Genomic DNA, 56,041 nt, shown 5'->3' on the forward strand with positions numbered 1-56,041 from the left:
TCGGTATCGAACTCCACGGGGACATCGGGGTTCACCGGCTCTCGGCCTGCCGCTCGGAAGGATCGATGTCGAATACCGGAGTCATGCGCAAGATGATAGCCAACGTCCGTAGGGGAGTTCGAGGGGTCGTGCTAGGCTCGGGTACTCCGGAGGGCGGATGGCACTGGCAGTCGAGCTCTACTTCGACGCGCGGACCGAGAGGACGGTCGACTCGCTCCGGGAAGAGATCCACGCGGCCGGGATCGAGCCCTCGCCGCTCCTCACCGGAGCTCGGCCCCACGTCAGCCTCGCGCTGGTCGAGACCGACGACGTACCTCGGCTCAGCGAGGTCGTGGACCTCTTCGCGGCAGATACCGAGAGGTGCCCGGTCACGCTCGTCTCGCTGGCGTCGTTCTCGAGCAGCAAGGGAGTTCTCTTCCTGGCGCCGGTGCCCACGAGGCGGCTCCTCGAACTCCACGCCCGTTTCTACGCACGGCTGGCGGCCGAGCGGCTCGAGTTCGACGAGCTATACGCACCCGGGTCGTGGGTGCCGCACTGTACCCTCGAGATGGGGTTGAGCGGCTCCCAGCTGGCTACCGCTTTCGACTCGTGCTGGCGGTCCTTCAGCCCCGTCTCAGGCGAGTTGGTCGCTGCGGGCGTGGTTTCCTACCCGCCTCCCAGTACCCATTCGGTTTCACTCCTGGACGAGCCTGCATCGGCTTCAGAGACATAGTTCGGCAGCACTTGATTACACGATATCCGTCCCCTAGAATCTAGTCGTTCCGGAAAAGACGCAAGGCTTTTTCGAAACCCGGGTCCAGCCCGGAATCTGTTACACCCGCCTGGATCGGGTGGATTGGAAAGAGGATGGCAACAGGGAAAGTCAAGTGGTTCAACGGGGAGAAGGGGTACGGCTTCATCGAGCAGGACGACGGGGAAGCCGATCTCTTCGTCCACTTCAGCGCCATCGAAGGTGAGGGTTATCGCAATCTGAACGAGGGGGACGTCGTCGAGTTCGAGGTAGGTCAGGGGCAGAAGGGCCCGCAGGCCCGGAACGTCGTCGTGACCCAGAGCTCGGGCCAGGGCGACTCGGGAGGCCGTTCGTTCGGGTCCCGCCGGCAGCGGTACTGACTCCCGCGGAACGGTGGCTGGGGTTTTGCCTGATGCCAGCGGGCTTCCGTCGCTACAGGTCTTGCATTCCGTAAACGTTTGTTCTATTGTCAATTGTTTCGAAAAAAGCCCAATAGGCTGTTTTTCGTGACCGGGAGAAGCCCCGGATGTGCTTCGTGTCCCGTTGCGACAGTCTCCGAAGCGGAGACGGTGACGGGCGGTAAGGATTGAAGGATGCCTACAGGGAAAGTCAAGTGGTTCAACGGCGAAAAGGGATACGGCTTCATCGAGCAGGATGATGGCGGATCCGATCTCTTCGTTCACTTCAGCGCCATTCAGGGTGACGGCTACCGCAACCTGAACGAAGGCGACGTCGTGGAGTTCGAAGTCGGTCAGGGTCAGAAGGGCCCGCAGGCCCGCAACGTTTCTGTAGTTCGTGCTGCTGAGCCTTCGGGTGGCCGGCGCGAGCGCTACTAGCGTTCAACAGGCTAACCAATCCGAGCCGGGCTTAGAGCCCGGCTCTTTTCATCGGCACCCGGCTACCGCTGCCAGTGGCCTGTGGCCCACGGCAACTTCACGGCGCCCGCCGACGCGTTAGCTTGGTGACCACCACCGGCGCCGCCGACGGCGGGAGCGAAGGGAGCGCCATGAACGATCACGTCTACAAGAAGATCGAGCTGACCGGCTCCTCGGAGAAGGGGATCGAGGACGCCATCGCGACGGCGATCGCCCGCGCTTCCGAGTCGGTGCGGAACATGCGCTGGTTCGAGGTGACCGAGACGCGCGGTCATATCGAGAACGGCAAGATCGCGCACTACCAGGTGACCCTGAAGGTCGGTTTCACCCTGGACAGCGAGGGGGACGCCGGGTCGCCACCGGGAGCGAATTTCGTCTGAGCCGAACGGTCAGACCGGAACCCGGGTCGAATTGGGCCGCCAGTAACGGAGCGCGAGACTGAGCAGCCGAGCGAGGCTCAGGCCGACGATCGCCCACCAGACGCCGGCAAGACCCCAACCCAGCGGGATCACCAGGATCAGCAGCAGCGACCCCACCGCGGCCGAGGCGATCATCGCCCACGCCAGGTAGCGGAAGTCTTCCATGCCCATGAAGATCCCGTCCCAAACGAAGACCAGGGCGTTGAGCGGCTGCATGAGGGCGACGAAGGGGAAGATGGCGAGCACACCCGCAACCACCTGCGGGTCTTCGCTGAAGGTACGTGCCAACAGGTGACGCGCTGCCCAGAGGATCACTCCCAGCACGGCCCCGAGGAACAGGCCTAGCAGCAGCAACCGGTTCGACAAGGCCCTGGCGTCGGCCCCTACTCCCTCGCCCAGATAACGGGCGACTAGGGCCTGAGCCGCTATGGCCAGGGCATCGATGACGAGTGAGAGGAAGAGCCAGATCTGCACCGCCACCTGGTGGGTGGCGACTTCGACCACACCGAGCCGGGCGGCCACGGCGGTCGCCAGAGCGAGCGTGAGGACCAGAACGAAGGTCCTCACCACCAGCTCCCAGCCGATGCGCAGGAACGGCCGGAGCTCGGCCAGTCGAGGGACGGCGATGACGGGGCCCAGCTTCGATCGATCCCGTCCCGCCAGCAGCCAGAGGAAGCTCAGAGCGCCGAGCCACTGACCGATCACGGTGGCCCAGGCCGCGCCCGCAATGCCCCAATCCAATACGAAGATGAAGATCGGATCGAGGGCGAGGTTCACGAGGTTCAGGACGAGCGTCACCAGGAACGGCGTGCGGGTGTCCTGGAAACCGCGGTACGCCCCGTTCGCGGCCAGGATCAGCAGAACCGCCGGGATCGCCAGCGCCCGGACCCGCAGGTAGGCGAGCGCCGGCTCCAGCAACAGCCGATCGGCTCCCATCGCCACCAGGGCGGGTTTGGCGAGGAGTTGGACGAGGAGAAGCGTCGCCAGGCCCAGCAGCGCTGCCAGGAAGAGAGCCTGCACGATCCGCCGGCCCGCGGCCGCCGCGTCTCCCCGTGCGTTGGCCCTCGCCACCATCGGCGTCGTGCCGTAGGCGAGGAAGTTGAAGACGAAGAATGCGAGGGCGAAGAGGGCGCTGTTCACGCCCAGCGCGCCCAGTTCCACGGTGCCCAACCGTCCCACGAAGGCGGTGTCGACCAACGAGACGAGAGGGTCCGCCGCCAGCGTGCCCAGCGCCGGGAGCGCCAGAGCGAATATCTCCCGGTCGAAGCGACGCGACAGCACGAGGCCAAGTGTATCGCGCGTCCTCCGGTCGGTCCTTCCGGCGCCTCCCCGGGTTGTTAGACTGCCGCAGCAGGAGAAGGAGTCGACATGGCAGAGGAGAGCGGCGCCGCCGGCACCAAGGTGGCAACCCTCGAACCCCGCGACGATCTGAGGCTCACCCGCCACCACTCGAGGATCGGCGGTGCGCACGTGCCCTACACGGCCACGGCGGGCACCATGGTGCTTCGCGAGGAGAGCTTCGGACAGGGTGATCAGGCAGACCGGGCCGAGGGCCTCAAGCCGCGGGCTCAGGTCTTCGTGGTGAGCTACGTGCGCGACGACGTCGCCGACTCGGCTTCGCGGCCAGTCACCTTCTGCTTCAACGGGGGTCCCGGTTCCTCTTCCGTCTGGCTGCACCTGGGGATGCTGGGCCCTCGTCGGGTAGACATGGGACCGGAAGGGCTCGGCGAGACCCTGACGCCCCAGCTGGTCGACAACGAGCACTCGCTCCTCGACCTCACCGACCTGGTGTTCATCGATCCCGTCTCCACCGGTTACAGTCGCGCCCTCAAGGGGGAGAAGCCGAAGGAGTTCCACGGCTTCAAGAAGGACATCGAGTCGGTCGGTGAGGTGATCAGGCTCTGGTGCACGAAGAACGGTCGCTGGACCTCACCCAAGTACCTGGCCGGGGAGAGCTACGGTACCACCAGGGCAGCGGGACTGGCAGGACACCTGCAGGAGCGCCACGGCCTCTACCTCTCGGGACTCCTGCTCATCTCCTCAGTCCTCGATTTCTCGACCCTGCTGTTCGGTCCGGGCAACGACCTGCCCCCAGCCGTCTATCTGCCCACCTACGCCGCCACGGCTCACTACCACGGCAAGCTGGACGACGAACTGCAAGGGCTGCCGCTGAGGGAGCTGCTCGACCGGGTGGAGACGTTCGTCCGGGAGCGTTACTGGCCGGCGCTGTTCCAGGGGGCGTCGCTGCCCGAGGGCGAGCGGAGGGCCCTGGCCGACCAGGTCGCGCGGTTCAGCGGGTTGAGCAGCGAGTTCGTCGAGGCGAACGATCTGCGGGTCGAGATCTTCCGCTTCACGAAGGAGTTGCTGCGCGGCGAGCGGCGCACCGTGGGCCGGCTCGACAGCCGCTATACGGGGATAGACCGCGACGCGGGCGGCGAGCACTTCGAGTACGACCCTGCCTACGCTGCCTTCCAGGGTACCTACACCGCAGCCCTCAATCACTACCTGCGCAGCGACCTGGACTACTCCAGCGATCTGCCGTACGAGATCATCGCCGACCTGTGGCAGACGTGGAGCTACAAGGAGTTCGAGAACCGCTACGTGAACGTGGGAGAGACGCTCCGCAAAGCGATGAGCATCAACCCGCAGTTGCGCGTGCACGTTGCCAGCGGCTACTTCGATCTGGCCACGCCCCACTTCGCAACCGACTACACCTTCGCTCACCTGGGCCTCGATCCGACGTTGCGGGAGAACCTGGAGTTCTCCTACTACGAGGCCGGACACATGATGTACGTGCATCGGCAGTCGCTCGCCGAGCTGAAGGAGAGGCTAGCCCGCTTCCTGCTCGCGGCCGCCGACTGAGGGCCCGAGCAACGGGCCGACGTCTCACTTGGAGGGAAGCGGCCGAGCGCCTGACGGTGCCGGAGCGGACGCCAGGTGGTCGGCCGGAACGAGTTCGAAGCCCGACGACAGGCCCGAGTGCGGAGCCGTCTACGGTTCTTCGCTCCGCTTCGGGGGAGGATTCAGCGTGAAGGGAGGCCAGCCATGGAACTCGATGAACACCGTCTGCTGGACCTGCTCAAGAGTGATCCGCGGGCTCACAAGCTCATCCACGACAACGTCGACGACCGCTGGTTCGTCTACGCGTTCGATCAGAACCCGCCGGAGGTGACCAGCGTGCCGAAGGACCTGGCGATCAGGGCGCTGCAGCAACGCTGGGTCGAGGAGCATGAAGACGACAGGAGGGGCGAGTTGCCCAGCGAGCACTACGAGGTCTTCCTGCTCACCGATGCCGGGGTCGAAAGGGCAGAGGAGGGCGGCTGAGCTGAGCTAGCGAGCCTTCGCCCGGTCGAGCTCCCGTTCGACTACCTCCTTCACCAGCTTCGGGTTGGCGCTCCCGCCCGTCTCCCGCATCACCTGGCCCACGAAGAACCCCGCCAGGCCGGTCTTCCCGTCGCGATAGGCCGTGACCTTCTCGGGGTTCCGCTCCAGGACCCGCTCCACTACCGGGAGCAGAGCGCTCTCGTCGCTCACCTGCCGGAGGCCCAGTTCGTCTACCAGTTCCGACGGCGCTCCGCCGCCCTCGAGCATCCGGGCGAAGACCTCCTTGGCAGCGCGCGCCGACACCGTCCCCTCGGCGATCAGGGCTACCAGTCCGGCGAGGTGTTCAGGGGCGAGCGGGAGGTCGTCGAGGTCCCTGCCCTTGAGCTCACGCAACAGTTCGTTGACGGTCCAGTTGGCGATCGCCCTGGGATCGTCGAAGTGGCCCACCGCCTCCTCGAAGAAGCGCGAGAGCCGGGTGTCGCCGGCGATGAGCAGCGCGTCGCGCTCGTCGATCCCCATCACGTCGCGGTAGCGGCTGTAGGCCGTTCTCTGTTCGACCGTCAGCTCGGCGACCGGATCCTTGGGGGGCGAAGGTCGACCCGGTTCCTTCGCTGCCGGTTCGGTACCGCTCGCCCTGCGCCGCTCCGTCTCCTGCTGCTCAGGCACCTCTGCCTTGGTCCAGGAGTCCTTGAGGGTGACGATCCGGTTGAATACCAGGTCGTCGCTGGAGGAGTCGACCGGATCGCGCCAGAAGTAACCGAGCCGTTCGAACTGGTAGCGGGTATCGGAGGGGTCGTTCGCGACGCTCGGCTCCACGAAACCGTGGCTCACCTGTAGAGAGTCCGGGTTCAGGGTGTCGACGAACGGCACCTGGGCCCGGTCCGGTTCGGGCACCGAGAAGAGCCGCTCGAAGAGGCGGAATCGAGCCGGCAACGCCGCGTGGGCGGCGAGCCAGTGGATAGTGCCCCTGACCTTGCGCCCAACCGGGTTCCGGCCGAGTGTCTCCGGGTCGTAACTGCAAAGAAGCTCCGTTACCTCGCCGCGTTCGTTCCTGACGACCTCGTCGCAACGGATGACGTAGCCGTGTCGTAGCCGCACCTCTGCCCCTGGGGAGAGCCTGCGCCACCCAGCGGGAGGATCCTCGGCGAAGTCCCCGCGCTCGATGAACAGTTCACGGCCCATCGGCAGCTCTCGGCTACCCTCTCTGGGAACGTCGGGGGGCCAGTAGGGCGCCTCGATCGACTCGGACTCCCCCTCCGGGTAGTTGGTGATTCTGATCCGCAGCGGCTCGAGCACCGCCAGTACACGGGGCGCCTTATCGTTCAGATCGTCACGGATGCTGTGCTCAAGCAGGGCGATGTCGGTGCGGCTCTCCGTGCGCGTCACACCCACGCGGTTGACGAAGTCGCGCAGGGCGGTGGGCGTGACGCCGCGGCGGCGCATACCGCTGATGGTGGGCATCCTGGGGTCGTCCCAGCCGTTCACCCGCTTCTCGCTTACCAGCTGGATGAGTCGCCGCTTGCTGAGCACCGTGTACTCGAGCCGCAACCGAGCGAACTCGTACTGGTGCGGTCGCGGCTCGGACGTGAGGTTCTCGACCAGCCAGTCGTACACTTCCCGGTTGTTGTCGTACTCCAACGTGCAGAGGCTGTGGGTCACCCCTTCGATGGCGTCGGAGAGCGGGTGAGCGAAGTCGTACATCGGGTAGATGGGCCAGCTGTCGCCGGTCCTGTAGTGGTGAGCGTGGCGGATCCGGTAGAGGAGGGGATCCCGCATCAGCATGTTGCGCGAGCTCATGTCTATCTTCGCCCTCAGCACGTGCGCCCCGTCGGGGAACTCACCCTTGCGCATCCGTTCGAAGAGTTCGAGGTTCGCCTCGATCGATCTTCCGCGGTAAGGGCTCTCCCGGCCCGGCTCGGTGACGCTACCGCGGTACTCGCGGATCTCTGCCTCGGAGAGACTGTCGACGTATGCCTTGCCGTCGCGGATCAGTTGCAGGGCGTACCGGTAGAGCCGCTCGAAGTAGTCCGAGGCGTGCACCAGGAGGTCCCACTCGAAGCCCAGCCAGCGGATATCCTCCTTCATCGCCTCGACGTACTCGACCTCTTCCGTGACTGGATTGGTGTCGTCGAAGCGAAGGTTGGTACGGCCGCCGTAGTCGTCAGCCACCCCGAAATCGAGGAAGATCGCTTTCAGGTGGCCGATGTGGAGGTAGCCGTTCGGTTCGGGCGGGAAGCGCGTGACGACCTCCTGCACCGCCCCGGACCCGAGGTCCCGCTCGACGATCTCGGTGATGAAGTTGGGTGTCAGGATCCGTTCGTCGTCGAACGGGATCCTGCTCCTGGTTGTCGGTTTCTCGCTCATGATCGTTCCTGCGGCCTCTCGGCGTCGGCTGATTTCGCTGCTCGTGCCCGTTGCCTCCCAGACGAGGCTATCACCGGCCCCGACCGGGCATGGCGGGCCCGTACGACACGCCATGGTGACACGCTCTGCCGACCGTGTGACGCTCACTGGAGCCGTTCGGCGGGGACTCCGTTAGGGCATAAAAGGGAGACCGCCTCACCCTACTCGGGCGTACCCGGCATTAACAGGGGTCGGCGAGACGGCCGAAACCTTCGCAAAGCGGCACTTCGATTGACGATGAATTCACGTCGCCCGCTGCCGCTCCAGATTATCGTCTACTGGAAGGTTGGCGGATCGGGGGCGAGCTTCGCAGGTGGTGATGAGATGCTGAGCGAAGGTCATGAAAGTCCGCCGGCCTCAGGCGGATCGAAACTACCCGCTTCATTGCGGGTCCTAGTCGGCAAAGGGTTGCTTGACCGGCTCATCGTCTCGGTTGCGGCGGCGGGCGCAGCTTCCTTTTTGGCGATACTCTTCGCTTTCGGGCAGCCCGAGTGGCCGCTGCTTCCCTGGCTCGGCTTCACGGCCGCCTGCGCCGTGATGGTGAGCTTCCCCTACCGGGTGGACCGGCCGGGAGAGTCGTACTTCATGGACTTCGACGAGATCCTGCTGCTGGTCTCGTTCCTCTTCCTCGAACCAGCGCCCATCGTCGCGTTCCTCTCGCTCGGTTTCTTCGTCGGCGCTGTCGTACGGGGCATCTCTGCCCGGCGTGTGCTGTTCAACACCGGGGCTCGGGCGCTGGCGGCGAGCCTGGCAGTGGTCTCGGTGGAAATCCTGCCGGTGAACGGCTCGCAACCCGAGAGCTACATCATCGGTGGCCTGCTGGCGGCCCTCATCTACAGCTTCACCAACCAGTCTCTGGTATCGATGGCCCTGGCGATCCTCAACCGGACCTCCTTCACGCATGAGTTCCGCTCCTCCGTCACCGACGTACTCGCTCGCACCTGGCCGATCGTCGTCAGCTACGGACTGGTCGTCGGGGTCGCTGGACGCCACGAACCGGTGGCCCTCGTGCTCGGGGCGATCCCGCTGCTGATGGTGATCGGCTTCAGCCGGATCACTCAGAAGCAGCGCGACGAGTATCTGCGCATGACCGGCCTCTACCGGGCCGCACAGGAGATGCACGAGGCGCGAACCGACGAGGACATCCTGCGGATCCTCCGTTACACCGTGAGGAAGACGCTTGGTGTAGACGGAGCGAAGCTGCGTTCGACGCCGCCCTTCGGCGAGGAGTTGGGGGCGTGGCTACCAAACCGGAACTGCTGGATAATCGTGCCCACGCCCGCCTCGGCCGATACCAGGAGACAGGACGACGCCTTCCTGCAGGCCGCCGCTTCGCTCGTGGAGTCGAGCATGGAGCGGGCGACGTTGGTGGGCGAACTGGAACGCCAGTCGCTGCGCGACCCGCTCACCAACGCCTACAACCGGCGTTACTTCCATCAGGTCCTCTCGGGCGCCCTGGAACAGAAGGGGGCGAAAGGCTGCCTCGCGCTGCTGGATATCGATCACTTCAAGGTCATCAACGACACTTACGGGCACGAGGTGGGGGACGAAGCGCTCAGGACGCTCGTCGAGATCGCCGAGGAGACGTTTGGAACGCTGGGTGTGCTCTGCCGCCTGGGCGGTGACGAGTTCGCCCTGATACTGCCGAACGTCAGCGTCTCCGCCGCGATCGAGGGCCTCGAAGGACTGAGGGAGCGACTGGCGCGGAGCGCTCCGGGCGACCCCGGCCGGCGTCCCGAGGGCTTCCACGCCAGCGGCGGACTCGCCCCCTATCCCGAGTGCGGGCGCGATCCGATGTCGTTGCTGCGGTCCGCCGACCGTGCTCTCTACCGCGCCAAGCGGGAGGGCCGTGACAGGGTAGTGGTCGTGGAGGAAACGGTCGAGGAGTGACCGCGAGCGGCGTTGCCTGAGAAGCGGGCTTTCAGGCGAGGATGAACAACGTTATGAAGTAGTAGGTGGCCGGGATCGCGAAGAGGTGGCTGTCGATCCTGTCGAGGACGCCGCCCTGACCGGGCAGGAACACTCCGGCATCCTTCACCCCCACCCAGCGCTTCATCAGGCTCTCGAAGAGGTCCCCCAGCTGTGCCGCCGAGGCGACGAGGATGCTGAACAGCAGAGCGTCGTAGAGATCCACCCGCAGGTTGAACCAGTTCTCCAGCAGGAACAGGCTACCGGTGACGACGACGATGGCGAGAAGTACGCCCCCTACCGCCCCCTCCAGGGTCTTCTTGGGGCTTATCAGCGGTGCCAGCTCGTGACGGCCGAAGAGCGAGCCCACCACGTAACCGCCTACGTCGGCGGCGACCACGGCCAGGATCGGCAGCATCAGGTACCAGATGCCGAGCGCTCCATCGGGGGTATAGCGGAGGGTGATGATGTAGCTGAAGAGCCAGGGGATGTAGAGGTAGCCGAAGAGGGTGAACACCGCCGTGTAGAGCGAGTTGCGATTCGGCTTCACCACCTCGAGGGTGATCAGGTAGAGGGCGAAGACGCCCAGCAGCGCTTCGCGCCAGGAGATGCTGGGATGGAGCACGACCATGCCGGGGTATCCGGGGGGCAGGGCCGCAGGCAGGGTGAGGAGCGTAGCTACCCAGAGGGAGCGGCGACGGATGGGGATCCCCCGCAGGTTCATCATCACGCTGAACTCCTGCACCGCGACCAGGCAGAGGCCAAGGTAGATAGGCGCCAGGAGCGGCAGGCCCACCCAGGAGACCAGGATGGCGGCCAGGAACGCCAGGAACGATGAGAGGATGCGTGCGACGGGCATCTGGACCAGGCGTCCGCGCCCTCCCGATCTGGGCCTGCTCGGCCGCTCGTTGCGGCGCGCCTCCCCGCCGCCTCGGAGAGGGAGCGTGATCGGGAGGGCGGTCAGACCGCCAGGATGTCCTCTTCTTTCGACTTCACCCGGACGTCGATCTTCGCGATGAAATCGTCGGTTATCTGCTGGACGCCGTTCTCGCCGGTGCGGAGCTCGTCGTCGGTCAGCAGGTTCTCCTTGCGCATCTCCTTGAGTTCGTCGTTCGCGTCGCGCCTGATGTTGCGGATCGCCACCCGGGCCTCCTCGGCCATGGTCTTGATCGTCTTCACCAGGTCGCGGCGTCGCTCATCGTTCAGAGGCGGAACGGAGATGAATATCTGGTCCCCCTTGTTGCCGGGGTTGAACCCGAGGTCGCTCTCGCGGATCGCCTTCTCGATGTCACCCACCACGTTCTTGTCGAACGGGACGATGAGGAGGGTGCGGGGATCGGGGCTGGAGATCGTCGCCAGCTGGTTGAGGGGGGTACTGGAACCGTAGTAATCGACGGTCACGCGGTTGAGGACGGCCGGATTGGCGCGCCCGGTGCGGACGGCTGCGATGTTGTGCTCGAACGCATCGAGCGACTTCTGCATCCGCTCCCGCGTCTCCTTCAGGACGGTGTTCATGCTTACCTCCGCGCGTGCCTGGCCCTACAGGTGGACCACCGCTTCGATCATCCCAGTCTAACGCCCGAAAAGTGACCTGGAGCGGAGGCGTCGTGCTGCTGCCGCCGGCCCCTCGAGCGCGGCCGTCCTGCTGCTCCCGGTCGGTAAACGGACCAGGGCCTCCTGCTGCTCTCGATCGGTTGAACAGGGCGTCCCGCTGCTGCCGGTCGGTTCCGCTCTCGACTCAGCCGGAGCCGTCGGCCACCGTGGCGGGGGAGCCGGACGAGATGAGAGTCCCTACGTGTTCTCCTGCCAGGAGTCGCTCGAGGTTCCCCTCGGAGAAGATGTCGAACACCCTTATCGGCATGTCACGTCCCATGCAGAGGCTAATGGCAGTGGCGTCCATCACCTTGAGCCCCTGGTTCAGCACCTCCAGGTAGCTCAGCCGCTCGAACTTGCGGGCCTCGGGGTTCTGGTTGGGATCGTCGTCGTACACCCCGTCGACGTTGTTCTTGGCCATCAGCACCATGTCGGCGTCGATCTCGAGCGCGCGCAGAGCGGCCGCCGTGTCGGTGGTGAAGAACGGGTTGCCGGTGCCGCCGCCGAAGATGACGACCCGGCCCTTCTCCAGGTGCCTGAGCGCGCGCCGGCGGATGTACGGTTCGGCGACCTCCTGCATGGCGATCGCCGACTGCACGCGGGTCTCGATCCCCTTCTGCTCGAGCGCGTCCTGCAGGGCCATCGCGTTCATGACCGTGGCCAGCATGCCCACGTAGTCGGCTGTGGCCGGGTCCATGTTGGAACCGTGCTGCGCTCCACGCCAGAAGTTACCGGCCCCGACGACTACCGCTAGTTGAACGCCGCGACCTTGGGCCGCGGCGATCTCCTGCGCCAGTGAACGGGTTGCTTCGGCCGAGACACCGAATCCCCCCGGTCCGGCGAGGAACTCGCCGGACAGCTTGAGCAGGACTCGTTGCATGCTTACTCGCCGATCGCGATCCGGGCGAAGCTGCCTATCTGGATGTTCTCGCCGATAGTAGCGATGGCCTCGTGGAGCAACTGTTCGACCGTCCGCTTGTCATCCTTGATGTACGGCTGCTCGAGCAGGCAGATCTCGGCGTAGAACTTGTTGAGACGCCCCTCCACCATCTTCTCGATGACGTTCTCGGGCTTGCCCGAAGCACGCGCTTCGCTGGCGAGCGCCTCCCGCTCGGCCGCTACGACCTCTTCGGGCACCTGATCGCGGGAGACGTAGGTGGGGTTGTTCATGGCGACGTGGATCGCCAGGTTCTTCGCCAGGTCCTGGAACTGTTCGTTGCGCGCGACGAAGTCGGTCTCGCAGTTCAGTTCCACGAGAGTGGCGATCTTGCCGTTGTGGTGGACGTAGGAGCCTACGAAGCCTTCCGAAGCGGCGCGGTCTGCCTTCTTGGCGGCCTTCGCGATACCGCGCTCCCGCAGCAGCTGGGCGGCCTTCTCCAGGTCGCCGTCGGTTTCCACGAGAGCGCCCTTGACGTCCATCATGCCGGCGCCGGTCATCGACCGGAGCTGCTTGATGCTCTCCATGCTTACAGCCATCTGCTCTTTCCCTTTCCTTCTGCCCAGATAAAGTTGCTCAGAACTCAGGCGGTCTTCCCGGCTGCTTCCTCGGCAGCAACTTCCTTCGACTCCCCGCTGTCCTCGGCCTCGGTCGAAGTCTCCTCGGCCTTGGGGGTATTGGCGGTCGGGTCGTATTCGGCGTTGGGCTCAGTAGCGCCGGCGGTCTGGCGAGCCGCTTCCGGCTGGCCGACCTTGCCGCTCTCCTCGCCCTCGCTGCCACCCTCTTCCTCGGCTCTTTCGGCGGCTGTCCTGATAGCCCGCTCCGGTGCCGACTCGGGGGTCGGCAGGGTCTCGCGCTGCTCATCCCCGGCGACCGTCGGCTGCTGCTCGGTCTCTACCGCCACATCGGCCCCGCCTCGCACCTCGACGATGACGTCGGAGAGTCGGGCGGTGACGAGCTGGATCGAACGGATGGCGTCGTCGTTCCCGGGGATGATGAAGTCGAGCGTGTCCGGATCGCTGTCGGTGTCTGCCAGGGCAACGGTGGGGATGCCGAGCTTGTTCGCTTCCTTCACGGCGATCGCTTCCTTCGTCGGGTCGATCACGAAGAGGGCGTCGGGCAACCGGCCCAGGTCGCGGATCCCACCCAGATAGCGCTGCAGCCTCTGCAGCTCCTTGCCCAGGTCGATCTGCTCCTTCTTGCTGTAGCGCAGGATCGACTCGTCCTCGAACATCGCCTCGAGCTCCTTGAGACGCTCGACCCGGGCTCGCATGGTGCGGAAGTTCGTGAGCAGACCGCCCAGCCAGCGCTCGTTGATGTAGGGCATGCCGCAGCGCTTCGCCTCGGCCGCCAGGATCTCCTTGGCTTGCTTCTTGGTGCCTACGAAGAGGATGGTGCCACCGCGGCTGGCGACGTCGCGGAGGAAGTCGAACGACTTCTCGCTCTCGACCAGCGTCTTCTGTAGGTCGATGATGAAGATGCCGTTGCGCTCCGCGAAGATGTAGCGCTTCATCTTCGGGTTCCAGTGCTTCGTCTCGTGGCCGAAGTGGACTCCGGCTTCCAGAAGCTGCTTCATTCCCAGGTAAGACATCTCTTCCTCCATGGCGGGACGTTGAGTGATGGATGTGCGAAGTTCCGCCTTCGCTGCGTCCTGCCGGCCGACCAGACATCCCGCTGCTGGCGCGGCCCAAACCTCCCGATGATAGCAGATGAGGCGAAGTGTGAGGCGACCGGCCGCTACTCGAGTCGGCCGGCGCGGGTGCTTGCGATACGCCGCCCCGCGAAGCGATCGTCGAGCAGCCGCGTGCGTCCGAACGAGAGGCGGCCATCCTCCGATGACCGCCTCACTCGACTCATGGCCGTTCGCGGGCCTCTGCTAATTCAGCCCGGCCAGCGCCTCCTGTGCTCCCTGGTGCTGCGGGTCCAGTTCGAGAGCGTGCTGGTACGCCTCCTGGGCCGCTTGAGCGTCGCCCTGCTCGCCGCGGGCCTGATAGATCTCTCCCAGGTAGAAGTAGGCGTCGGCGGTCACCGGTTCCAGCAGCGCGCCCTGCTGGGCTCGCCTCACGGCCTCGTCGAAGCGGCCTTGCTGAGCGTAAGCGCGGGCCAGATAGGTGTACAACGGCGGGTTGAAGATCGCGCCAGGCAGTTCGACCGCCTGCTCGAAGTAGGGGATGGAGCGCTCCACGTTGCCGCACTCGAAGAGCGCGATCGCCAGCTGAGAAACCGCCGAGAGCGAATCAGGCTCGAGGGCGGCGGCTTGGGCCAGCTCGTACTCGGCGTCCTCGCAGCTGCCCATCCGGTAGTGGATGTTGCCCAGGTTGTTGTGGGCAGAGGAGCTGGTGGGGTCGAGCACCACCGCGCGCCGGAAGGCGTTGAGGGCCTGCTCGAGGTTGCCAAGGTCACGGTAGGTCTTGCCCAGGTTGACCAGCACCACCGAGCGTTCCTCGTCGGTCATCGCCGAGCCTTCGGCGCGCGAGAACTCGACCGCCGCTTCGAGCGCGGTCTGGGCCGCCTGGAGGCTACCCATCTGGAAGAGAACGACGCCCTTGGCGTTCTGCACGCGTGCATTACGGGGGTCCTGCTCCTCGGCTATCTCGAGGGTGCGCAACGCCTCGTTGAGCCGGTTCGGGAAGCGTTCCGGATCGCTGAGGTACTGGTCCTGGTAGGCGAGCGCCAACTGCACGTACGCCTCGGAGTTGTCCGCATCGACCTCTATCGCCTTCTGGAACGATTCGATGGCGAGCGGATAGTTGTTTCGGCAAGCGAGGGCGCGACCGTTGCCGATGAGCGCCTCGGCGTTCTCCGGTTCGATCTCGAGCGCCTGCTTGAAGTAGTACTGAGCCAACTCGCAGTCGCCGCTCAACAGGAAGAGCGTTCCGTCCCTGACGAACTCCTCGACACTGGTACCCTCCTCCTGGGCCAGTGCGGAGGTCGACAGGCCGGCGGAGAAGATAACGCCTAGCACGACGATGAGTAGGAGTGGGAGAGTCCTTCTGGTCAACAAGATGTCCTCCGGTCCTCGACGGGGTGCACCCGAATCGGTGTTGGGAACGCCGACAGTCCTCGAGTGCGCGGGATGCATTGCTCCGTTCGTCATCATTACTAGGGAGCGTGAGAGGCCAATGTGGCGCAACGCCTCAACCGTCGCCCTTGCCGCCCGTCCCGCCCGGCGGCAGTCACCTCCCTGTTGCCCCATCGTGTTTTCGCCGGGCAGTATAGCAACCCCCCTCCAGGCAGCCAGGAGTCCCTGCCCCGGTCGCATGGCGCCGGGCAGGCGTAGGGTAGGGGGTGGTAGCATACCGGCGCCGGCGATGCCGGTCACCTGACTGAGCACCGGAACACCATAGCGATGAGAGTGAAGAGCCTTTCCACATTCCGACTCGCGGCGATCACCCTCGCTGCCAACGTCGTCGTCATCCTCCAGGGGGCCGTGGTGCGAGCGTTGGGCGCAGGTGCGGGCTGCGGCAGCCACTGGCCCACCTGCAACGGTCAGGTCGTGCCGTTGGGGCACGGTACCGAGGCTTTCATCGAGTACAGCCACAGGCTGCTGTCGCTGTTGGTTCTGGTCCTCGGCGCCTGGCTGCTCACCAGGGCCTTCCGGGCCCGCCGCGAGCGACCCGGCCTGTTCACCTTCGCCTCGGCCGCCTTCGTGTTCCTCATCTTCGAGGCGCTGCTGGGGGCCGCGACGGTGCTTCTCGAGTACACCGGCGACAACGTCAGCCTGGCCCGAGGTCTGCTGGTTGCCGTCCACCTCGTCAACTCACTGCTGCTCATCGGCACTGTGACCGGTGCTCTCGTCTACGCCCGCAAGGAGGCCCCGGCGTGGCCCCTCCGCGTCGACAGGCAAGGGCTGCTGACCACGGTGCTGGCGGTTGGACTCGTGGGGATGCTGGTGCTCATGTTCAGCGGCGGCATAGCCGCCATGGGCAACACGATGTTCCCTTCCGACTCACTCGCCGAGGGGCTGGCAGCCGACTTCGATGCCGACTCGCACCTGCTCATCAGGTTGCGGGTCCTGCACCCGGTGATCGCGGTCACCGTCGGAATCTACCTCTTCCTCAGCCTGGGACTCAGCTGGCTCATAAAGCCGGTACCGCGCGCTCGGGCCGTCGCTCGAACACTCTTCGGCGTCTACCTGGTGCAGCTGGCGGTGGGCACCCTGAACTTCGCGATGCTCGCCCCGGTGGTACTGCAAGTGTTGCACCTCGCGCTGGCGGTGATAGCGTTCGCTCTGCTTTCGGCCCTTGCGATCTCTGCACTCGGCTACCCCGCCAGGTCCCCACTCCCCGACGCGAACGTCGCCACCCCCCTGGAGAACTACTAGATGACTACAGTTCCGCGTGCCACCTGGCGCGACTATCTGACCCTCACCAAACCGCGCGTCATCAGCCTGCTGCTGCTCACCACGGTCGGGGCGATGTTCATCGCCGCCCGTGGCTTCCCCGGCTGGCTGCCCCTGTTCGGACTGCTCGTGGGCGGCTACATGTCGGCCGGGGCGGCTGGGGTCTACAACATGATCTACGATCGCGACATCGACAAGCGGATGCGCCGCACCTCCAGGCGCCCGATGGTGACGCATGTGGTCTCCACACGGAACGCGATCCTTTTCGCCGTCGCGCTCACCCTCCTCTCGTTCGTCATCATCGCTGCTGTATCGAACGTCCTGGCCGCTCTGCTCTCCTGGGCAGGCATCGCCTTCTACGTCATCGTCTACACCATCTGGCTCAAGCGTTCGACCTGGCAGAACATCGTCATCGGCGGCGCCGCCGGCGCTATCCCGCCGCTGGTGGGCTGGGCCGCGGTCACCGGCAACCTCAGCATCCTCGCCTGGTGCCTCTTCACCCTGGTCTTCCTATGGACCCCGGTGCACTTCTGGGCGCTGGCGTTGATGATCAAGGAGGATTACAGGGCGGTAGGCGTGCCGATGGCGCCGCTCGTGATCGGCGACCGGGCGACGGTACTGCAGATGGTGATGTACGCCCTGCTGACGATGGTCCTCACCATCCTCCCCTTCCTCATGCACGAGTTCAGCATCCTCTACTTCGGCGCTGCGCTGGCCCTCAACCTGGTTCTGGTGATGCGAGTCTGGCGACTCTTCCAGGCCGTCGAGCGCGGGGAGAAGATCGACAAGGTCACGGCCCTGCCCGTCTACAAGTACTCGATGACCTATCTGGCGCTGCTCTTCCTCACGATGGCGCTCGATAGGATGTTCTTCCTCTGATCGAGAGCACCGGTTCGTGAACGACGACTCTCTGCCCGCACAAGGAGAGCGCTCCGGCGCGCGCGTTCTGCTCACGCCGAAGTGGATCGCAGGTCACCTGCTCGCCCTGGCACTGGTCCTCCTCTTCATCAACTTCGGCTTCTGGCAGTTGCGCCGGCTGGAGCAGAGGACCAAGGAGAACGACCTCGTAGAGGCGCGCATGGAGGCCGAGCCGGTGAGGCTGAGCTCGCTTCTGGAGGCTGTTGGCCCCGATACGAACGGAGTCAGGAGTGCCGACGGCGGGCTGGAGGAGCTCGCCTACCGACGTGCCTTCGTCGCAGGCACCTTCGCACCCGAGCAGGAGATACTGCTCCGCTCCCGAAGCCGCGACGGCCAGCCTGGCTGGCATCTGCTGACCCCGCTGGTCCGGTCCGACGGAAGCGCCGTGCTGGTGGACCGGGGCTGGGTGCCCAGAGCGCTGGACGAACCGCCGGTGGAGGAGGCCGCGCCACCGGCCGGGCAGGTGCGGGCCGAGGGGATCGTGCGCCTGGAGGAGGATCCGCCGGAGGGCTGGGCAGCCAGCATCTCGCCTCGCGACCCGCCGGAAGGCGAACTCGAGAGGGCCTACTACGTCGACGTCGACCGATTGGCGCCGCAGTACCCGTTCGATGTGGCGCCCGTCTACCTGCAGCTCACGGCGCTCGAGCCCCCGCATCCGGAGCGGTTGCCGCTCCTCCCGCAGCAGCCGGAGTTCAGCCGCGGCCCCCACCTCTCTTACGCGGTGCAGTGGTTCTCGTTCGCGCTCATCGGTTTAGTCGGTTACGCCATCCTGCTGAGACGGACCCTCCGCGAACCGACGCCTGGGGGTGAGTAGGGTCCGTCGACTAGGCCGGCGGCTCCAGGTGGGGTGCCAGCTTCTGCCAGAGGGCCTGCTTGGGTAGCGCTCCAACGATAGTCTCGACCGGTTCGCCGCCCCTGAAGAGGATCAGGGTCGGGATGCTCATCACCCGGTACTCTCCGGAGACCCCCGGGTTCTCGTCCACGTTCACCTTGAGAACCTTGAGCTTGCCGCTCTGTTCGCTCGCCAACTCCTCGAGGGCCGGCGCCACCATCCGGCATGGGCCGCACCATGGTGCCCAGAAATCGACCAGTACCGGCACCGGCGATGCGATCTCCTCCCGGAAAGTGGCGTCGCCACCATGCACGAGCCAGGGGAGGTTCGAGCCGCACTTGCCGCAGACCGGCACCTGACCATCGGGTGGGCGCCCCAGCCTGTTCTTCGAACCGCATCGGGTGCAGAGGACGACCGTATTCATCACATCTGAATCATCGCCTGCGCCGGCACGGGAAGGCGTGACGTGGCTAGCACGGCCGCGGCGTCTCGTCTCCTGCCCAGTCGAAATCGGTTGTTGCCTTCTCACGCCTACACCGGATACCGCCGTGTGGGAAACTGTCGTTGACTTGTTCGATAACGCCCCCAGCGAATCGAGTGCCTCTCTCAGGCTGCTCTGCGCGGCAGATATCCACCTCGGTCGGCAGCCTTCCCGTGTGCGGCCCGAGCTGCTTGGTCTCGCCTCGACACGGACTCTGTCGCCGGCCACCGCCTGGTTCCGCCTGGTCGAGATGGCGATCTCGGAGCGCGTCGAAGCAGTCGTTCTCGCTGGAGACGTAGTCGAACAGAACGACGACTTCTACGAGGCGTACGCAGATCTGAGGACCGGGGTGGAGCGACTCGCCCAAGCGGGCATTGCGGTCGTGGGAGTGGCTGGCAACCACGACCTCGACGTCCTGCCGCGGCTGGCTCGAGCGGTGCCCGGTTTCACCCTCCTGGGTGAGGGAGGCGAGTGGGAGGCACTCACGGTGGAGGGCCCTGGCGGCCTTCGCGTTCACCTCGTGGGCTGGTCTTTTCCGGCCGAAGTAGTCGCAGCTGACCCCCTTCGCGGACTCCCCGAGCGCCGGCCGGAACCGACTGTCGGAATCCTCCACTGCGACCGCGACGGTTCGGACAGCCGCTATGCGCCGGTGTCCAGCGCAGCCCTCGCCGGGGCCGAGGTCGACGCCTGGCTGCTGGGTCACGTCCACAAGCCCGACCCGATGACCGGAGACAGGCCCATCGGATACCTCGGCTCGATCACCGGTATGGATCCCGGCGAGGCGGGAGCGCGCGGCGCCTGGATGCTCACGATTTCGCCTGCAGGCCGCATCGAGATGGAGCACCACGCCTTGGCGCCGCTTCGCTGGGAGACTGTCGAGGTCCCGGTAGACGCGCTCGACCATCCCGACGAGGTTCACGTCCGGATCAGCGCGGCCATCGACGAGCTTCACGAAGAGCTCGCGCGCCTCCCCGTTCCCCCTTCCGCGGTCGGTGTGAGACTGATCCTGATCGGACGAAGCCGCCATGGTGACCGCCTGCGGCGTGCTCTGGAGGAGGTGGATCCCCGTGCCGAACTGCTACACCGCAGCTTCGGCATCAGCTACTTCGTCCACGACGTCCGCTTCAACGTCCTGCCGGCCGTCGACCTGGCGGAGCTGGCTCGCGACCGCGACCCGGTCGGACTCATGGCGGCACGTCTCCTCACGATAAGAGGTGAGAGGGATCCGGGGGAGCGCGAGGAGCTGCTCCGTGCGGCGCGTTCGCGCTTGGAGCAGGTGGGGCGACGCAAGCAGTTCCAGGCGATCGCTTCCAGCGAGCAGCTGAGCGAAGACCGGTTGGCCGAGATCATCGAAGCCGCCGCCCTGCGGGCGCTCGACCAGTTGCTCGCTCAGAAGGAGAGCCTCGGATGAGGCTCGTAGAGCTTCGCTTGATCCGTCTGCCCGGTATCTACCCCGGGTTCGACATCGACCAGTTCGGAACGGGGGTAAACGTCATCACCGGTCCGAACGCCTCCGGAAAGAGCAGCATCGTGAGGGCCGTCCGTGCTCTCCTGTATGAGAGCGAGCTTCGCGGTCAGAACGTGCACCTGGAGGGCGTCTTCGAAGACGGCGGCGAGCGCCTCGAAGCGCTGAGGCTAGGTGACGCCATCCGCTGGTCCAGGAACGGGTCATCGGCCGATGCGCCGCCGCTTCCCGACGCTCGATTCATCTCCTGTTACACGCTGCGTCTCGAAGACCTGAGCGGGGCGGCCGAAACCGACGAAGAGATCGCGAGCCGGCTGGGGCGCGAGCTATCCGGCGGCTACGACCTGCGGGCGCTGCTGGAGAGCGAGCCGTTCAGGGTACGCCCACTTCTCGGCCGTTCGGAGCAGCGGGAGCTCTCCAGGGCCGACGGAGAGTTTCGGGCGGCTCGACAGCAGCTGGCAGAACTGCATCGCCGGGAGCAAGACCTGGATAGGTTGAGGCGGCTCAAGGCATCGGCTTGGGCGGCCCATCGCAAGACGGAGCAGCTGGAGAAGGCTCTCGAACTTCTCAGTGTGAGGCGACGCCTGACCGGCAATCGGCAGTTCCTCGAAGCGCTTCCGCAAGGGCTCGACCTACTCAGGGGCGATGAACTGGAGCGGCTGGGGGCAGCCCGTGAGGCGATGATCGAACTGGAGCTCGAGAAAGAGAGTGCGATCGCCGCTCGCAAGTCCGCGGAAGCGAAACTCGAAGCGTCCGGCCTTCGGGGGTCGGAACTCGACGAGGGTGACATCCGCGAGTATCGTGCGCGGCTGCGCCGGTTGCGGGAGCTCGAGTCCGAGGCGGCACAGGCCGCCAAGGAACGAGCCAAGGCAGCGGAGGCAGTGTATCGGGCAGTGGACGAGTTACGCCCTCAGGAGCGAACCCACGGGGAGGAGCCGCCAGAGGTACGCCTCGATCCCGACACGCTCACGCGCGTCGAGCAGGGACTCACGGTCAAACGAGAGCTGGACGCGAAGCTACTCCGGCTCCGCAGCGAGCTGGCTGGACTGCCTCCCGAAGCGAGCGGCCCCGGCGTGGAGGCGTTGCGCTCGGCCCGGAACTCCCTATCGACCTGGCTTTCCGCAGACGGGCGGGCACGTTGGACCGGCAGGCGCCTACTCGGTCTCTTCCTGGCCATGCTGGCCTTCGCCGCTGCACTGGGAGCGACCATCTCGGCTGGACCGGCAGCTCTCGACCGGCTTCCAAACGACCTCGCTCACGCTGCCCCTGTGGTCGGTTATCCACTGCTGGCGTTCCTGTTCCTCCTCGGGTTCTACCTGATGTACCTGTCGACAAGCGGTGAGAAGGGGGCGAGTCGCAAGTCGTTCTCGCGCAGCGGGATCGAAGGGCCCGCGGCCTGGAACGAAGCAGCGGTTCGCGAAGCACTCGACCTGGTAACTCGGGAGCTAGCTGCCGCCGAGCAGGCGCTACTGGTCTCGCAGCGTCGGCTCGTGCTCTCGAGGGAGCTCGCGGCGACCGAGGAGCAGCTGCGCGATGAACGCACGGCACTCGCGCGCCTCGCCCGAGAGGTCGGCTTCGACCCTGAACGGCTGGACTCCTCGTTCGATCGCTGGCTGCGTCTCACCCTTCTCGTTGACACCAGTCGGAACAGGTTGAACGCTGCTACGGCCGAGATAGAGATGCTGAGAGGGGAGATCGCCCCCACACGCGAGCTCATCACCGTCTTCCTCGCCCGCCACGGTGAAGCGCCCGGACAGGAAGCGCTCGACGCCCAGGTACTCGAGGCGCGGCTCGAAGCCCTCGAGCTGCGGCTCCGGCTCCGGGATGGGGCAGAGCAGCAACTGAAGACCGCCACCGCCCAGATCACCCGCCTCGACGAGGAGTTGCGGGCGAGGCAGGCCGACGTAGGGAGGCTGTTCGAGGCGATCGGCCTGGCCGGCCTCGACGAGAGCGCTGCCGAGCTCGAGCTACGCGATCGACTAAGATGCCTATCCGCGTGGGAAGACCTGATCGAGAAGAAGCGCGAACTCGAGCTCGAAGATTCGCGTCTGACGCCGCTGGTGAAGAGCGAGGAACTCCTGACCTACGTCGTGAACGACGATGAGGAAGGTCTGCACGTCGAACTGGAGGCACGGAGAGTCGAGGCGGGACGCCATGAGGCACTCACCGAGGAGATAACGAAGATCGAGACCCTGGTGGAGTCGGCCGAGTCCGAGCGGAAGCTCGAGCGGTTGCGGGCGGATCGGCAGAGCGCCGAAGACTCCCTGCGCGTCAGGTATGAGGAAGCCCTCTTGGCAGACGCGGGAACTCTCCTGCTCGAGGGGGTCGAACAGGAGCACGTCGCGAGCAGCCGGCCGGATACCTTGCGGAGGGCAGAGGAGTGGTTCCGACTCTTCACTCGGCATCGTTACGAACTGCGCTTCGGAGGGAGTTCCGAACCTGAGTTCCGGGCGCTTGAAACTGTGTCCGGACAGGAGCGGCGCCTCGACGAGCTGTCCACCGGTACGAGGGCGCAGCTGTTGCTGGCGGTACGGGTGGCGTACGCCCTTCAGGCGGAGCAAGGCCGGCGGTCCCTGCCGTTGTTCCTCGACGAGGCCCTGACTACTGCCGACCCCGATCGCTTCCGAGCTGTTACCGACAGCCTGCGAGACCTTGCCGCTGCCGGCCGCCAGGTGTTCTACCTGACTGCCCGACCCGCTGATGCCTTTTTCTGGAGCGACGGCGACGGAAGCCCTGCCGTTCGAGCGATCGATATAGGCGTGGTGCGAGGACGTGCGGAGGCGGTAACGGAACCTGGACATCTCGAACTTCCGTCTGCCTTGCCGGTCCCGACTCCCGGAACGGCCTCAGCGGAGGAGTACGCGGTGAAGTTGGGTGTGCCGGCGGTAGATCCGCTCGCACCGGCGGCGACCCTCCACATCTTCCATCTGCTTCGCGACGACCTCCAGCTCCTCCACGACCTGCTTGAGCACAAGATCGAACGGATGGGGTCAATGCGATCGTTTCTCCGTTCCGGTGCCGCGTCGCTGCTTCTGACTAAGAACGACCAGCGGGACCTGGCGCTGCGGATCGAAGCGGCCGATGCCTGGTTCGACGGGTGGCGGCGGGGCCGAGGACGGCCGGTGGACAGGGAGGCGCTCGACAGCTCGGGAGCCGTCACGGCGATCTTCCTGGACAGAGCCGATGAGCTCGCCCGCGACCTGGAAGGCGACGCCGAACGTCTGATGGCCGCGCTGGCGGACGGAGTTCTCCGAGGCTTTCGGGAGAGCAACAAGGAGCAGTTGGCAGAGTGGCTGCTGGATCACGGCTACCTCGACGAGCGGGAGACGCTCGACCCCGCCGCCCTGCGGCAGCACGTGGCTGCCCAACTGTCGACGAGAGCAGGCCGGGTGTTAAGCGACGACGGCCTCGACCTGTTCGCGCTCGCAACGGAGATCTCGAACTGGCTCGAAGCCGGCGTGAGCAGCGGCGGACGCGGTCAAGCTGTCGACTGAAGAGAGAGTTCGTCAGGCCGGCGATCGGTCACGAGTGCTTCGACACCTAGGGACTCCTGTGCCCGTTTCTTCTGGTGCGCGTCGCGTGCCGGTTGAAGGCGATTGCAGCAGGAGCAGCGAAGCCAGCGCGAAACCGTAGCTACAGACTGCTACACGGAACTCCTTCACCATCGAACCGAGGGGGGAGCGAGATGCCGTACAAGAAGATTTCCGACCTGCCGGAGAGCGTTCGCGACAATGTGCCCAAGCATGCCCAGGAGATCTATAAGGAAGCGTTCAACAGCGCCTGGGATCAGTACGACGAGCCGGAGGAGCGACGCGGAGATGCTTCACGTGAGGAGACGGCCCACAAGGTCGCCTGGGCAGCGGTGAAACGCGAGTACGAGAAGAACGAGGACGGCCGCTGGGTAGAGAAGAAGGAGTAGCCGCATCGACAGGACGGCGAGTTGAGTCCCGTGATCGCACGGAAGGTGTTCATGCGGCACTTCGAGGAGAATGGCCTCACCAAGGCCCGCAACCTCCACCTGGTCTGAACCTCGGTCAGCTTCGGCCCCGCCGTCCCATGGGGCACGAAAAGGCCCGAGACGGCGCTGTCCCGGGCAGTTGTTTCGACTTTCCGGACGTGAGCCCGGGTCTACCCTTTCGTCCGTTCCTTGCGCCCCTCTTCGGCTTCCTCCTCCTCGTCCTCGTACTGGTGACCCTCACGGCTGAAGAACTTGTCCTCCTCGTGGATCATGTCGGAGGTCCACTGATCGTCGGGATGATCGTCGTAACCGTCGGTCGGGTCGAAATCCTGTCCCCGGTCGTACGAGCCGTGCCGATCCTTCGGGTTCTCGGGCGTGTTGTACTGCTTCTTGGGGTCCGCGTTCTTGAAGTTCGTATCGGGCATACTGCCCCCCTTCGACGACAGTTTCGGCCCCCCGATCGGCCCGGGACTGTACACCAACCCATGGTCCTCGGAGGTCCGTCGTGATGCCCGCCGGCTCCGTCCTGTACTAGTTCAGGCGGGCGCGCCGGCCGCCTCCGCCAGCGTCTTCATCAGCGAGTCGTACGGCTTGACGAACTTCTCGACGCCCTCACGCTCGAGCCTCGCGGTAACGTCGTCGATGTCGATGCCCAGGCCGGCGAGGGTCTGCATCTGTTCCTCCGCCTCTTCCATCCCCTGCTCGATCCGGTCGGCGGGCTCGCCGTGATCTCGGTACGCATCGAGCGTCTCCATCGGCATGGTGTTGACGGTGTCGGGGCCTATGAGCGGTTCGACATACATCGTGTCCGCGTAGGCTGGGTTCTTCGTGCTGGTCGATGCCCACAACACCCGCTGCGTCCTGGCGCCCTCGCCGGCCAGCCGCTCCCAGCGTTCGCCCGAGAAGATCTCCCGGTACGCCCGGTAGGCGAGCTTGGCGTTGGCGACTGCTATCTTCCCCTGGAGGGCCGCCGCTCTGGCGCCCCGCTCGCCACCTTCGGCTGCGATCTCCTGAAGCACCGGGTCGACCATCACGTCTATCCGGCTCAGGAAGAAGGAGGCCACCGATGCCACCTGTTGGATCGGCTCGCCGGCAGCGAGGCGATCCTCGAGTCCCGCGATGTATTCGAGTGCCACCTGCCGGTAGCGGTCGATGCCGAAGAGGAGGGTCACGTTGACGTTTATCCCCTCGGCTGTGAGCTTGCGGATCGCCGGCAGGCCGGCCTCGGTGCCGGGGACCTTGATGAACACGTTCGGTCGGGTGAGTTCGTGCCACAGGTGGCGCGCCTCGGCGATAGTTCCTTCGGTGTCGGACGCCAGGTGCGGATTCACCTCCAGCGAGACGAAGCCGTAACGACCGTCACTCTCGTCGTAGACGGGACGCAGCAGGTCGGCGGCCGCCTGGATGTCGGCGATCACCAACTCCTCGTAGACCTCTTCGACGCTCTGGCCCTCGCGTCTGAGCTGTTCGATGGTCTCGTCGTAGTCGTCGCTCTGGCTGATGGCCTTCTCGAAGATGGCGGGATTCGAGGTGACGCCCCGCAGGCCGTCGCGTTCGATGAGCGTCTTCAACGTACCGTCGGTGAGCATGCTGCGGCGTATCTCGTCCAGGTAGACGCTCTGCCCGAACTCCTGTAGTTTCTTCAGTCTGTTCATCTCTCGCCTCCCGAGTAGGCTTCGCTGCTCGCTTCAGGATATGCGCCCGACCGCCGTTCGGGCGTGGGGCCGCTTACCGGGCGTTGATCGTTCGTTCAGCCACCGGCCACTTCGATGCCGACCGCCATGACCGTGCCCCCTGAGTTCCGGAGTTGGACGCGCGGTAGGGGTTGGGTGGCAGGCCCGCTCACCGCCTCTCCGCCCGCAAGGGGTGAGAAGACGCTCAGGTGGCAGGGGCAGACGAGCTCGGGGGTGTCGGTGCGGTAGTTGAACCCGAAGGCGATCGCCTCGGTGTCCCTGTTGAGCGAAACGATGCACCCCTGGTGCGTGCACACGCGGCTGAAGCCGGCGAGGTGGACGCCATCCGCGCTCAGGCCGCCCGCCACCGGTTCGGGCAGTCTCATCGCTATAGCGGGCTTGCCGTGGAGGTCGAAACGGACCGCATCCCAGGTCGACTCGAAGGCTGTGAGCGGAGCCACCGCCACGGGCTCGATCGCTTCGAACCGCGGGTTTTCCGCTGCCGGTCGTTTGCCCAGCAACACGCGGCTGCCTTCGTAGAGGGCGTACCCGGCCCCAGCGACGGCCGCTACCACGGGAAGGCGCCAGAGCCACACGACGAATCTGCGTCGCTCGGGGTCGTGGGCACGCTTCTCGTCACTGCGGTCGGGCCGCTCGGTGCCAGGCCGGTCATCGGCGTCCGGCGGTTGCTCGTTCACGCTGAGCCCACGGTACCGCTTGGCGTCCGGCGGAGCGCGTGAGTCACTCCCCCGTCTGGCTCAGCGTCTCGGTCACGTACCTCACGACCGCCTCGAGTTCGGCGTCCGACAACAGGGCTCCGAAGGCGGGCATCATCCCGCGACCGAACTCGACTGCGCTGCGAACGTTGCGCTCGTCGGCCGCGCGGCCGCTGCCAGCCAGCCTCGGTCCGGCTCCGCCCTCGCCGGAGTGCCCGTGGCAACCCGCGCAGTTGCGAGCGAATACCGTCGCTCCGTCGGCCTCTCCCGGCTCCTCTGCTACCGGCGTCACCCCGGAGAGCCGGGCGCGCGCGTCCTCGATGAGTGACGGCACCCTCCCTGCCTGCTCCTCGCCTACCAGGGCGATGTGCCGCTCCCAGGCGCTTATGGCTTCCTCGTAGCGTTGAGCGCTGAAGTAGGCGTTGCCGAGGAAGAGCAGCGTCTGGGCACCGACCTCATCGCTGCGGGCGGCCCGCTCCATCAGCAGGATGGCATCCTCGGTGCGGCCGCTGAGGAACATCAGCTGTCCGGTGCGACCCAGTGCCGTCGGGTCGTTCGGGTCGTGCTGGGTGAGCACCTGGAAGTACGCCTCGACCGCACGCTGCCGCTCACCGGCCTGCCACAGCGCGTCGGCGAGCGCCAGAAGGTTCTCCTCGCTCGGGTTCTCCTGCACGCGTTCTGCCAACGGGGCGAGACGGTCGACCAGCTCGAGTCGAGCCGTTACCTGCGGGTCGGCGGCGCCACCCGGTGTCTCGAGGAACGCCTGCCACGCCTCCTTCGCCGCCTCGAACTCGCCGCGGGCGAAGTGGATCTCGCCGATGGCGTAGAGGGTGTCCAGGTCGTCCGGCGCCAGCTCCCGGGCCTCCTGGAGGTAGGCGAGGGCGGCGTCGAGGTCGCGCTGCAGGTTCAGGTAGCCGAGCCGCCGGTAGGCGAGCGGCGAGCGAGCGTTCGCCTCATCGATCGCTCTCAGGTAGGTCTCTTCTGCCCCTGCCGCGTCGCCCAGCTCCCAGTAGCCGTCGGCCAGCGCCAGGAGGTTCTCCGCGCTCGGTTCGCGTTGGGCGGCCCGGCGAAGCTCACGGAGTTGCCGTCCGGCGTCCAGGTCGCCCTCGAAGAAGGCGGTCACGCTCGCATCGCCTACCCTGGGCAGCACGTAAGCGCCGAGGCTCGTGGCGATGAGCACGGTGACGGCCAGGAGGGCAAGGGCCCCGTAAGGGGGGCGCCGGCGCTTCCTGCGAGCGGCCCGGCGTACCGGTTCCTTCGCCGCTCGTTCATCGAGCGCCCGAAGCACCTTGGCTGCCTTCGCCTCGTAGCGTGCCCTGAGCTGCTCGCGACGCTCGGCCGAGAGGTCCTCGCGCAGGTCGAGTTCCTTGATCGCTCGGAAGAGGGCCGCTTTCTCCTCCTCGAGATCGCTGGTGACCGGGTCGCGTTCGGGGGGCAAAGGGTCGGCGCCGCGAGGGAGGACCAACGGGAGCGCGACGTAGGCGAACAGGGCTATTGCCAGGAGGGCTATCAACAGGGTGGTCAGCATCGGATATCCCTAGGGCTAGTTTCCGTCCGCCATCGCCTCTCGCACCCGCTGCAGGTCGTCTTCGTCGACCTCGATGGGCTCGCGGCTGGCGAGTGTCCAGCGTCGCACGAAGTAGATGAGGGCGAGCAGCCCGGCGAACCCGGCGACGAGGGGCAGGAGCCAAACCAGCAGGTGGAGGCCACGCTTCGGCGGTTCGAGGAGGATCCAGTCGCCGTAGCGTTCCTGGAAGTAGCCGAGTATCTCCGCTTCGCTGCGGCCCTGGTCGATCTGCTCCTGGATCTCCTGTCGCATACGGAGCGAGATCGGGGAGTTCGACTCGGCCACCGATTCTGAGACGCAGACGGGGCAGCGCAACTGCCCGGCGATCTCGAACACCCGAGGATCGAGTTCTGCGGCCGGCGCTTGAGCGACGGCCAGAGAAAGCAGGGTGAGGAGGAGGACCGGGAGGCGGCGGAGGATCACTGCAACAGCTCTCCGATCCGCTCCTCCAGCACCGCCTGAGTGACGATGCCCGTGTGCTTGTAGGCGAGAGTGCCGTCCTCACGTATGAAGAACGTCTCGGGCACGCCGAAGAGTCCCCAGTCGATGCTCACCTGGGAGGTGTCGTCGATGACGTTGGGGAAGGTGAGCCCGAACTCGCTGATGAACTGGCGCCCGCCCTGCTCGTTACGCTCCTGGGTCTGCACGCCCAGGATCGTTACCTCCTCGCCGTACTCCTGCCAGGCCGCCTGCAGAACCGGCGCCTCCTCGCGGCAGGGGAGGCACCAGGTGGCCCAGAAGTTCACCACCATCGGCTTCTCGAGCTGCCCCGCGTCGAACTCGAAGATCCTGCCGTACTCCGGCCAGTAGGGCGTGTGCAGCGCCAGCTGGAAGTCGGGCATCGGCTCACCCAGTCGCGCCGATTCGATGTCGCGGTCGGGTTGGCCCCTCAGCAGGCCGAACAGGAACAGGGCCCCGAGGGCCGCAACGATGACAGCGACGATGAGGACGCGCCTGAGCCCGGCCCGCGCGGGGGGTTCGCTCAGGTAGTCGTCGTTCATGCTCTCACCGTTCCATCGTTCGTAGTCCTGCGCCTGACCCGCTGGCGTCCAGGCAGCAGGGACCAGATCGTCCCGAAGACCAGGACCAGTCCGCCTATCCAGATCCACGCCACCAACGGGCTCTGAACCACCCTGAGCACGACGGACTGCCGCCCCTCGCTGACGTCGCCGGCGATCGACAGATAGAGGTCGTGCCAGGGCGTGTAGTAGACCCCGGGGGTTGGGGCGCTCTGCTGGTTCGCGCCGAAGACGTTGATGCGTGGCCGCAGCGTAGCCAGCTTGTCGCCATTTCTGTACACCTCGACGACCGCGCCGGTGCTCAGGCGCCCCTGGGTCTGACTGCGGAACGAGTCGGTGGCCACCAGGGTGTAGCCCCGGAAGGCAACGGGCTCGCCGAACTGGAAGCGCATCTGACGGTCTATCCGGTAGGCCGAGGCGCCCATGACTCCCAGGGCGATGACGATGATCGCTAAGTGGACGATCATCGAGCCGAAGCGGCGACGGCTTTCGAACGCGTACTGACGGAAGACGCTGAGAGCGCTGCGGTCGGAGAGTCGCAGCCGTGGAGCCAGGGCGCCGTGAAGCAGGAGTGCCAGGCTCACGAGGTTCCAGCCGGCCACCACCACGGTCAGGAGCGGGTAGACGAGTCGCATGCCCAGGATGAAGGCGATCAACCCGGCGGCGAGGGCGCCGCCCGCCAGCCAGGCGAGGTTGCGCCGGAGCGACTGCTCCTCGGCCTTGCGCCACGGTAAGAGCGGGCCGATGCCCATGAGCAGGAAGATGATCAGCCACACCGGGACGCTAACCTGGTCGAAGAAGGGCGCGCCAACGGTGACCTTGTCGCCCGTCAACGCCTCCACGATGAGCGGGAAGATGGTGCCGAGCAGCACCGCGAAGGCGATGGCCAGGAAGAGGATGTTACCCAGCAGGATGGCGCCTTCGCGGCTCACCGGGTCGTCGAGTTCGGCCCGGTCCCGCACCTGGTCCCACCTTAGCGCCACCAAACTGAAGGAGAACAGCACCACCAGCAGGAAGAAGCCGAGGAACAGCGGTCCTACCGGTCCGTTGCCGAAGGCGTGGACCGACGAGATCACGCCGGAGCGGGTGAGGAAGGTGCCGAGGATCGTGAGCGCGAAAGTGAGCGTCACCAGAAGCAGGTTCCAGCCCTTGAGCATGCGCCGGCGCTCCTGCACCTGAACGCTGTGGATGAAGGCGGTGGCGGTGAGCCAGGGAAGGAAGGAGACGTTCTCGACCGGGTCCCAGGCCCAGAAGCCGCCCCAACCCAGCACCTCGTAGCTCCACCAGCCCCCGGCGACTATCGCCGCGGAGAGGAACCCCCAGCCGGTGAGGGTCCAGCGGCGGGTCTGGGTCATCCAGGTGACGCCTGGCTGGCGGGTGATCAGCGCGGCCATGGCGTAGGCGAACGGCACCGTGAGGCCAACGAAGCCCAGGTACATGAGCACCGGGTGCACCGCCATCATCCAGTGGTTCTGGAGCAGCGGATTGGGCCCGGGTCCGTCGAGCGGCGGGTCGACCAGCAGCCGGAAGGGGCTGGCGGCGAGCGCGGTGACGCCGATGAAGAAGACCTGCACGCCCTGCATCACCGCCAGGGCCCAGGGGCGGAGGATGGTGTTGGGAGCGGTCACCGCCAGCGCAGCCGTGTAGGCCGAGAGGAGCCAGCCCCACAGCAGGATCGATCCCTCCAGTGCGGCCCACATCGTTACGAACTTCACCCAGGTGGGCGAGGCGATGCGGGAGTGCTGCGCGACGTAGGAGACGCTGAAGTCGTCGGTCAGCAGGGCGACCTCCATGACGAAGATCGCCGCCGTCATCGCCAGGAAGACGGCTACTGCGGCGAGCCGCGCGGAAGTCTGCAGGCGGGCGTCGCGCCGTGCGGCCCCGATGACGCCGGTGACCAGGGCGTAGACGGCCAGGGCGAGCGCCAGGAAGACGCAGGAGCCGCCCAGCACCGCCAGGCTCAATCCGCCCCCGGTCAGACTCATCGCCGCGTCGCCCCGGCCGCGATCATTGCAGAGACTCCTTGAGCGCTTCCACGTTCACCGGTTCGCCCGGTTCGGGCGCCTGGTACACCTCGCTGTGCTTGACCAGCAGGTTGTCGCTCACGAATACGCCGTCCTCGAAGTGTCCCTCGACCACCACGCCGGTGTTCTCCTGGAACAGTTCGGGAGGGGCCCCGAAGTGCCGAACCGGGTAGGTGACGACGCTGTCGGTGACGTGGAAGGTTAGTCTCAGGTCTTCGGTGTCGAAATCCACGCTTCCTGCCTCGACGATGCCGCCCAGCCGCAACCGCCTGTCGTCATACTGCTGCGGCGACTTGGCGTACTCGCTGGGCAGGATGAAGTAAACGAGCGAGGACGAGAGGGCTCGGTAGATGAGCATCCCGGCGAAGGCGAGGATCACCGCTGCCAACGCTATGTAGACGCCTCGCCTCAATCCTCGTCCTCCAGCCGCTTGGATCTGGAGCGCAGGTAGAGCAGGTAGCCGCCGTAGGCGATGACGAGTTCCAGCCAGGCGACGGCGATCCAGGTCCATTCGTTCAGGTCGTCAAACATCGATCGCCTCCCGTGATCCGGTCACCCTCTCCCGGCGCTCTTCGATGCCGGCCTCGAGGCGGCCGAGCCTGGTTCGTTCGAGCGCCAACCACAGGTAGATGAGCCCTGCGACGACGGCGTTGAAGATCAGGATCCGGAGGAAACTCGCTTCCATGGTGACACCACCCGGATCGAGGCTCTTGGCCGGGTGCAGCGTGCGGAACCACTCGGCTGCCATCCAGTTGAACGGCAGGCTCGCAAGGACCACGATGGCCACCACCGCGCTCACCCGGCCACGCCGTTCGCGGTCATCGACGAGTCCCCGGACCACGAAATAGCCCACCAGCAGCGCGAAGAGCAGGGCGGTGAGTGTGAGCTTGGCGTCCCAGGTCCAGAAGGTGTTCAAGGTCGGCTTGCTGTAAGTCATCCCGCCGACGATCGTGAGACCGGCGAAGAGCAGCGCCAGTTCGGCATGCGCCACCGCCCGCACGTCGTCCACCGGGCGCCCCCGCCACAGGTAGAGCATGCTGTAGACCGCAGCTACGATCACCGCCAGGAAGCAGACCCAGGCTGCCGATACGTGGGCGTACATGATGCGGATGAGCTCACCCTGACCTACGTCGGGCGGGCTCACCACGAGTCCCAGGTACGCCCCGACCGCGAAGAGGCCGATGGCGAGCAGGCCGAGCGCGTTGAGCCAGCCGGGCCGGTGGCGGGCTTGTGAGGTGTCGTTCATCTACTGCTCCTCGGCATGATTGTCGGCGTCCCGTTGGTGCTTGCGTGACTCGCCGACGATGAGGCACTCGGAACCCGGCTATCCACCGTCACTCCTCGACCGTAAACCTGAAGATGGCGGTGCAGGTGACCAGGTAGACCAGATCGAATCCCACCAGCAATTGTAGCCAGTCGGCAGCCAGTTCACGGTTTCCCAACTGCGTAAGCGCAGACGTCGCTCGCACCGATGCCAGCAGGATGGGCACGACGACCGGGAACATCAGGACCGGCAGGAGCGATTCGCGGGCGCGAAGGTTCGCAGTAAGTGCGGCGTAGAAGGTGGCGATGAGGGCGAAACCGAGGGTGCCGAGCAGCAGCGTGAGCAGCAGCAGCGGCCAGCTGCCGGCGACCGGCAGGCCGAAGAGGACCGCGGTGACGGGCAACATCAGCACCGCCAGCACGGCGAGGTAGAGCCAGTTGGCCAGCAGTTTGCCCAGGTAGAGCGTGGCGCGGGGCACGGGGTAGAGGAGCAGCTGTTCGAACGAGTTCTCCTCCCCCTCGGCCGCGTAACTCTGTGCGGCTGAGATGACTCCGGCGAACGCCAGCGCCGTCCAGAGGGCTCCGGGTGCGATGTCGGCGAGGAGCGAACCGTTGCCGCTCACCGCGAAGGCGAGAACGAGCAGGGTGATGGCGGCGAAGAAGAGGGTAGCCACGGTGACGGCCCGGCTGCGCAGCTCCTGACGCAGGTCCTTGCCTGCGATGACGATGATCGGCGCCAGTTCAGACATCGGCGCCGCCAACGGCTGCCACTGTCACGGAACGCTCTCCCCGAGGGCGCACGCTCAAACCGCCGTCCTCGACCTGGAGCACCGCATCTGCCAACGGTTCGACCCGCTCGAGTTCGTGGGACGCGAGAATCACGGTCTTGCCCTCGCTCCGGGCCCGTCCCAGGAGAGCATCGATCAGCCCCTTCCCGCTCTCGTCGAGCGCCGCGTAAGGCTCGTCGAGGAGCCACAGGTTCGCGGGCGAGAGCAGCAGCCGCGCCAGGGCGAGCCGCTTCTTCATGCCGCTCGAGAAGGTTCGAACGAGAGTGTGGGCGGCTGGGCTCAGGCCCACCTGGTCGAGCAGGCCGTCGATCTCCCTGGAGTCCTGGCCGTAGAGGCGGGCGGCGAACTCCAGGTTCTCGGCTGCGGTGAGAGCCGGGTAGGCTCCGCCGTAGACACCCAACAGAGCAGCCCGCTTGCGGATCTCGCTGGCCCCCAGTACCAGGTCGAAGCCGAAGACCGATCCGCTTCCGCGGCTGGGCCGCAGACGCGTAGCCAACACCTTGAGGAGGGTCGTCTTTCCGGCTCCGTTGGGTCCATGGAGCACGACCAGCCGTCCCGGCGCGACGGTAAGCGAGACGTCGGCGAGGACGAACTGCCTGCCGTAGCGCCGCCCCAACCGTTCCAGCCGGATAGCCGGCGTACCAGCGTGTGCTGTCGAGGTGTTCAGCGGCAAAGGTGCCGGCACCCCGCTTCGCAACGGATCACCGGCCAATGATAGCGTGCTCTTCGGGGGACGTAAGTCCCGTTCCCTACGGCCGTTCAAGCTCAGGTCAACCGGCTCTGACAGTCCGCCTCACGAATTCCAGCAAAGGTCATCCGGCTCGAGGAGTCCGGCTCCGGGACCGGACCACCGTATTACGGATCGCGCTTTGTCCCGCTCTGATACTCCGCCTCAGGCCATCCGGCTAAGCACGTTCCGGGCTTCGGCGGCTACCGACGGGTCGGCGGTGACGTCGTAGCGGGATGCCCGCATGCCGCTCACCGAGGTGAAGTCGCGCTCCCCGCCAGAGAAGGCGTAGCCGATGAGGCCGATGACAGCGCCCAGGACCGCCCCGAAGATGAGGCCGTAGAAGGCCAGCGAGAGAGCGGAGGTGAGCGGCGCGAAGAAGTTGAAGATGCCGAAGATGAAACCGATGAACGCACCGATGAGGGCGCCGGAGGTGAGGCCGTTGAGCAGCGCCTTGCCCCAGTTCAGCCGGCCGGTTATCTGCTCGACGAAAGTGATCCCCTCGGCAACGATCGAGATGGTGGTCACGTCGAAACGCTGGTCGGAGAGGAAATCGACCGCCCTCTGCGCCTCCTTGTAGTTCGGGTAGGAGGCCACGACCTCGCGAAGGCCGCCTGCGGGAACCGTATCGCGCGGGTCGGTCGCCATGCCGGTCGTTCTTCTGTCGTCCATCACTTTCCTCCCGTCGAAGGGGACCCACGATGCCGTGTGTCTTCGAGCACGATTCGACGCTAGGGGCCGCTCCGCCCGCAAACAAGGGCGCGCGCTACAGGCGAGCGGGGCTACCGCTGACTACTCGGCGATGCCGTAGAGTCGAACCATGAACAGCGGTGAGGGTCTCAAGAGAGCTGTATTCGGCGGCGGCTGCTTCTGGTGCACCGAAGCCGTCTTCCAGGATCTGGCGGGGGTCAGGTCGGTGCTGCCCGGTTATTCCGGGGGGACGGTGCCCAACCCCAGCTACCAGCAGGTCTGCACCGACACCACCGGGCACGCCGAGGTAGTCGAGTTGAAGTACGACCCGCAGGTGGTGAGCTTCGAGGACCTGTTGGGCGTGTTCTTCTCGACCCACGACCCGACTACCGTCGACCGGCAGGGGAACGACGTGGGCAGCCAGTACCGTTCGGTGATCTTCTACGAGGACGAGGAGCAGAAGCGCCAGGCCGAGGAGATGATCTCGCGGCTAGAGAGCGAAGGCGTGTTCGGAGCGCCGATCGTCACCCGACTCGAGCCGCTCGAAGAGTTCTACGAAGCGGAGGGGTACCACCGCAACTACTTCCGCAACAACCCCGACCAACCCTACTGCAGCGTCGTGATCGCTCCCAAGGTCGCCAAGTTCAGGCAGAAGTACAGCGAGAAGTTGCGGGTTTAGTCCTCGGAAGACCCTAGCTAGGCCGCTGCCGCGCCCGCCTCAAGCTCGTGCGCGAGCCTAGGCAAGGCCTCGCCCAGCCTGCCTGCCACTTTCAGGGTCGCCAGCTCATCACCGCGGGTCGGGCCGTCGTTGACGATCGCGACCGGCTTGCCGGCCCTAACTGCCGCCAGCACCCAGCGCATGCCGGACATCACCGCCAGCGAGGAACCCACTACGAGCAGAACCTCCGCGTCCTCTACGGCCCTTGCGCACCGTTCGACGCGTTCCTTGGGCACGTTCTCGCCGAAGAACACCACGTTCGGCTTCAGTACGCCGCCGCAACTCGTGCAGACCGGCACCCGCACGCTCTCGATCGCTCGCTCCGGCAGGTCGGCGTCGCCGTCGGGCGCGATCTCCACCGCCGAGGCGTCGAGCTGCGGATTGAGTTCGAGAAGCAGCTCCTGCATCTCGCTGCGCGGGGTGATCCGCCTGCACTCCAGGCAGAGCACCGACTCCAGGCTGCCGTGCAGTTCCAGTACCTTGCGGCTGCCTGCCTTCTGATGCAGGCCGTCGACGTTCTGAGTGACGATTCCTTCGATAGCCCCGGACGATTCCATCGTCGCCAGAGCGGCGTGACCATCGTTCGGGATCGCCCCTGCCATCGCCTGCCAGCCGATGGCACTCCTCGCCCAGTAGCGACGGCGCTGCTCTTCGCTCCTCGTGAACTGCTGGAAAGTAATCGGTCGCCGTGGCCGACGGAGCCTCTCTGGGCTCCGGTAGTCGGGTATTCCCGACTCGGTGCTGATGCCAGCGCCGCTGAGCACCAGAGTTCGCCGTCCGGCGAGAAGTGCCGGCAGTTCTTCGACCTGTCCGGTCAGGACTCCTCTGCCCCTTCCGGCTCGAAGCGAAGGGAGAGGCCGTTGTTGCAGTAGCGTTGCCCCGTGGGCTCCGGGCCGTCGTCGAACAGGTGGCCCTGGTGGCTGCCGCAGCGAGCGCAGTGGTACTCGGTGCGGGCGTAGCCGATCTTGTAATCGGTGCTGAACTCGAGCGCTCCTGGGATGGCCCGGTAGAAGCTGGGCCAACCACTGCCGCTCTCGTACTTGGTGTCGCTCTCGAAGAGCGATTGGCCGCAAGCGGCGCACACGTAGACGCCCTCCCGCTTCTCGTAGTTGAGCGGGCTGCTGCCGGGCGGTTCCGTTCCCTCCTCGAACATCACGCTGTAACGCTCGGGTTCGAGCTGTTCACGCCACTCGCTCTTGTTCCGGTTCAGCTTCTCCTGGGATTCCGCCATGATCCACCTCTGCTCTCGCAAGTAGCTCCGGACATCAGCCTATCAGCGCTACCGTTCACCGGTCCTCCGACAGGAAACGCTCGAGCATCCGCAGATTGCGACTGTTCGACTTCCAGGTGAAGTCCACGATCGTGCCGAGCCCGGGTATAGAACCCACCAGTGTGTCGCCGAGCGAGTTCGCCAGCATCTTGGCGAGCAGGCCCTTCGGCGCGCCCATCCGCGCTGCCCGGTAGATGATCCAGCCAGCCAGCCCGAATGCGGTGAAGTCGCCGACCACCGGCACCAGTCCCACCAGCGCATCGATGCCGACGCGGTAGTTGATGAGCGGGATGCGGATCGAGTTGTCGAGCAGGTGGGCTAGTTCCTGGATCTCGGCGAGGTGCTTCTCCTTGGGGTCGAGTGTGTCCCGGGGGCGCATCGGGCTCCGGTCGAGCGCCACATGCGGATCGGTCCGATGGGCGCCGCGGCGTTCGCTCCTGCTCCCCTTCCGTACGCCGGCCATGAACGATGGTAACGGCTGGGCGGGCACGCGCAGTCGCCAGCGGCACCGACCGACAGAAGGCGTCCGAAAGGGTCGTCTCCGCCGATGCTCCCGCCGATGATCGGGCGGCCGTTCTTGGCGCTGGTCGAGTCGGTCACGGTTATGCTGTCGCCACCATCGACGGAGGTGATCCGGTGCCTCGAGGTACCCATGAAGCCGTTCCCGACGAGCGGAACGCGGGAGTTCAGGTCTACGTGGACGGTGACTTCTTCGCGCGTGACGAGGCGAAGGTGTCGGTGTTCGACTCCGGATTCCTGGTCGGTGACGGAGTGTGGGAGGGGATCCGGTTGCACCGCGGCCGCTTCGTCTTCCTGGACCGTCACCTCGACCGGCTCTACTCGGGCGCTGCCGCCATCGGCCTGGACATCGGCAAGAGCAGGGCGGAGCTCACCGAGGCGCTCTACGAGACGGTCAGGCGCAACGGGATGGAGGACGGCGTCCATGTTCGCCTGATGGTGACGAGGGGGAAGAAGAAGACGCCGTCCCAGGACCCCAGGCTCACGGTCGGTGGGCCCACCATCGTGATAGTCGCCGAGCACAAGGAGGCAGACCTGGCGGTGGCGGAGCAGGGACTGAGGCTCTTCACGTCCACCACTCGCCGACCGCCTCCCGACACCCTCGATCCCAAGCTCAACTGCCATTCGAAACTGCACGAGGTGATCGCCCTGGTGCAGGCGCTGCGGGCGGGCGCCGACGAAGCCCTGATGCTCGACCCCACCGGCGCCGTGGCGACCTGCAACGCGACCAACTTCTTCATCGTCCGGTCGGGCGAGGTGTGGACCTCGACCGGCCTCTACTGCATGAACGGGATCACCAGGCAGATGGTCCTCGAGCTGTGCCGCGCCAACGGGGTCCCGGCGTTCGAGAAGGCTTTCTCCCTCACCGACGTCTACAGCGCCGACGAAGCTTTCGTCACCGGCACCTTCGGCGGCCTCACGCCCGTAGTCGAAGTGGACGGGCGATCCATAGGGTACGGCGAACCGGGGCCGATCACGGCCAGCCTCTCCGCCCTTTACCGCAGTCTCGTCGATCAGGCGGCGGGCGAACGATGACGGCGCGCATCTCGATGTGGTCGGGGCCCCGGAACGTCTCCACCGCTCTTATGTACAGCTTCCGGCAGAGGAGCGACACCGTCGTCGTCGACGAGCCGCTTTACGGTCACTACCTGAAGGCCACCGGAGCGGAGCATCCTGGGGCGGCAGAGGTGATGGCGGATGTGGAGCTCGACGCCGCGCGCGCCGTCGAGGGGATGCTGCACGGGCACAGCGAGCGCGAGGTGGTCTTCTTCAAGAACATGGCTCACCATCTGAGGGGCCTGGACTCGGCATGCCGTGACCGGCTCTTCTCGGGCGGCCTCAGTCACGCTCTGCTGATCCGCGACCCGCGTGAGATGCTGCCCTCACTCGCCAGGGTGCTCGAGCGGCCCCGGCTTGTCGACACGGGTCTGGTCGAACAGTGCGAGATCCTCGAACGCGAAGTGGAAGCGGGGCGCGACCCGGTCGTGATCGATTCGCGTGACCTGCTTCGGGATCCGCCCGGAGCGTTGCGGAAGCTCTGCGAACGCCTGGGCCTCGGCTTCGAAAGCGAGATGCTGAGCTGGCCTCGTGGGCCGAAGCCGGAGGATGGTGTCTGGGCGGCGCACTGGTACGCGAGCGTCCACAGGTCGGTGGGGTTCGCGACTCATCGGCCACCCTCGGAGCCGTTCCCAGAGGAGCTCAGCGACCTTCTCGAGGAGTGCCGGCCGTACTATGCGAGACTGGCAGAACGGACTACCGGCATGTCTCACAAGTCCTGAACGCTTGCAAGGAGTTGAAAAGTAGCCCGAGCGCAAGCTAAGATTGCAAGGCTGTCTGCACGCCGGGCCCCTTCCGAGGGCCGCGGCCGACCCGAACGCGAACACCCAGGAGACGATGATGAAGTACAACAAAGGCGCCATTCTGCGCTCGATCGAGCAGCCCTTCCTACGGGACGACATTCCGCAGTTCGATACCGGCGACACCATCCGGGTCGATTACAAGGTCACCGAGGGCAACCGCTCGCGCATCCAGGCATTCGAAGGTGTGGTGATCGCCCGCAAGAACGGCAAAGGCGCCCGTTCCACCATCACGGTCCGCAAGGTCTCCTTCGGGGAAGGCGTGGAGCGGATCTTCCCGGTTCACTCGCCGGTCATCGACAAGATCGAAGTGGTGCGCCGCGGCAGGAGCCGTCGGGCCAAGCTCTACTACCTGCGCGAGCTCCGCGGCAAGGCCGCTCGCCTGAAGACCGACGTAGCTCGTCAGGAAGAGGACCGGGCCGCAGCCCGAGCCAGCAGAGAACAGAAGTAACGCAGCGGGGGCTCGAGCCCCCGCCACGGGTAGGGAGGAGGCGCGCCGGACGGCGCGCCTCCTCGTTGGCGCCTCAGCGCTCGGCTGCCTGCGGGCTCACTTCGTGGGCGGAATTGGGCGTTATCCGGATCGCCTGCCGCTGGCCGGTCCCGTGACTCCTGGCGATCCGCTGGGCGATTCGGGCGGCGTCTCTGCCCACCCCCTGGATCATCGCCGAGGAGAGGGCGTGCTGGAAGTGCAGCCCAACGAAGTAGAAACCGGGTAGACCGGGAACGCTACCTCCGACATGCCTCGGCTCGTGACCGGCCATCTCGATGGGCAGGTCGAGCCAACTCAGGTCGGGGCGAAAGCCCGTGCACCAGACGATGTTGGCCGGGCGCCGCGTAGATCCGTCGGCCAGGAGAGGCAGGCCGAGCTTCGCTCCGGTCACTCGCGGGAGCCGCTCCACCCCGGCCCTGGCCAGGTCGCTCTCCTTCACCCGTATCCACGGTCCGCCGCGGTTCACGACCTTCCGGCGGACCCGCCGCCCGACCGGGGTGTTCACCGTGAGTACCCGGTGGAAGAGGAGCTTCAGCACCAACGGTATGAAGATGGCGTGGGCGAGCCGGCTCTCGATCCTGAAGGGAAGCTGGCCCGTGCCGGCGCCTGCGAGGGCCGTCGGACGAGTTCGAGCGAGTTCACGGGCGAGTTCGGAGCCGGAGTTCCCGGCGCCCACGATCAGCACCGGTCCCGGACGCAACTGATCCGGATTGCAGTAGGCGCTCGAGTGGATCTGAAGGATGTCGTCATCGATCTCTCGGGCGAAGTCGGGGACGTGCGGCCGCTGGTAGTTGGACATGGCCACTACGACGTCTCGCGCTCGGTACGTCTGCTCGGCCGTCTCGACGAGGTAACCATCGTCTACCCGTCGGATCTTCTGCACCCGGGTGCCGGTCTCGACTGGCAGGGCGAACCGCGCGGCGTAGGCCTCGAGGTAGTCGGCCATCTCGTCCTTGGTCGGGAAGTAGTCCGGCCGTGCCGGGAACGGCAGGCCCGGAAGACCGTCGTAACGAGCCGGGGTGAAGAGCCTCAGCGAGTCCCAGCGACGCCGCCAGCTGTCGCCGATCCTGCTGTTCGCCTCCAGGATCACGAACGAAACTCCCCGGCGCGACAGCTGGTAACCGAGCGCCAGTCCCGCCTGTCCGGCCCCCACTACCACCGTTCCGATCTCTCTGGCCGATCCGATTGCAACTGCTTCCATCACGCTTCCTCCTTCCGGTGCTCACCCAGGTCGATGGCTTCCGGAAAGATAGGCGGGCGAAAGGCGCCGCGGCATCGGCAGAGTTCGCCAGCTGTGCCGGCTGCCCGATGGGTGAGTTCACCCACCGCGGCCCTTCGCTCCTGGGTCTACGGCGATGGCGCGGGGTGTTGCGGTTCAGCCCTCGCCCTGAGCGGGGACCAGGCCGAGTTCGACTCCGCGAACGGCCGCTGCGGCGCGGGACGATACGGAGAGCTTGTCGAAGATGTTGCTCAGGTGCCGGTCGACGGTCCGAGCGCTCAACTCCAGCTCCTGGGCGATCGAACGATTGGTCATACCCGCCGCCACCAGGGCGAGGACCTGCCGTTCGCGAGGACTCAGTCTCGGCCCGATAGGCTCGGAAGCGTCGAGCAGCTGAGCGGTCGCCTTGAGCTCGTTCTTCGCTCCCAACCGTTCGAAGCAGCTCCGGGCAGCGCTCAGTTCGAGGGTCGCGGTTTCGTCGTCCCCCAGCTCCCGGCAGGCCTCGCCGATGGCCAGTCGCGCGCAGGCCATGTCGTACTCGTCACCTAACCGCTGGTACTGATCGCAGGCCGATCGCAGGGCGGCGAGCGCGGCCGTCGCCCTGCCCGCAGCCAATTCGGCCCGGCCCGACCATTCCTGTGCCATCGCCTCCAGCAGGTTCGCGGCCTGATCGTTACCGCTACTCACCCCATGGGCGATAGCGGTGAGTTGGCGGGAGGCCTCTCCGGCCTCTTCCAGCCGCTCCAGCGCGAGGAGGGACCGGATGTAGGCGGGCAGGAGCCTCGCCCGGCGCTGCTCGTCGGTCGCCTCCTGGAGGGCCCGCCGAAGAGCGTTCGCGGCGGCATCGGCCGCCCCGCCCTCGAGCCACAGGAGGGCCAGGCCGGGTTGTGGGTCGTGCCCCAACCGGTGCGCTTCCATGAACGCGGCCTCTGCCTCCTCACGCTCGCCGCGCAGCCGCCTGAGCTCGCCCAACTGGTAGGCCGCCAGGCCGAGGACCCTCTGCGAGTTGAGCGTGTCGAGCGCGATGACCTCCTCCACCTCGGCCAGCGCTTCTTGCCACTGTCCTTTCAACTGGAGGAGCTCCGAATGGTACACCTTGCACTCGCCCGCGTACGGCACCAGCCCGGGTTGAGCGGCGCACCAGCTGCCCAGCGCATCGGTCCACGAATGCATCCGCTGGAGATCGAAGAGGCTGCGGCACGCCGAGATCACGCTGCAGTAGACGAGGCCCGCGACGATAGGGAAGGGTTCGCTCGAAGCAAGGGCTAGCAGCGTCTCGTCGAGCACCTCCATCCCTTGCCTGACCTCTCCCAGCCGCAGCAGGCTCACGCCCCTGGCGTGCGCCGCGAAGGCCAACAGGTCCTCGTCGGCGCACCGCTCCGCCAGCCGCTCGGCCTGCGAGGCCAGGCGCAACGCCTCGTCGTATCTCCTCGAAGCGAGCAGCTGAGGGACCCGGGCCAGCAGCACGTAGCCCCGCTCCGCGCACTCCTCCGGCTGCTCTATGAGGTGTCTTTCGGCCCGCGACAGCCAGGCCGAGGCCTTGATGCCGTCACCCTGGTTCCCCGCCTCGAACCCGAGCCAGAAGGCGGCGCGGGCTGCCGCTCGGTCCTCTCGACGGGCCAGGTACTCCTGGTAGGCCCTTCCCAGGCAGCGGCGGAACTCCTCGTTGTGCCCGGTGAGGAAGGCAGCGAGAGCGCACATCTCCAGGTCCACGGCAGAGAGTTGCTCGAGCCCGTCGGCGTCCGAGAGGCTCTCGAAGGCGGTCACCCAATCACGCGCCTCGTAGGCCGTTCTGCCTCTCAGAAGGAGTTCACTGCCGGTCATCAGCATCCCATCTCGTGTTCAGGTCGTGACGCATGATAGGACGTCGGGCCAGGCGTCGCGGCGCTCCCGGGGGAGGCTGCCCGGTCGACGCGGTCGTGGCTGTCATTGACACCCCTTCTGCCAACCCGATAGACTGGCCGACGCCCGGCAAGCACGGGCTACCTTGGGGCCGTGGCGCAGTTGGGAGCGCGTCTGAATGGCATTCAGAAGGTCAGGGGTTCGAATCCCCTCGGCTCCACCAAGAGAAGGAGCGTCTCGAGCGCGAACGAACGACCCCGGCCTGGTGCCGGGGTCTTTTCTAGGGCCCGTGTTGCGAGCGGGCGGTAACACTCTCGGTTCGACTCAGGCGACCAGCGGAGGCTCAGCCGTTCTCGGTCCTCCGCCGGAGCCGTTCCTCTCGTTCCGCTATCTCAGGTGTGAGGGCCTCGCCGAAGTCAGCCGACTCGAAGATAGGCCGGATCTCCAGCTCGCTGGGCACGGGCATCGGATTCGGGCACCTTTTCGCCCATTCGACCGCCTCCGCCATGTCCTTCACTTGCCACAGCCAGTAGCCGGCCACCAGTTCCCGGGTTTCAGGGAAGGGACCGTCGACCACGGTCCGTGACGCGCCGTCGAACTTCACGCGCTTCCCCGCGGACGAAGGGCGCAACCCCTCGCCGGCAAGCATGATCCCGGCGTTCACCAGCTCCTCGTTGTACCTGCCCATCGCATCCAGGAGCTCGGTCGAGGGCATGATGCCCGCTTCGCTCTCCTCGGTAGCCTTGACCATCACGATGACGCGCACCGTTCAACCTCCTTCGAGCGTTCCGGTAAAGCTGCTGCCCGTCGATCATAGACCCCCGGTCGCTCACGGGGTGTCAGGGCGATAAACTGTCCGAATGGACGAAACAGCCGTTGGCAGCAAAGTCCGCGAGTCGACTCTGCCTGGCGTGGGGAAGAAGTACGTCATGCCTCTCGAAGCGGGCGGCAATATCGCGCTGGTGGTGCGCCCCGACGGGGAGAGGAGCCTCTTCCACTTCCTCCCCGAGGAGGACCAGCCGTTCGACGTCGTCAAGTTCACCCGCCAGGAAGCGCAGCAGGTAGCCAACCTGATGGCGCCCGCACTGGTGGCTCCACCCGACCTGGAGGGGCTCGAACTGGCCCTGGGGTCAGTCGAGATCGAATGGATCGAACTGAGCGCGAATTCTCAGCTCGTCGGTGCGACACTGGGCACCAGCGGTTTGCGAGAGCGGACCGGGGCCAGTGTCATGGCCGTCATGCGCGAGGGCAAGTGGGTAGCCAACCCCGGCGTCGACTACGTCTTCCGTGAGGGCGACACCGTGCTCGTCCTGGGCGACCAGGAGCAGAGCGAGGCGGCCCGTCAACTGATCGAATCCTGATACCGAAGGGAAGAGCTTGTCTCCACTACTTCAGCTGGGGCTCATAGCACTGGGGCTCTACCTGGCCGGCTGGGTGAGTACCAAGCTCGGCCTCTCGAGCATCGTCGGGTTCATGGTCCTGGGGGTGGCTCTTGGCCCCCACGGCTTCTACCCGCTCTACCAGGTCACGCCGGTTACCGAGATGCTCGGCGAGCTCGGCATCGTCCTCCTCCTCTTCTTCATGGGACTCGAGTTCTCATTGGGGCGCTTCACCGAGGGTGGCCGCAATATCCTCGTGGCCGGTTCCATCGACCTGCTCGGCTTCGTAGCCGGGGCGACCATCGGCCTGCTCCTCGACTTCGGCGTGCTCGCCAGCCTTTTCCTGGGCGGGATCGTCTACGTCTCCTCCTCGGGGGTCATCGCCAAGCTGCTCTCGGACGAGGACCTCATCGCCTATCCCGAGGCGGAACGGACGCTGGGCGTACTGGTCTACGAGGACCTGGCGATGATCGTGGTCCTCGGCGGCCTGGCCTTCATGACGTCAGGCGGCGGGACCGCCCGGTTCCTCGGAGTGGCCCTGTTCCTGCTCGCCTACGCCATTCTCCTGAGGTTCGGCCGCAAGGTACTCGAGCGCCTCCTGGGACGTGAGGGCGAGGATCTCGTGCTGCTTCTGCTGGCGCTGGTCGTCCTGTTCTCCGTCGGGGCGCAGGGCCTCAACTTCCCCGAGGCGGTAGCCGCGTTCCTCCTCGGCATGCTCATCGCCGAGTCCAAATACAAGGACAGGGTAGAGGTGACGCTCCACTCGTGGCGCGACGTCGCGGCCGCGGTCTTCTTCCTCGACTTCGGGCTTCACGTCGAGATGCAGCCGGCGCTGGCGCGCTGGCAACCCGCGCTCGTGCTGGTGCTGGTGACGGTGGTCGTACAGGTGTCGACAGGCTACCTCGCTGGCCGCGCCACCGGGATCAGTCGCAGAGGCAGCGTGGGCCACGGGCTCATGCTCCTCCCCCGCGGGGAGTTCTCGCTGCTCGTCGTCGGCCTGGTCGCGGGGGTGGACTCCATCCCCGTCGAGGTGAGGGAAGCCCTCATGGGGATGACTTCGCTCTACGTGCTGGCGATGGTCGTGGTCGGCTCTGCCGTGTTCCGGAACTACGAGGTCATCAGCAACTGGTTGCAGGTGCGTCTGCGAACACCGGAAGCGCGCCGGGCCGTGCTCGAGCGGCAACGGGAGTTGGAGAGGATGACGCTCGACTGAGCGGCTCACAGCCGCTACCGGCCTCCATGCGCCGGTGAGAGCAAGTGCCTCCGTTGCCTACCGACACCGCGCTCGTCCTCCTGATACTCTTCGGCTCCTCGTTCGTCCGTTCCCTGGTCGGCTTCGGCGACGCCCTCCTGGCTATGCCGCTGCTGTTGCTGGTCGTTGGCCTCGACGTTGCCGTCCCGCTGGTAGGCCTCGTTGCTGTCGTCGTAGCCGTAATCCTGCTCTCGCTCAACTGGCGGGAGGTGGAGTTCCGTTCTCTGGGCCCGTTGCTGGCCACCGCCCTCCTCGGAGCACCCATCGGGGTGCTGCTCGTCAAGAGCCTCGAGGGAGAGTGGCTCATCCATGCACTTGGCGTGCTCCTGATCCTCTTCGGCGGGTACAGGCTCATCGGACCGCGTCTGCCGGAGGTGCGCCATCCGGCCCTGACCCTGCCCCTGGGCCTGCTCTCGGGCATCTTCGGCGGAGCCTATAACGTCAGCGGGCCGTTCGCGCTACTCTACGCCGGGCTGCGCGGCTGGAGCCCGCGAGTGTTCAGGGCCAGCCTGCAGGGCTTCTTCATCGTCACGAGCGCGGCGATCGCCGTATCACAGGGGGTAGCCGGCTTCTGGACTCCACAGGTGTGGAACCTCTTCCTCCTCTCGCTCCCCCTGGTAGTCACGGCCAATCTGGGAGGCCACCTGCTCGCAAGCCGCGTCCCGTCTACCTGGTTGGAAAGGCTGATCAGTACCGGAATCGCCCTCATCGGTGTAGCTCTGGTCGCCTGAACTCATCACGGGGTCATCCGGAACAGACGAGAATGGTGTCGAAAGGCTGAGGAGGTAGTTGATGTTGACCCCCGATATCGACTTCGACCTCGACGACGCCACTGCTGTTCTCGAGCGCACGCCCGCGAGTCTCATAGCCCTCCTGGGTGGTCTGCCCGACAGATGGACGGCCGCCACCGAGGGCGACGGCACCTGGTCGCCGTACGACGTCCTGGGCCACCTCGTGCACGGAGAGCGCGTCAACTGGATGCCGCGCCTTAGGCACATCCTGGAAGGGAGGTCGGAGCCGTTCGAGGAGTTCGACCGCACTGCTCAGTTCCGCGACAGCGCTGGCAGAAGCCTCTCGGAACTGCTGGTCACGTTCGCGGAGTTGCGCCGCGAGAACCTCGCCGAACTCCGCCTCCTCGGCCTCACCGACGCCGACCTGCAACGCCGCGGCCTCCATCCGAACCTGGGCGAAGTGCGCCTGGCGGAGTTGCTCGCCACCTGGGCCGTGCACGACCTGGACCACGTGACCCAGATCTCCCGCACGATGGCCAAGGTCTACCGCGCCGCGGTCGGGCCGTGGAGCGCCTTCCTCTCGATCCTCCGCGACAGGGAGTGATGAGCCCGGAGTCCCTGCCCTGCAACAGTCACGCCGCCCGTTGGCGTCGAACATCGGGGCATGGAAGTCACACCGCGTTACCAGCACTTCTGCGAACGATGCACCTGCCTGGGGAGGGCCACGATCAACGGGGTGAGTGCCGACCTGTTCGTTTGCGACGATCTCGTGGTCGCACGCTTCGGAGACGAGCCCGGCCAGGCCGAAGCGGAGCACATCCACAACCTCGAATTGGAGTCGAATCCGTTCCTGCTCGCCGCCCATCGGCTCTACCTCGACAGCCTCGGCCAGGAGGCGCTGGCGGGCCGGGCGCGTCACCCGCGGGAGGCCATCAAGAGCTGACGAGCCGCGACCTGGCCCGTCCCACCTGATGAAACAGCGCGGCTGGGCGATCCTGCTCCTTCTGGTTGCCGCGAGCATGACAGTTCTCGTGCCATCGCGCCTCGCTCCGAGAGTCGAGAGGAGAGCCGACGTCAGCGCCGACGGCGAGTCGATCGCGGTAACGGCAGCTGATGAGGTGATCCTCGAGTACACCATCGACGAGTGGCGAGAGTGGGCAGAGGAGAACCTGCTGAGCGTTCTAGGAGGGCCGGTGTTGATCGGCCCGTACGAGCAACCGCCCTCCTCGTTCCGGATGTTCGGCGACGCCGCGCTCTCTCCCGACGGTGAGCGTCTGGCCCTCTCGGCCACGACCTACGCTCTGCTCACGACCGCTTCCGTGATCGGTGTGCTCGAACTCGACCAGCGCGAACTGTCGGTGGTAGAAGAGCCCGCCTTCGGTGGCGTGGAGAGCTTCCACTGGGCACCGGATGGCCGATTCATCGCCTACCCTCTGGGCACTGCTCGAGCGGCCGGCGACTTTCTCCGCGTCGATGACGCCGTGAAGCTGGAACCGGTCGTGCGGCTGGATGCCGCGAATCTGCTGGAGGCGGCTGGCCGGTCGGGGATCGAAACCGGCGACGATCCGCGGGAGTGGATGCCGGAGGTGAGGGACCTGGATTGGTCCGAGGGCCGGCTTCGCTTCACCTCCAACGGATTCGGCACCGGCGAACTGAGCTGGTCGTTCGATCCGCGCACCGGCGATCTGTCGCTCCTCTAGCGACCTCAGTGTGTGCCAAGCGCTTTATGTCTTCGCGCAACGCTGCTACCGTCGGCAACATCTGTTGAGGGGCGACAGAGCCCTGAGAAACCGGATCGTCGGCGGGCGGGGAAGCCTGTTCGTCGCTCATGCACCGTAGGGGGTGGCAATGGGAAACAGGTTCAAGCCCGTCGCGACCGCGCTGTGGCTCGCCACACTCGGCCTCGCGCTCTCCTTCGCCCTGGCGCAGCAGCAGGAGCAGAGCCAGGACGTGGTCTACAGCTACTCGATACCCGGCATGGAGGTGTACCCCGAGTGTGTCGCGGTGGGGCCCGATGCCTCGACCTTCTACACGGCCAGTTCGGCTAACGGCACCGTCTATCGGGGCGAGTTGGGGGCCAAGGCCGCGACCGTACTGGTCCCCAGCGACCAGGCAGCGATAGGTCAGGGCCTAGGCGTCGACGTGGATGAACAGGGCCGGCTCTGGGTCGTTGGCGGCAGCACCGGAGAGATAGCCGTTTACGATGCGGAGAGCGGCGAGACGATCGCCAAACTCGACACGCCGGCTGCCGAACAGACCTTCCTCAACGACGTCGTAGTGAGCGGCGGCTTCGCCTACATCACCGACTCGGCGCGCCCGGTCATCTTCCGCGTGGCAGCCGGTGAACAGGTGGGCGAGGTGGAGGCTTGGCTCGACCTCGAGGGCACGGCCATCGAGTACACCACCGGCGAGGGGATGCTGGGCGGGATCAATCTGAACGGCATCGACGCCACCTCGGACGGTTCCTACCTACTCACAGTCCAGATGAACACCGGCGAGCTGTTCCGTATCGATCCCGAGAGCGGCAGCGTCTCGCAGATCGACTTGGGCGGCGAGACGCTGATGAACGGTGACGGTCTGGCAGTCCACGACGGCACGGCCTACGTGGTCCGGATCGCCAACAACGAGGTCGTCACCGTCGAGCTGTCCCAGGACTTCAGCAGCGGCGAGGTGGTGAACCGCTTCACTCACGAGCAGCTGTCGTTCCCCGCCTGCGCCGCAGTTGCGGGCGAGGACCTGCTCCTCGCCAATACCCAGTTCAACAGGCAGGCATCGCAGGACCCGCTGATCCCGTTCCAGGTGCTCAGCATCCCCCTCCAGGTCGTCCAGACCCAGAGTGGCGACAGTCAGGCCCAGGCCGAGACGCAGTCGGCTGAAGCAGGGAACGCCCAGCAGGAGGGTGCACAGGCCGAGGCGCAGCAGGAAGACGGTCAGGAGCAGGTTGCCGGCGGTGCGCAGGCACAGCAGGCGGGTGAGGGCGACGAGGCTCTGCCCCGAGCCGAGGACTCGGAGAAGACCGAGCCGGTCGAAGGCGAAGAAGCGAGCGAGCAGGCCGAGGGCGGTGACGAGGCTCTGCCGCGCGCCGAGGACTCCGAGAAGACCGAGCCGGTCGAAGGTGACGACCAGCAGGAGGATCAGGCAGAGCAGGCCGAAGAGGTAGAGCAGGCCCAGCAGGGCGACGAGACCGAGAAGACGGAACCCACCGAGGCGCAGCAGGATGCGGCGCAGCAGGAGGGCGGAGGCGAGGATCAGGAGGGCGCCGAACAGGAGGGCGCTCAACAGGAGGGCATTCCCCAGGAGGGCGCTCAACAGGACGCCGCTCCCCAGGAAGCCGAGGGTCAGGAGGCGCAGGGTGAAGAGGCCTCCGGGCAGGAGGGCCAAGGCGATCAGGCCGCCGGGCAGGAGGGCGAGGAGCAGCAGGTCGCAGGTGGCCAGCAGGCCCAACAGGTCGACGAACAGCAACTCATGCAGATCGGCCAGCAGGTCTACAACCAGAACTGTGCTCGCTGCCACGGGGACGAGGGCGGCGGTGACGTGGGCCCCGCCTTCGCCGGCAATCAGGCCCTGCAGAACACCAGTTACGTAGTGCAGACGATCACCAACGGCAGAGGTGCAATGCCGGCGTTCGGCGCCGTATTGAGCGACGAGCAGATAGCCGGCGTGGCGACCTTCATCCGCAACTCGTTCGGCAACGACTTCGGACCGGTCACCGTCGCGCAGGTGCAGCAGGGGGGCGGCCAGGGTGAGGGCGGTGGCGAAGGTGCCGAGGGCGAGCAGCAGACGACCAACGTCACCCGCCCGGGCACTGCGACGATCGAGAACTACGCGCCGGTCACCGCCGAGCGGCTCGTCAACCCCGAGCCGGAGAACTGGCTCAACTACCGGCGCACCTACAACGGCTGGGGCTTCAGTCCACTCGATCAGATAACGACCGAGAACGTCGACCAGCTGGAGGTCGCCTGGACCTATTCCACAGGGCTCACCGAAGGACACGAGTCGCCGGCGATGGTCAACAACGGGGTCCTCTACATCACCACGCCCGAAGCGAAAGTGATCGCCCTCGACGCCGTCACTGGTGAGCTCTTCTGGGAGTTCCAGCGGGAGCTCCCCGACGACCTGCTCCAGCTCCACCCCACCAACAGGGGTATCGGCTTCTGGCAGGACAAGGTCTTCGTCGCGACCACCGACACGCACCTGATCGCGCTCGAGGCGACCACGGGTGAAGTGGTCTGGGACGTCGTCGTCGAGGACCCGGGCCGCGGCTACTACATCACGCTGGCTCCTCTCGTGGTGGACGGCATCGTCATGGTCGGCGTGTCGGGTGGCGAGCTCGGCATCCGCGGCTTCATCGAAGCGTTCGACGCCGAAACGGGCGATAGCGTCTGGAAGACCTACACCGTCCCCGGTGAGGGGGAACCCGGGAACGAGACCTGGCCCGCCGACACCTGGACGCACGGCGGCGGTTCGGTCTGGATGACCGGCAACTACGATCCGGAGACAGGCCTCGCCTACTGGGGCGTTGGTAACGCCGCCCCCTGGATGGGAGACGCCCGCCCGGGCGACAACCTGTGGACCTCGTCGACGATAGTGCTCGATGTCGAAACCGGCGAGCTGGTTCACGGCTACCAGTACCACCACAACGACTCGTGGGACTGGGACGAGGTGGTAGCGCCGCTGCTGCTCGATTACGAGCGCAACGGCGAGACGATCCACGGTCTGGTGAAGGTAGCGCGCGACGGCTACATCTGGTGGCTGGAGCGCAGTCCGGAAGGTCTCGAGTTCGTCGATGCCAAACCGTACGTCTTCCAGAACGTGTTCGAGAGCGTCGACCCCGAGACCGGCAGAGTCACCTACGACGAGGAGCACAAGCCTGCGGTCGGCGAAACGGCGGAGTTCTGCCCCTCCCTCTGGGGCGGACGCGACTGGCTTCCTGAAGCCTTCAACCCGAACACCCGGCTGCTCTACACGGGCGCGAACGAGAACCTCTGCCACCGCATGACCGGTCGCCAGGTCTCCTACATCCCCGGTCAGTCGTTCACCGGCGCCAGTTCGCAGATGTTCCTCCGGGAGGGGTGGGACCACATCGGCGAGATGCAGGCGTGGAACGTCGACACCGGCGAGCTCGTCTGGGAGCAGCACTTCCCGGAGTCGCACATCTGGGCGCAGATGCTCACGACCGGCGGGGGCCTGGTATTCGCCGGGGGCACCATCGACCGGAAGTTCAGGGCGTACGACGCCGAGTCGGGTGAGATCCTCTGGGAGATCACCACCAACTCCGGTGTTTACGGCATGCCTACCACTTTCTCCGTCGACGGAGTCCAGTACGTTGCCGTGCAGTCCGGCTGGGGCGTCGATGGAACCAGGATGCAGAACGCTCTCAACAACGCGGTCGGAGCGCCGTTCGACGTAGAGGTGCCCAAGGGTGGTGTTCTCTGGGTCTTCCGCCTGCCTCCTCAGGAGGGTCAGGTAGCCGGTGGCGGATAAGCGGTGACATCGAGGACCAGATCGGAGGGGCGTCGGCGTGCGGTCGGCGCCCTCCTCCTTCTCCTGCTGCTGTTGGCGTTCTGCGGGGCCGCTCGAGCATGGGAGCTTCGGGTATGCGCCGAACCGAACAACATGCCGTTCTCCAATCGAGCGGAGGAGGGGTTCGAGAACCGGATAGCGGAGATCGTGGCTCGTCAGCTGGGCGCCACACTCAGCTACGAGTGGCTCCCGGCTTCTCCGGCTTCCGACAGGCTGCTCTACCTCAGGCGGGGCGATTGCGACATGGTCGTCGGAGTGGGCGACGGTACCGAGGGCTACCTCACTACTGTCACCTACTACCGGAGCGCTCCGGTCTTCGTCTACCGCTCCGATGCCCCGTTCGACGTCGGCTCGTTCGACGACCCGGTCCTGCGAGAGCTGACGATAGGCGTACTCGCCGGCGCGGGGTTGCGACCCGAGGTCGCAGCTCTCGCCAACCGGGATCTCATTGCCAACGTCGTCTCCTTCCCGTGGGGCGCGCAAGGAGATGCTCCGCTGGCGGCGCCCGTCGAGGCCGTTGCTGCGGGCGAAGTGGACATCGCGGTGGTGTGGGGCCCCGTAGGCAGTTACTTCGGGGAGCGCCACGAGGTGCCGCTCGAGGTCGTCTCGGCCGAACCGAAAGTCGACATGCCCTTCCTCAATCTCGTCGTACCGATGGCGATGGGGGTGCGGCAGGGCGACCTGGCGCTGCGCGACCTGCTCGACCGGGCGATCGCTGGGAGCTGGGACGAGATCCAGGAGGTCCTCTCGCAGTACGACGTGCCGCTCGAGCCTCTGCCGCCTCAGGCTCCGCCGGCGACCGACAGGAGAGCCCAACTCGGGGTGGGCCTAGTTCTGCCGCTGCCTACCGGCACGATCCCGCTCGAAGCAGACTCGCCCGAGGCGGCGGCCATCGCGGCTCAGATGGGCGCCTTGATGGCAGAGGAGGAGTTGGGCGCGCCGGAGGAGTCGTTCCCCGGACTCGAGCTCCTCGTGAGCAACGCTCCCAACGCCGCCAGCGCTGGCCGGGCGGCCGAGCGGATGAGCGCCAACGGGGCGATCGCTCTGGTGGGTGGCTACGGCCCGGGCCAGGCGGAGGCGTTGACCGAGGTCGGAGCATCCCGCCAGGTGCCGTTCCTCAACATCGGCTCGTCCAGTCCATCCCTCCGTGAGGAGTGCACCCCCTTCACCTTCCACCTGGAGGCGAACGCCGGCGTCTACCTTGCCGCTCTAGCTCGGTCGCTGGCTCACGCGGGCCTCGACGACCTCGTCGTGGCCTACCCGGAGAGTTCAACCGGAGCCGCGCTGCTGGAGGAATTCGACCTGGCGGCCAGCGACGAAGGCCTGGCTATCGTCGCCGCTGTCCCCGTTCCCGGCGAAGCGCAGCTCATCGAGGTGGCGCTCTCAGCGAAGGAAGCGGAGGCAGAGGCAGTCGTTGCACTGCTCGACTGGCGCGCGCAGTTGGACCTGGCCGGTTTCATGGGCTCGGTGGGGGAAGGGATCGCCTTCACCGGCTACCCCTATCCGGTCACCCAGACGCGCCACTTCTACTACTCGCTCGGAAGCCTGGGACCGGCTGTCGAAGCGCCACGGGTGGCTCTCTGGGAGGCCTCGCTCACCGAGGGACCGGCCGGGGACCTCAGCCAGGAGTTCTTCGCGAGGTGGGGGGAGCCGATGGACTCTCCAGCATGGGTCGCCTATCTGGCGCTCTCGTTGGTCAGAGAAGCGGCAGCGAGCGGAGCGCGGACGGGGCCTGAGCTGGCGTCCTCACTGGAAGAGGTAGAGATCGACTCGTACGGCGAGGGTGGCGCCGGCTTCGGCCCCAGCGACCACCAGTTCCGCCACGATCTCGTCGAGGTACGTGTCGATTCCTCTAGCGACTCACGCCAGGATGCTGTCTCGGCGGTGCAGCGCTTCTCTGCAACCAGCCTTCCCTACGGGACCGGTTGCCGTTGAACCGTTCACGATCCGGCCCGCTCAGGCGGGGTGTCCGGAGGCGGCCTTCCTGGAGGTGAACTTCGTGCTCCGCGCACCGGCCTCGGTGGCCTCGATGAAGATCCGGTCGACTTTCGGATAGGCCTGCCGTATCTCCGCCTCGATCCGGCCGATGGTTCGGGCGGCCTCGACCGACGACGTGCCTTCGGCGAACGAGATGTCGAAGTTCACGAGGATGTCGTTCGGCCCCAGGTGCATGGTCAGCACTTCGTGAACAGTGTCGACGTTCGGTTCCCTGCTGGCGATCCGTTTCACCCCCTCCACGGTGGCGGGGTCGGCTCGTTCGCCGATGAGCAGGCCGCGACTCTCGACGACGAGGAATACCGCTACGCCGGCGAGCATGATGCCTATCAGCAGCGAGGCGACGCCGTCGAGTACCGGCATGTCGAGGGCGTGAGAGAGGTAGACGCCAAGGAAAGCGATCACCAGACCCAAGCCAGCGGCCGTGTCCTCTGCAAGGACGGTGTAGACGGCCGGATCCTTGCTGGAACGTACGGCCCCCAGGAAGCTCTCCCCGTTCGATTCCGCCGTCAGCGTCCGATAGGCCATCACCCATGCGAACGATTCGAAGACCAGGGCGATACCGAGCACCACGTAGTTCCACAACGGACCGCCTGTGTCCTCGGCCGGTGGAGCGGTGATGTGGTGGATCCCTTCATAGATCGCCAGGCCGCCCCCCAGGCTGAAGAGCAACATCGCTACGATCAGGCTCCAGAAGTAGAGTTCCTTGCCGTGGCCGAACGGATGCTCGCGGTCGGCGGGCTTGCGTCCGCGTTTGATGCCAAGGAGGATGAGGCCCTGGTTGCCGGTGTCGACCAACGAGTGGATGCCCTCGGAGAACATCGCCGAACTGCCGGTGAAGACCGCGGCCACGAACTTCACGACGGCGATACCGAAGTTCGCCGCCAAGGCCGCGTATACCGCTCCCGTGCTGCCATGACCTCCTGCCACTCGTACTCCTCCCGACGGACAAGGATAGGACATGTGGCGCGGCGGAATGGGGCGGCAGCTACCGGTGTCGCCGTCCAGGAGCAACTGACGAACTCAGGCCGAAGGAAGAACCACGGCCCTGCACGAGTGTCAGCGGCACGAGAGAAGCGGGTCCCGGCAGAACCCGGAACCCGCTTCCAATTCGGCTGGTGAGGGTGACTAGTTCTTCTTGCCCTTAACGCCACCCTTGCTGTTACCCGGTCCTTGGGACCCGCCTTCACCGGCAGCTGTGTCGCCGCTTATGCCCGCGAGCGCGGCGTCGGCGGTTACCAGGCCCGCGCCGGAAGCATCGGGGCCCCAGCAGACGTTTGTGGGACCGGTGTTGGGATCTATGATGTCGCGGCAGAGCTCGTCGTCACCGTCGTAGTCGAAGGGGATCGCCGTTCCCTTGAGCGTCGCTTCGACCTCGGCCTGCACCCGGGTCGGGTCCTGCTGCATCAGCAGCGCGGCGACGCCGGCAACGTGCGGGCTGGCCATCGAGGTTCCGCCCAGGAAGTAGTAGGAGATCTGGCCGGAGTTCAGCTGGTAGGGGCCAACTACCCAGGAGCCCGGAGCCGCTACATCGAGTTCCTGTCCGGCGAGCTCTCGGCTGGAGAAGTCGGTGATGTAGAAGTCTTCAGGGGAAGTGGGCTCCGCCACGTCGAGGCTGTTCCACCAGCTCCCGGTCGTCCACTCGTCGGCCCAGCCACTGGCAGCGACAGAGATGACCGGAGCGTAGGCGCCGGGATAGCCCATGCCCAACTCGCCCTCGTTGCCCGCCGATGCCACGATGATCACGCCCTTGTCCACCGCGTAGTCGACCGCGGCGGCCGAGATCGGGTCCGGACCGGGGCCGCCCAGGCTCATGTTGATCACTACCGGGTGATCGCTGAGCTCGTTGGCCTTGAGGTCTGCCACATAGGTGATCCCGGCGGCTACCACGGAGGACCACCCGGAACCGTTCTGGTTGAGGACTTTGACGGGGATGACGGTTGCCCCGGGAGCGACTCCGTTGATCGGCGTCCCTCCGAAGCTGTAGCCGATGATGGTGCTGGTCACGTGGCTCCCGTGGCCGTTGACGTCGTGCTCCCACTTGTTGGGTTGATCCGAGGTGAATCCCTGGTCGGCGCCGCCACCGCCGAACGCGATGGCGTACTCCTCGGCGATCCGCTCTTCGGGGAAGTACTGCCGCCACGTGTCCATCAGACCCGTGTCCAGAACCGCGACGTACACGCCGCTGCCGTCGAGTTCGACGCTTCTGGTGTCGAAGCCCGGTTGAGCGGTCACGTTCACCGAATCGAGGTTCCAGGTGCTCAGCCCGGCATCGAACCCGTCGACCGCCACGGTGTCGATCGGGATCCCCTTGTACTCGACGTCGGGGCTCGCGCTCTCGACGAAAGGAAGTCTCTCGATGTCGTCGACCTCGTCGGCCGGCGCCATCATGCTCACCGTGTCGATCTGCTCGATGACATCGAGGATCGAACCGTGGGTGCTCAGTTCAGCCTGCACCGCCGGGGTGGCGTCGGTGTTGAGCAGTACGTTGACCCGGATGTTTCCCTGGTTCGGCTGCTTGAGCAGCTCGAACTGCGGATCCTGCTGGATCCCGCATGCCGTCACGAACAGTGCGAGCAGCCCTACCGCCGCCCA

56 protein-coding genes and 1 tRNA gene (2 of these 57 only partly in view) are annotated in these 56,041 nt (G+C 66.1%); 26 read left to right on the forward strand and 31 right to left on the reverse strand.

Annotated features, from left to right (window positions below):
- Positions 1 to 35: the 5' portion of a GNAT family N-acetyltransferase gene (locus VF168_13665; GenBank protein ID HEX7005226.1), read on the reverse strand. It extends 529 nt beyond the left edge of the window; 35 of the gene's 564 nt are visible here — the first part of the coding sequence; the start codon lies at positions 33 to 35; the stop codon falls past the left edge of the window.
- A 122-nt stretch (positions 36 to 157) separates the two neighbouring features.
- On the opposite strand from VF168_13665, the gene VF168_13670 reads away from it, so the two are divergent.
- The 4 genes from VF168_13670 (at position 158) to VF168_13685 (ending at position 1,985) form a co-directional block, all read left to right on the forward strand.
- On the forward strand, positions 158 to 712 hold the full coding sequence (locus VF168_13670; GenBank protein ID HEX7005227.1) for a 2'-5' RNA ligase family protein: 555 nt from the start codon (positions 158 to 160) through the stop codon (positions 710 to 712).
- Between the two features lie 134 nt (positions 713 to 846).
- A complete protein-coding gene (locus VF168_13675) occupies positions 847 to 1,110 on the forward strand; it encodes a cold-shock protein (protein HEX7005228.1) in 264 nt (87 codons plus the stop codon).
- Between the two features lie 213 nt (positions 1,111 to 1,323).
- Positions 1,324 to 1,566 carry a cold-shock protein gene (locus VF168_13680; protein ID HEX7005229.1) on the forward strand — a complete coding sequence of 81 codons (243 nt, stop codon included), beginning with the start codon at positions 1,324 to 1,326 and terminating at the stop codon, positions 1,564 to 1,566.
- 170 nt (positions 1,567 to 1,736) lie between these two features.
- On the forward strand, positions 1,737 to 1,985 hold the full coding sequence (locus VF168_13685) for a dodecin (GenBank protein HEX7005230.1): 249 nt from the start codon (positions 1,737 to 1,739) through the stop codon (positions 1,983 to 1,985).
- Positions 1,986 to 1,994: 9 nt separating this feature from the next.
- On the opposite strand, the gene VF168_13690 is transcribed toward VF168_13685, so the two are convergent.
- On the reverse strand, positions 1,995 to 3,305 hold the full coding sequence (locus tag VF168_13690; protein ID HEX7005231.1) for an MATE family efflux transporter: 1,311 nt from the start codon (positions 3,303 to 3,305) through the stop codon (positions 1,995 to 1,997).
- An 87-nt stretch (positions 3,306 to 3,392) separates the two neighbouring features.
- Here VF168_13690 and VF168_13695 point away from each other — a divergent pair, with 87 nt between their 5' ends.
- Both VF168_13695 and VF168_13700 read left to right on the forward strand, forming a co-directional pair.
- Positions 3,393 to 4,886 (forward strand): peptidase S10, encoded by a 1,494-nt coding sequence (locus VF168_13695; protein HEX7005232.1) that lies wholly within the window; start codon positions 3,393 to 3,395, stop codon positions 4,884 to 4,886.
- Positions 4,887 to 5,069: 183 nt separating this feature from the next.
- Entirely contained in the window at positions 5,070 to 5,348 is a 279-nt protein-coding gene (locus VF168_13700; GenBank protein ID HEX7005233.1) for a hypothetical protein, read from the forward strand.
- 6 nt (positions 5,349 to 5,354) lie between these two features.
- Here VF168_13700 and VF168_13705 read toward each other — a convergent pair whose 3' ends face one another.
- Complete coding sequence (locus tag VF168_13705; GenBank protein ID HEX7005234.1) at positions 5,355 to 7,712, reverse strand: glutamine--tRNA ligase/YqeY domain fusion protein; 2,358 nt, start codon at positions 7,710 to 7,712, stop codon at positions 5,355 to 5,357.
- Between the two features lie 423 nt (positions 7,713 to 8,135).
- Between VF168_13705 and VF168_13710 the strand changes: the two genes are divergently transcribed.
- Complete coding sequence (locus VF168_13710) at positions 8,136 to 9,641, forward strand: GGDEF domain-containing protein (GenBank protein HEX7005235.1); 1,506 nt, start codon at positions 8,136 to 8,138, stop codon at positions 9,639 to 9,641.
- Positions 9,642 to 9,672: 31 nt separating this feature from the next.
- Here VF168_13710 and VF168_13715 read toward each other — a convergent pair whose 3' ends face one another.
- The 6 genes from VF168_13715 to VF168_13740 form a co-directional block, all read right to left on the reverse strand.
- The gene (locus tag VF168_13715; protein ID HEX7005236.1) at positions 9,673 to 10,518 is read right to left on the reverse strand and encodes a phosphatidate cytidylyltransferase; all 846 of its coding nucleotides are present in this window, start codon (positions 10,516 to 10,518) and stop codon (positions 9,673 to 9,675) included.
- Between the two features lie 101 nt (positions 10,519 to 10,619).
- The gene (gene frr, locus VF168_13720) at positions 10,620 to 11,174 is read right to left on the reverse strand and encodes a ribosome recycling factor (protein ID HEX7005237.1); all 555 of its coding nucleotides are present in this window, start codon (positions 11,172 to 11,174) and stop codon (positions 10,620 to 10,622) included.
- A 223-nt stretch (positions 11,175 to 11,397) separates the two neighbouring features.
- A complete protein-coding gene (gene pyrH / locus VF168_13725) occupies positions 11,398 to 12,132 on the reverse strand; it encodes a UMP kinase (GenBank protein ID HEX7005238.1) in 735 nt (244 codons plus the stop codon).
- Positions 12,133 to 12,134: 2 nt separating this feature from the next.
- Positions 12,135 to 12,728 carry a translation elongation factor Ts gene (gene tsf, locus VF168_13730; protein HEX7005239.1) on the reverse strand — a complete coding sequence of 198 codons (594 nt, stop codon included), beginning with the start codon at positions 12,726 to 12,728 and terminating at the stop codon, positions 12,135 to 12,137.
- A 44-nt stretch (positions 12,729 to 12,772) separates the two neighbouring features.
- Positions 12,773 to 13,780 carry a 30S ribosomal protein S2 gene (gene rpsB, locus VF168_13735; protein HEX7005240.1) on the reverse strand — a complete coding sequence of 336 codons (1,008 nt, stop codon included), beginning with the start codon at positions 13,778 to 13,780 and terminating at the stop codon, positions 12,773 to 12,775.
- A gap of 285 nt (positions 13,781 to 14,065) precedes the next feature.
- Positions 14,066 to 15,190, reverse strand: a complete 1,125-nt coding sequence (locus VF168_13740) for a tetratricopeptide repeat protein (GenBank protein HEX7005241.1) — start codon at positions 15,188 to 15,190, stop codon at positions 14,066 to 14,068.
- A gap of 348 nt (positions 15,191 to 15,538) precedes the next feature.
- Here VF168_13740 and VF168_13745 point away from each other — a divergent pair, with 348 nt between their 5' ends.
- Genes VF168_13745 through VF168_13755 form a run of 3 tightly spaced genes read left to right on the forward strand, consistent with a single transcriptional unit; the run spans position 15,539 to position 18,263 of the window.
- The gene (locus tag VF168_13745; protein ID HEX7005242.1) at positions 15,539 to 16,513 is read left to right on the forward strand and encodes a COX15/CtaA family protein; all 975 of its coding nucleotides are present in this window, start codon (positions 15,539 to 15,541) and stop codon (positions 16,511 to 16,513) included.
- Positions 16,514 to 17,410 (forward strand): heme o synthase, encoded by an 897-nt coding sequence (locus VF168_13750; protein ID HEX7005243.1) that lies wholly within the window; start codon positions 16,514 to 16,516, stop codon positions 17,408 to 17,410.
- Positions 17,411 to 17,426: 16 nt separating this feature from the next.
- A complete protein-coding gene (locus VF168_13755) occupies positions 17,427 to 18,263 on the forward strand; it encodes an SURF1 family protein (protein HEX7005244.1) in 837 nt (278 codons plus the stop codon).
- Between the two features lie 10 nt (positions 18,264 to 18,273).
- Here the strand turns inward: VF168_13755 and trxA are convergent, their stop codons facing one another.
- The gene (gene trxA / locus VF168_13760) at positions 18,274 to 18,594 is read right to left on the reverse strand and encodes a thioredoxin (protein ID HEX7005245.1); all 321 of its coding nucleotides are present in this window, start codon (positions 18,592 to 18,594) and stop codon (positions 18,274 to 18,276) included.
- Positions 18,595 to 18,829: 235 nt separating this feature from the next.
- On the opposite strand from trxA, the gene VF168_13765 reads away from it, so the two are divergent.
- From VF168_13765 to chaB, 3 genes are all read left to right on the forward strand, one after another.
- A complete protein-coding gene (locus VF168_13765; GenBank protein HEX7005246.1) occupies positions 18,830 to 20,173 on the forward strand; it encodes a DNA repair exonuclease in 1,344 nt (447 codons plus the stop codon).
- Positions 20,170 to 23,721 carry an AAA family ATPase gene (locus VF168_13770; GenBank protein ID HEX7005247.1) on the forward strand — a complete coding sequence of 1,184 codons (3,552 nt, stop codon included), beginning with the start codon at positions 20,170 to 20,172 and terminating at the stop codon, positions 23,719 to 23,721. The genes VF168_13765 and VF168_13770 overlap by 4 nt, the downstream gene beginning before the upstream one ends.
- A 191-nt stretch (positions 23,722 to 23,912) precedes the next feature.
- Entirely contained in the window at positions 23,913 to 24,146 is a 234-nt protein-coding gene (chaB, locus tag VF168_13775) for a putative cation transport regulator ChaB (protein HEX7005248.1), read from the forward strand.
- Between the two features lie 209 nt (positions 24,147 to 24,355).
- Here chaB and VF168_13780 read toward each other — a convergent pair whose 3' ends face one another.
- The 13 genes from VF168_13780 to VF168_13840 form a co-directional block, all read right to left on the reverse strand.
- A complete protein-coding gene (locus VF168_13780) occupies positions 24,356 to 24,610 on the reverse strand; it encodes a hypothetical protein (GenBank protein ID HEX7005249.1) in 255 nt (84 codons plus the stop codon).
- A gap of 111 nt (positions 24,611 to 24,721) precedes the next feature.
- Positions 24,722 to 25,840, reverse strand: coding sequence for a transaldolase (tal, locus tag VF168_13785; GenBank protein ID HEX7005250.1), 1,119 nt, complete (start codon positions 25,838 to 25,840; stop codon positions 24,722 to 24,724).
- Between the two features lie 95 nt (positions 25,841 to 25,935).
- Positions 25,936 to 26,556, reverse strand: a complete 621-nt coding sequence (locus VF168_13790) for a Rieske 2Fe-2S domain-containing protein (GenBank protein HEX7005251.1) — start codon at positions 26,554 to 26,556, stop codon at positions 25,936 to 25,938.
- Positions 26,557 to 26,599: 43 nt separating this feature from the next.
- Positions 26,600 to 28,102 carry a c-type cytochrome gene (locus tag VF168_13795; protein ID HEX7005252.1) on the reverse strand — a complete coding sequence of 501 codons (1,503 nt, stop codon included), beginning with the start codon at positions 28,100 to 28,102 and terminating at the stop codon, positions 26,600 to 26,602.
- A gap of 15 nt (positions 28,103 to 28,117) precedes the next feature.
- Positions 28,118 to 28,564, reverse strand: coding sequence for a cytochrome c-type biogenesis protein CcmH (locus VF168_13800; protein HEX7005253.1), 447 nt, complete (start codon positions 28,562 to 28,564; stop codon positions 28,118 to 28,120).
- Entirely contained in the window at positions 28,561 to 29,142 is a 582-nt protein-coding gene (locus VF168_13805) for a TlpA disulfide reductase family protein (protein HEX7005254.1), read from the reverse strand. Before VF168_13805 ends, VF168_13800 begins: the two co-directional genes overlap by 4 nt.
- Positions 29,139 to 31,145, reverse strand: a complete 2,007-nt coding sequence (locus VF168_13810; protein ID HEX7005255.1) for a heme lyase CcmF/NrfE family subunit — start codon at positions 31,143 to 31,145, stop codon at positions 29,139 to 29,141. Before VF168_13810 ends, VF168_13805 begins: the two co-directional genes overlap by 4 nt.
- Positions 31,146 to 31,167: 22 nt before the next feature.
- Positions 31,168 to 31,596: a cytochrome c maturation protein CcmE gene (gene ccmE / locus VF168_13815; protein HEX7005256.1), complete on the reverse strand. Its 429-nt coding sequence runs from the start codon at positions 31,594 to 31,596 to the stop codon at positions 31,168 to 31,170.
- Positions 31,593 to 31,715, reverse strand: a complete 123-nt coding sequence (locus tag VF168_13820; GenBank protein HEX7005257.1) for a hypothetical protein — start codon at positions 31,713 to 31,715, stop codon at positions 31,593 to 31,595. Before VF168_13820 ends, ccmE begins: the two co-directional genes overlap by 4 nt.
- Entirely contained in the window at positions 31,708 to 32,430 is a 723-nt protein-coding gene (ccsA, locus tag VF168_13825) for a cytochrome c biogenesis protein CcsA (GenBank protein HEX7005258.1), read from the reverse strand. The genes VF168_13820 and ccsA overlap by 8 nt, the downstream gene beginning before the upstream one ends.
- An 88-nt stretch (positions 32,431 to 32,518) precedes the next feature.
- Entirely contained in the window at positions 32,519 to 33,196 is a 678-nt protein-coding gene (locus VF168_13830; protein HEX7005259.1) for a heme exporter protein CcmB, read from the reverse strand.
- Positions 33,189 to 33,908, reverse strand: coding sequence for a heme ABC exporter ATP-binding protein CcmA (gene ccmA, locus VF168_13835; GenBank protein HEX7005260.1), 720 nt, complete (start codon positions 33,906 to 33,908; stop codon positions 33,189 to 33,191). The genes VF168_13830 and ccmA overlap by 8 nt, the downstream gene beginning before the upstream one ends.
- A 219-nt stretch (positions 33,909 to 34,127) precedes the next feature.
- Positions 34,128 to 34,634, reverse strand: coding sequence for a general stress protein (locus VF168_13840; GenBank protein ID HEX7005261.1), 507 nt, complete (start codon positions 34,632 to 34,634; stop codon positions 34,128 to 34,130).
- A gap of 148 nt (positions 34,635 to 34,782) precedes the next feature.
- Between VF168_13840 and msrA the strand changes: the two genes are divergently transcribed.
- The gene (gene msrA, locus VF168_13845; protein ID HEX7005262.1) at positions 34,783 to 35,331 is read left to right on the forward strand and encodes a peptide-methionine (S)-S-oxide reductase MsrA; all 549 of its coding nucleotides are present in this window, start codon (positions 34,783 to 34,785) and stop codon (positions 35,329 to 35,331) included.
- A 17-nt stretch (positions 35,332 to 35,348) separates the two neighbouring features.
- Here the strand turns inward: msrA and VF168_13850 are convergent, their stop codons facing one another.
- Genes VF168_13850 through VF168_13860 form a run of 3 tightly spaced genes read right to left on the reverse strand, consistent with a single transcriptional unit; the run spans position 35,349 to position 37,103 of the window.
- Positions 35,349 to 36,134 carry an NAD-dependent protein deacetylase gene (locus tag VF168_13850; protein HEX7005263.1) on the reverse strand — a complete coding sequence of 262 codons (786 nt, stop codon included), beginning with the start codon at positions 36,132 to 36,134 and terminating at the stop codon, positions 35,349 to 35,351.
- A gap of 50 nt (positions 36,135 to 36,184) precedes the next feature.
- On the reverse strand, positions 36,185 to 36,601 hold the full coding sequence (gene msrB / locus VF168_13855) for a peptide-methionine (R)-S-oxide reductase MsrB (protein ID HEX7005264.1): 417 nt from the start codon (positions 36,599 to 36,601) through the stop codon (positions 36,185 to 36,187).
- 55 nt (positions 36,602 to 36,656) lie between these two features.
- Positions 36,657 to 37,103: a DUF4112 domain-containing protein gene (locus VF168_13860; GenBank protein HEX7005265.1), complete on the reverse strand. Its 447-nt coding sequence runs from the start codon at positions 37,101 to 37,103 to the stop codon at positions 36,657 to 36,659.
- Positions 37,104 to 37,276: 173 nt separating this feature from the next.
- Here VF168_13860 and VF168_13865 point away from each other — a divergent pair, with 173 nt between their 5' ends.
- The 3 genes from VF168_13865 (at position 37,277) to rplS (ending at position 39,466) form a co-directional block, all read left to right on the forward strand.
- Positions 37,277 to 38,194, forward strand: a complete 918-nt coding sequence (locus VF168_13865) for an aminotransferase class IV (protein ID HEX7005266.1) — start codon at positions 37,277 to 37,279, stop codon at positions 38,192 to 38,194.
- A complete protein-coding gene (locus tag VF168_13870) occupies positions 38,191 to 38,937 on the forward strand; it encodes a sulfotransferase family protein (GenBank protein ID HEX7005267.1) in 747 nt (248 codons plus the stop codon). Before VF168_13865 ends, VF168_13870 begins: the two co-directional genes overlap by 4 nt.
- Positions 38,938 to 39,055: 118 nt before the next feature.
- Positions 39,056 to 39,466 (forward strand): 50S ribosomal protein L19, encoded by a 411-nt coding sequence (gene rplS, locus VF168_13875; protein ID HEX7005268.1) that lies wholly within the window; start codon positions 39,056 to 39,058, stop codon positions 39,464 to 39,466.
- A gap of 73 nt (positions 39,467 to 39,539) precedes the next feature.
- Here rplS and VF168_13880 read toward each other — a convergent pair whose 3' ends face one another.
- Both VF168_13880 and VF168_13885 read right to left on the reverse strand, forming a co-directional pair.
- On the reverse strand, positions 39,540 to 40,706 hold the full coding sequence (locus VF168_13880) for an NAD(P)-binding domain-containing protein (protein HEX7005269.1): 1,167 nt from the start codon (positions 40,704 to 40,706) through the stop codon (positions 39,540 to 39,542).
- 174 nt (positions 40,707 to 40,880) lie between these two features.
- The gene (locus tag VF168_13885; GenBank protein ID HEX7005270.1) at positions 40,881 to 42,554 is read right to left on the reverse strand and encodes a LuxR C-terminal-related transcriptional regulator; all 1,674 of its coding nucleotides are present in this window, start codon (positions 42,552 to 42,554) and stop codon (positions 40,881 to 40,883) included.
- A gap of 159 nt (positions 42,555 to 42,713) precedes the next feature.
- On the opposite strand from VF168_13885, the gene VF168_13890 reads away from it, so the two are divergent.
- A tRNA-Ala gene (locus VF168_13890) sits at positions 42,714 to 42,789 on the forward strand.
- 120 nt (positions 42,790 to 42,909) lie between these two features.
- Here VF168_13890 and VF168_13895 read toward each other — a convergent pair.
- Complete coding sequence (locus tag VF168_13895; GenBank protein HEX7005271.1) at positions 42,910 to 43,332, reverse strand: YciI family protein; 423 nt, start codon at positions 43,330 to 43,332, stop codon at positions 42,910 to 42,912.
- Between the two features lie 94 nt (positions 43,333 to 43,426).
- Here VF168_13895 and VF168_13900 point away from each other — a divergent pair, with 94 nt between their 5' ends.
- From VF168_13900 to VF168_13935, 8 genes are all read left to right on the forward strand, one after another.
- Positions 43,427 to 43,927, forward strand: coding sequence for a TrkA C-terminal domain-containing protein (locus tag VF168_13900; protein HEX7005272.1), 501 nt, complete (start codon positions 43,427 to 43,429; stop codon positions 43,925 to 43,927).
- A 16-nt stretch (positions 43,928 to 43,943) separates the two neighbouring features.
- Positions 43,944 to 45,158 (forward strand): cation:proton antiporter, encoded by a 1,215-nt coding sequence (locus VF168_13905; GenBank protein HEX7005273.1) that lies wholly within the window; start codon positions 43,944 to 43,946, stop codon positions 45,156 to 45,158.
- Positions 45,159 to 45,211: 53 nt separating this feature from the next.
- Positions 45,212 to 45,928 (forward strand): sulfite exporter TauE/SafE family protein, encoded by a 717-nt coding sequence (locus VF168_13910; GenBank protein HEX7005274.1) that lies wholly within the window; start codon positions 45,212 to 45,214, stop codon positions 45,926 to 45,928.
- Between the two features lie 61 nt (positions 45,929 to 45,989).
- Positions 45,990 to 46,532, forward strand: coding sequence for a DinB family protein (locus tag VF168_13915; protein ID HEX7005275.1), 543 nt, complete (start codon positions 45,990 to 45,992; stop codon positions 46,530 to 46,532).
- A gap of 60 nt (positions 46,533 to 46,592) precedes the next feature.
- Entirely contained in the window at positions 46,593 to 46,871 is a 279-nt protein-coding gene (locus tag VF168_13920) for a hypothetical protein (protein ID HEX7005276.1), read from the forward strand.
- Positions 46,872 to 46,899: 28 nt separating this feature from the next.
- On the forward strand, positions 46,900 to 47,628 hold the full coding sequence (locus VF168_13925; protein ID HEX7005277.1) for a hypothetical protein: 729 nt from the start codon (positions 46,900 to 46,902) through the stop codon (positions 47,626 to 47,628).
- A 148-nt stretch (positions 47,629 to 47,776) separates the two neighbouring features.
- Positions 47,777 to 51,412 (forward strand): PQQ-dependent dehydrogenase, methanol/ethanol family, encoded by a 3,636-nt coding sequence (locus VF168_13930; GenBank protein HEX7005278.1) that lies wholly within the window; start codon positions 47,777 to 47,779, stop codon positions 51,410 to 51,412.
- A 3-nt stretch (positions 51,413 to 51,415) separates the two neighbouring features.
- Positions 51,416 to 53,386 carry an ABC transporter substrate-binding protein gene (locus VF168_13935; protein ID HEX7005279.1) on the forward strand — a complete coding sequence of 657 codons (1,971 nt, stop codon included), beginning with the start codon at positions 51,416 to 51,418 and terminating at the stop codon, positions 53,384 to 53,386.
- A gap of 21 nt (positions 53,387 to 53,407) precedes the next feature.
- Here VF168_13935 and VF168_13940 read toward each other — a convergent pair whose 3' ends face one another.
- Together VF168_13940 and VF168_13945 are read right to left on the reverse strand one after the other, a co-directional pair.
- Positions 53,408 to 54,376 (reverse strand): cation diffusion facilitator family transporter, encoded by a 969-nt coding sequence (locus VF168_13940; protein ID HEX7005280.1) that lies wholly within the window; start codon positions 54,374 to 54,376, stop codon positions 53,408 to 53,410.
- 198 nt (positions 54,377 to 54,574) lie between these two features.
- Positions 54,575 to 56,041 carry the 3' portion of a S8 family serine peptidase gene (locus VF168_13945; GenBank protein ID HEX7005281.1) on the reverse strand. Its footprint extends 18 nt past the window's final position, so the window shows 1,467 of its 1,485 coding nt (coding positions 19-1,485); the start codon falls outside the window, past its right edge — the gene reads right to left on this strand; the stop codon is at positions 54,575 to 54,577.

This window comes from Trueperaceae bacterium (genome assembly GCA_036381595.1).
Classification (GTDB): Bacteria; Deinococcota; Deinococci; order Deinococcales; family Trueperaceae; genus DASVCN01.

Excerpts from the sequence above, each read along its gene's own strand:
- VF168_13670 (HEX7005227.1), top strand. The coding sequence starts at position 158 with ATGGCACTGGCAGTCGAGCTCTACTTCGACGCGCGGACCGAGAGGACG.
- VF168_13675 (HEX7005228.1), top strand. The coding sequence starts at position 847 with ATGGCAACAGGGAAAGTCAAGTGGTTCAACGGGGAGAAGGGGTACGGC.
- VF168_13680 (HEX7005229.1), top strand. The coding sequence starts at position 1,324 with ATGCCTACAGGGAAAGTCAAGTGGTTCAACGGCGAAAAGGGATACGGC.
- VF168_13685 (HEX7005230.1), top strand. The coding sequence starts at position 1,737 with ATGAACGATCACGTCTACAAGAAGATCGAGCTGACCGGCTCCTCGGAG.
- VF168_13695 (HEX7005232.1), top strand. The coding sequence starts at position 3,393 with ATGGCAGAGGAGAGCGGCGCCGCCGGCACCAAGGTGGCAACCCTCGAA.
- VF168_13700 (HEX7005233.1), top strand. The coding sequence starts at position 5,070 with ATGGAACTCGATGAACACCGTCTGCTGGACCTGCTCAAGAGTGATCCG.
- VF168_13705 (HEX7005234.1), bottom strand. The coding sequence starts at position 7,712 with ATGAGCGAGAAACCGACAACCAGGAGCAGGATCCCGTTCGACGACGAA.
- VF168_13715 (HEX7005236.1), bottom strand. The coding sequence starts at position 10,518 with ATGCCCGTCGCACGCATCCTCTCATCGTTCCTGGCGTTCCTGGCCGCC.
- frr (HEX7005237.1), bottom strand. The coding sequence starts at position 11,174 with ATGAACACCGTCCTGAAGGAGACGCGGGAGCGGATGCAGAAGTCGCTC.
- pyrH (HEX7005238.1), bottom strand. The coding sequence starts at position 12,132 with ATGCAACGAGTCCTGCTCAAGCTGTCCGGCGAGTTCCTCGCCGGACCG.
- tsf (HEX7005239.1), bottom strand. The coding sequence starts at position 12,728 with ATGGCTGTAAGCATGGAGAGCATCAAGCAGCTCCGGTCGATGACCGGC.
- rpsB (HEX7005240.1), bottom strand. The coding sequence starts at position 13,780 with ATGTCTTACCTGGGAATGAAGCAGCTTCTGGAAGCCGGAGTCCACTTC.
- VF168_13745 (HEX7005242.1), top strand. The coding sequence starts at position 15,539 with ATGAGAGTGAAGAGCCTTTCCACATTCCGACTCGCGGCGATCACCCTC.
- VF168_13750 (HEX7005243.1), top strand. The coding sequence starts at position 16,514 with ATGACTACAGTTCCGCGTGCCACCTGGCGCGACTATCTGACCCTCACC.
- VF168_13770 (HEX7005247.1), top strand. The coding sequence starts at position 20,170 with ATGAGGCTCGTAGAGCTTCGCTTGATCCGTCTGCCCGGTATCTACCCC.
- chaB (HEX7005248.1), top strand. The coding sequence starts at position 23,913 with ATGCCGTACAAGAAGATTTCCGACCTGCCGGAGAGCGTTCGCGACAAT.
- VF168_13780 (HEX7005249.1), bottom strand. The coding sequence starts at position 24,610 with ATGCCCGATACGAACTTCAAGAACGCGGACCCCAAGAAGCAGTACAAC.
- tal (HEX7005250.1), bottom strand. The coding sequence starts at position 25,840 with ATGAACAGACTGAAGAAACTACAGGAGTTCGGGCAGAGCGTCTACCTG.
- VF168_13795 (HEX7005252.1), bottom strand. The coding sequence starts at position 28,102 with ATGCTGACCACCCTGTTGATAGCCCTCCTGGCAATAGCCCTGTTCGCC.
- VF168_13805 (HEX7005254.1), bottom strand. The coding sequence starts at position 29,142 with ATGAACGACGACTACCTGAGCGAACCCCCCGCGCGGGCCGGGCTCAGG.
- VF168_13810 (HEX7005255.1), bottom strand. The coding sequence starts at position 31,145 with ATGAGTCTGACCGGGGGCGGATTGAGCCTGGCGGTGCTGGGCGGCTCC.
- VF168_13820 (HEX7005257.1), bottom strand. The coding sequence starts at position 31,715 with ATGTTTGACGACCTGAACGAATGGACCTGGATCGCCGTCGCCTGGCTG.
- ccsA (HEX7005258.1), bottom strand. The coding sequence starts at position 32,430 with ATGAACGACACCTCACAAGCCCGCCACCGGCCCGGCTGGCTCAACGCG.
- VF168_13830 (HEX7005259.1), bottom strand. The coding sequence starts at position 33,196 with ATGTCTGAACTGGCGCCGATCATCGTCATCGCAGGCAAGGACCTGCGT.
- VF168_13840 (HEX7005261.1), bottom strand. The coding sequence starts at position 34,634 with ATGGACGACAGAAGAACGACCGGCATGGCGACCGACCCGCGCGATACG.
- msrA (HEX7005262.1), top strand. The coding sequence starts at position 34,783 with ATGAACAGCGGTGAGGGTCTCAAGAGAGCTGTATTCGGCGGCGGCTGC.
- msrB (HEX7005264.1), bottom strand. The coding sequence starts at position 36,601 with ATGGCGGAATCCCAGGAGAAGCTGAACCGGAACAAGAGCGAGTGGCGT.
- VF168_13860 (HEX7005265.1), bottom strand. The coding sequence starts at position 37,103 with ATGGCCGGCGTACGGAAGGGGAGCAGGAGCGAACGCCGCGGCGCCCAT.
- VF168_13870 (HEX7005267.1), top strand. The coding sequence starts at position 38,191 with ATGACGGCGCGCATCTCGATGTGGTCGGGGCCCCGGAACGTCTCCACC.
- rplS (HEX7005268.1), top strand. The coding sequence starts at position 39,056 with ATGAAGTACAACAAAGGCGCCATTCTGCGCTCGATCGAGCAGCCCTTC.
- VF168_13880 (HEX7005269.1), bottom strand. The coding sequence starts at position 40,706 with ATGGAAGCAGTTGCAATCGGATCGGCCAGAGAGATCGGAACGGTGGTA.
- VF168_13885 (HEX7005270.1), bottom strand. The coding sequence starts at position 42,554 with ATGCTGATGACCGGCAGTGAACTCCTTCTGAGAGGCAGAACGGCCTAC.
- VF168_13900 (HEX7005272.1), top strand. The coding sequence starts at position 43,427 with ATGGACGAAACAGCCGTTGGCAGCAAAGTCCGCGAGTCGACTCTGCCT.
- VF168_13915 (HEX7005275.1), top strand. The coding sequence starts at position 45,990 with ATGTTGACCCCCGATATCGACTTCGACCTCGACGACGCCACTGCTGTT.
- VF168_13920 (HEX7005276.1), top strand. The coding sequence starts at position 46,593 with ATGGAAGTCACACCGCGTTACCAGCACTTCTGCGAACGATGCACCTGC.
- VF168_13925 (HEX7005277.1), top strand. The coding sequence starts at position 46,900 with ATGAAACAGCGCGGCTGGGCGATCCTGCTCCTTCTGGTTGCCGCGAGC.
- VF168_13930 (HEX7005278.1), top strand. The coding sequence starts at position 47,777 with ATGGGAAACAGGTTCAAGCCCGTCGCGACCGCGCTGTGGCTCGCCACA.